Below are 56,440 nucleotides of genomic sequence, written 5' to 3'. Positions count from 1 at the left end.
TGGCCCGGGAATTCACGCGCGCCAGGTAGGCGGTGATCTCCGGCAGTTCCGGCACCAGCTTGAACGCCGTGGTCCAGCCAAACGCACTGGCCCACAGGATGTCGGCGGCCGAAAAGCGCTCGCCCAGCAGGTACGGGCCGGCGCGCAGCTGGCGCGTCACCGTGGCCAGCATGGTGTCGTAGTCGCCATACGGGCACATGGAGGGCGGCGTGGGGTCGCGCTTCATCGCCAGGTCGATCACGGCCGGTTCGAATGCCGACCCGTGGAAGGCCATCCAGCGCAGATAGGGGCCGCGCAACGGGTCGCCGAGCGCCGGCGCGAGGCCGGACTGCGGAAACAGGTCGGCCAGGTAGATCATGATGGCCGCCTGCTCGGTGACCAGCGCGTCGCCGTGCAAGAGCGCAGGCACCTTCCCCATCGGATTGACCGCGAGATAGCCGGGCGCGCGCTGTTCGTTGGCCTTCAGGTCCAGAACGCGCAAGTCGTACTTCGCGCCGAGTTCCTCGAGCAGGATCCGGACGGCGGTGGACCGGGATTGCGGGGCGTGAAAAAGGGTCAGGTGGCGTTCCATAGTGTCCTCTCGAAAAAGTGAGAGGCAGGTTATTCGACCGGCCCAGCTGCCGTCTTGTAAAAACACGATGCTAGAATCCTGCACGAACACCGATCCCGAGCAGACCGCTGATGACCGAGCTTTCTCCCATTGATGGCTGCGCCAGGGGTGTGGTGGCGCCCACGCTTGCCAAGGACATGTTCCGCATGGCCCGCTATGCGCCGCCGCCGCACCTGGCGCCTTTCCTCGAGCATTATTGGATCGTCGAGTGGGACTTGCGCGAGCGCCCGCCCTACGTGCAGCGCACCTTGCCTTATCCGAGCGTGCACATCGTCTTCGATACCGTGCGCACCGGCGTTTTCGGCGTGACCACGGGCGCGTTCGACTACGAACTGCGGGGCCATGGCAAGGTGTGCGGCCTGAAGTTCCTCCCCGGCGCGTTCCGGCCGTTCCTGGGCAGGCCGCTCCATACGATCACCGACCGGGTGCTGCCATTGTCCGAGGTACTCGGCTGGGACGACCTGGCCGCACAGCGCGCCGTGCTCGACGGGGCCGACGACCCGGCCATGATCGCAGCGGCCGACGCGCTGCTGTGCGCCAGCCTGCCGCAGGCGGACCCGCAGGTCGAGCGCATCGGCGCCATCCTGCGCTGCGTCCAGGCCACGCCTGGCATGACGCAGGTGGAAGACATGGCGGCAGGCGCCGGCCTGAGCGTGCGCAGCCTGCAGCAGCTGTTCAGCGATTACGTCGGGGTCAGCCCGAAGTGGACGATCCGCCGCTACCGCCTGCATGAAGCCGCGGACCGGCTGGCCAACGGTGAAGACATCGACCTGACTGCGCTGGCACTGAGCCTGGGCTATTTCGACCAGGCCCATTTCACGTCGGATTTTCGCAAGCTGGTAGGCAAACCACCGGGACGCTACCGGGAGCAAGCCCGCGGCCAGACCGCGGCGGCCGCTGCCCAAGCTTGTTCTACGCCCTGTTAAACCAGAAGTATTCAAATTGAAATTCCTGCTCATCGAAGACCATGCGCTATATCGAAGAGGATTGCGTTTCCTCCTCGAGCAACTCCCCGGCGAACACCAGTTCCTGGAGTCCGACACCTGTGAAGACGCGTTTTCCAAGGCATTGGTGGAACAGGATATTGACCTCATCCTGCTGGATCTCGCCTTGCCCGGAATGACTGGCCTGGATGGATTGCTGCGGCTTCGCGGCCTTTGTCCGAAAACCCCGATCGTGCTGCTGTCCGCGAATGAAAACGCCCGACTCATTGTCGATGGCATGCGACGGGGCGCCCAAGGATTCATTCCGAAGTCGTCCAGTCCGGAAGTGATGACGGCGGCGTTGCAGTTGATCCTGGCTGGCGGCACTTATGTTCCGCTCGAGGGTGTAATGCCCGGCACGCCTTCCCCGAACGAATCCCGCAGCCTCACCAAACGGCAGCGTGAAGTCCTGGCGCTGATTGCCCAGGATTACTCGAACAAGGAGATCGCGACGCAGCTCGGGATGCGGGTCAATACCGTGCGGGTTCATGTAGCGGCGATCCTCGATGCCTTGAACGTCGATAACCGCGTGGATGCAGCCCGCAAGGCAGCGGTGCTGGGATTGGAAAGCGATGCCGGGTAAATCCATTCCCGCGATCCGGCTCCGAGGCCAGGTCGAATCCGAGAAAATCGAGGTATTGTTCCGGAACACCTCGTTTGCCCTGATAACGAACTTATTGTTGTCCGCCGGGCTGGTCTGGGTTTTGTGGAATGTCGCTGAACACCAAACGCTGATAGGTTGGTGGGCGGCCATCATTTTCCTGATTGTCGTCCGTCTGGCCTTGCTCATTGGCTATCGGCGACGCGGCGCAGCGAGCACGCTGCCCTGGCACCACTATTTGACGATAGCGACAATGCTAGCAGGAGCAGCCTGGGGCGCGGCCGGAATACTGTTCTTCAATCCTGATTCGCCCATTGCGCTGATCTTCATCACCATCACCCTGGCTGGTATTACCGCAGGCTCAGTCGCCAGCTATTCGTCGTGGCGTCCTGCCCAGTACGCATCCATTCCCACGGCCCTGCCAATTGCACTGCGCTACCTGATGGCCGGAGGCGATTTCTGGATCATGGGGCTGATGTGCATCCTGTACCTGTTCAATGTCCTGGCATCTGCACGGCAGATTTCGCGCGTGCTGGACGAGTCCATTCGATTAAGGCTCGAGAAGCAGGGACTGGTGCGGCAACTACAGGATGAGAAAAGAGCAGCGGAGCAAGCTCGTATGCGGGCTGAGGAAGCCAATCTCGCCAAATCCAGATTCCTGGCTGCCGCCAACCACGACTTGCGCCAACCCTTGCACGCGGTGACCCTGTTTGTCCAGGCATTGCGCCACTCGCCGGACAAGGCGCGGGCCGGCGAGATCCTGGAGCACCTGGAAGCATCCACGCGGTCGCTGGAGGGTCTGCTCAACGAATTGCTCGACATTTCCAAGCTGGAAGCGGGGCTGTTCAAGCCCCAGATCAGCGTGCTTAGTCTGCAGGACATTTTCGATGGCCTGGAGAGGGAACTGCGGCCGGTGGCCGAGGAAAAAGGCATCGAGTTGGGTTTCGTCGCTACCCGATTGGAGATCTTGAGCGACCCGCAGATGTTAGGACGCATCCTGCGCAACATCATTACCAACGCCATCCGCTACACCGACCGTGGGGCCGTGCTGGTGGGGGCAAGGCGCAAAAAGAACGGCGTGGCCATTGCGGTCTACGACACCGGGCAGGGGATCGCCCCGGAGCACCACCAGGCCATCTTCCGCGAGTTTTATCAGCTCGAGAATCCCGAGCGGGACCGCCGCAAGGGCCTGGGACTCGGGCTCGCAATCGTGGATCGCCTGTGCCGCATCCTCGACCATCCCCTGACGCTGCGTTCCACCCTCGGACGAGGCACTGCGTTTTTTGTTCAGGCGCCCCTCGCGCCTGAAGCAGCAAGGCTTCGGGAGACGGACCAGGAGGACGTTCCCGCCAGGCTCGAAGGCTGGTCGGTGCTTGTCATCGACGACGACGCCGTCGTCCGCCGCGCTACGGCAGAGGTGCTGGAAAGCTGGGGCTGTCGAACGCTGACGGCCGAAAGCACCGAGGAAGCGCTGGCGAGGATTGAACGCGCATCCTTCGTGCCGGATGTGATCATTGCCGATTACCGGCTACGCGAAGGGCGCACAGGAAGCGAGGCGATAGCCGCGGTGCGCAAGGCGGTCGGCGCGCACATCCCTGCCCTGATCCTGACGGGAGACACGGCGCCGGAACGGCTGCGCGAAGCCAGCGCCAGCCAGTACCTTTTACTGCACAAGCCGGTACATCCTGGCAGGTTGAGATCTGCACTGGCTGGCTTGCGCGAGCTTGTCCGCGAACCGGGGCCGTAAAGCCATTCCACGACCGGTTCCATACCTCCAGATCCGCATTGGATCTAGTCCTTTTTCTAGTCCTGCCTAGTCCGGCGCGTTATTTATCCCAACGCGGATCATCGCTATACTCCGCCGCGCCAAAGACCGATGCCATCGCTGTGCACAACCCGGCGGCTACTGCGGCATTGGTCCGCATGCATCGGGTAACGACATTCACAACAACGAGGAAGCCTCAAATGTCCCACTCCTTGCATCGGCGCGCGCTCCGCGCAAGTGCGCTCGTTCTCGTCGGCTTGTTGCAGGCCTGCGGCAGCGACGTCGCCGATTCCAACCCAGTCGGCGCCGCCGCTCCCAAGCCGGCCGCCGTTGGTTTCGTCAGCTTCGATCAGCCGATGTACGGTGCCAGCGCCAGCGTCGTCGACCTCTCGAACCCGGCAGCGGTGCTCTCGCTCGGCGCCACCAATGCCAACGGTATGTTCACCGGCGGCGGGCTCAAGCCAGGCGGCAATTACCGGATCAAGTCGCAAGGCGGCACGCTCAGCGACGGAACCGTCCTCGCCGGGACGATGGCGGCGGAGGTGCGCAACTATAGCGGCGGGGTGATTTACCTCACGCCACTCACGACGCTGGCCAGCCGCTACCTGGCGGCACATCCACAGCTTGACTTGCCCGCGGCGGAGGCGGCCGTGCGGCGTTTCCTGGAATTGCCCGAGAACCGCGACCTGGGTGCCGGATCGAGCAAGAGTACGCCCGAGTTCGATTACAGCAAGTTCTACGCGGCCATGGGCAGCACCGGCATGGACGGCTTTATCGATTCGCTTGTGGCGAAGATGGATGCGGTTCCCGCCACCACGCTCAGCTTCGCGGGCCGTCCGCTGCTGCAGAGCGGGACCGGCAGCCTCGCCACGTACGTCGGCAGTGCGCTGGTCGAGGGCGCGCTCAGCGAGCTGGGGGGCATGGCCGTGTCGAACGCACTATCGGGGCTGGGGCTCGGCGACCAGACCGGCGCGCAGCTTAGCCAGATCAACGAACAGCTGAGGGCCATCCAGAATCAGCTGCGCGATATGCAAACCCAGCTGAGCAACGTTCAGCTGGTGACGAGTCGGATCGCAACGGATCTGAAGATGGCGCAATACAACGACGGTGTCGCGACCCTGGGCACCTTGCTGCAAACGGTGCAGGCGCTCACGACCGACCTGACCGCGCTGGTGAACGAGAGCGACGCCGTCAAGCTCACTGATTCGTACAAACAACGGCGCACCGATTTTCTCAACAGCGTCTGCAAGATCTACACGATTGACCGCTCGTTCTCATCCTCGAGCGACGTGATCGACAACCGGCTGCGCGGCCTGCAGGCTGGCGCCACGCCGCTCATCACCTTGTACAAGCAGTCCAAGACGGTCAACCGTTTGCTGTTCAACGCGGACGACTCGCAAGATCTGTATGCGGTGCGCAAGTACTGGGAAACGGTGCAGGCGCAGTTGTTCAAACTGGTGGATGTGTACCTGTCGGTCGGCCCGTCCGAAGATGGCTGCAATGCGAAGGTCACCAGCAAGCGCTACCCGGCAAACGACAGCAACCCGACCTACAAGCACGAACGTGAGGACCTGGTCAACGGATTCAAGCAGCGCCAGCTGGCGCAGCTGACGCTCTATCCGACGCAGCTTCTGCCCAAGGACACGGCGGTGGACCTGCAGCGCGACATCATGGTGCGCACGCAGGCACCGGTCAAGGGTGTGATGACCGCTTATCCCTGGGCCCGTGGGTACTCAACCAGCCAGGACAGCCTCTGGAACTACGCCCACCTCACGATGGCGTCGGACCAGTCGCCCATGCCCGCCTCCCCGGCCTACCTGCGCCAGGGCTGGCGACTGATCAACAATGACGAGCTCAGGCGCTATTTCCTCCAGGGCTACGATATGGCGGTCCAATATGGCTGGCCGGCCGCGTCGGTCTGGGGCGACTGGAATGCCGTCATGGAAGACATCACCATTTCCGACGAATACTTCCTGGTCGGCTTCAATCCCGCCCGCAGGAACTACGGAGCGCTGTACTCCAACACCAGCGCCCAAGGCGTGGCGATCGCCGTGCGTCCGCTGGTCCCTGGCGAGGACTACCGGCCCAAGTAGGGCGTGGTTGGTACTGGTAGCTGCTTGCTACGACTGCTGGCCCGGAACCTTCAGCCCGCTGCAGGTTTGGCCAGCAGATGCGCACGCGTGCAGCGCCCCGTAGGCGCAGCGGACCTCCAGCCGGCCAGTGACAGTGATCAGTTGCAGGAAATGGCCCAGCCAGTCGACTTGTTGCATAGGACTTCCGGAACTTGAAATGCTCAAGCATCTGATTGGGCTTACCTACCAGCTCTATGGAAAGCATCGCCCGGGATGCTGCTTATTTGAGTGGCTTGGTCAGTTCTTTGTCGTCGCTGTCAACGACGAATACCGCCAACAGCTTTGCAGGCCGGGTCTTGCTTGCGTTCCGGCTTACCGCATGGGTCGCACCGGGCGGTTCGGACCAGCTCTCGCCGGCGCGGTACACGTGTACCTCACCATCGTTGACCTTTGACTCGACCGCGCCCGATACCACGTAGGCGTAAATGAAGGCAGACTTCGCGTGCATGTGAGGCGGCGAGCCAGCCCCCGGCGGATAAACGACTTCTACGGCGACCAGCGATTTGCCCGGCAGATTGGGAATCGTTTCTTCAAAATTCGGTTTTACGACGGCGCCGGGCCCATGCGCTGACGCGGCAGCGCTAGCGAAGATCGCAACCGTGGCGCAAGCTGCGGTCAGAATCGGACGAATGATCATGTGGTTTCTCCCCTCTTGAGCTGTACATTTTCCATTACCGATGGTGAGAATAGAAGAACCAAGAATCGCCGCTCTTGGGTGTACCAAGATATGGATTCGGGGCCGCAGATTCGGCTCGACTGGACAGCGCAGCTGCCCTTAACGCCCGTTCGGCGTGTCGCCGCCGGTATAGCCGACGCGCGTCGAGACTACACCCGGGAGCTTGCGGATCAAGTCCTGCATCCCCCAGAAACATCCTCCGGCAAGTACTGCGCGCTGATACATGTTAGCCCCTCCTGCCTGGTCGAGATATTCGCCGTAACCCAGCAGGCCGCCGCATCGTCACGGACGAACGCGGATGATCGTCTTCCCTTTACCCGGTTCGGTTAGCGCCGCGACGGCCTGGTCGAGGTTCGCCAGCTTGCCGATGTTCGTTCGCAGCCTTCCGTCCCGCACCCGCTGGACGATCTCGCTGAGCTGCGCCCGGTCGGCCTCGACAACAAAGTCGATCGCGAGGCCGTCAACGGGCCGCGCCTCCGGCGGCCCGACGACGGACACGAGTGTTCCTCCGCGTCGAACCAGGCGCGCGGACCGCTTCCCGATGTCGCCGCCAATGACGTCGAACACCAGGTCGACGCTGCCGACGTCTTCCAGTGCTTCACTGTCGAGATCGACGAACTCGTGCGCGCCGAAGTCGAGCGCCTTCTGGCGGTCGGCGGCACGTCCGGTGCCAATGACGTGTGCGCCGGCCAGTCGGGCCAGTTGCGTCACCATCGAGCCGACCGCGCCGGCCGCACCGTGCGCAATCACGCTTTGCCCCGCCCGAAGGCGGCCGTGATCGAACAGTCCCTGCCACGCGGTGAGGCCCGAAATGGGCAGGCTCGCGCCCACCGTGAAGTCCACGTCGCCGGGCAAGGGCGCGAGGTTGCGTGCCTCGATCGCCACGTACTCGGCCAGTGAACCGTCGCGATACCAGTCCGCGAGGCCGAACACCCGTTGTCCTGGCGTCAGGCCAGTCGTGCCGTAGCCGATGGCCGTGACCACGCCCGCGAGCTCGTGGCCGGGGATGGTGGGTGTCCGGTCGCCGCCGCGGCGATCCGTCCAGGTGGATGGCCATGCCAACTCAGTCCCGACGAATCCCGACGCATGGATCTGGACGATCACATCGTTTATCGCTGCCTGCGGCTCCGGCCGCTCCACCAGCTTCATCCCGGCCATTCCCGCTGCCGGGTCGCTTACTACGATCGCCTTCATCATTTTCCTCCCGGTTGCGAGCCCGCGCAGGCACCCGCTTTGAATTGCGAGTCCAGTCACGTGCCAGCGCAAGCGTTAGACCAAGCGCCATTCACGGCTATCCGCTCCGGGCCGCTGACCTCGATGATGACGGCTGGGCGAACGCGGCTGCTATCTCGACCCGTCGTCAGGAACGCCCCGCGACATCACCGCGCCCATCCAGGCGCGGGTCGGACTGAAGAAGATGTGGTCGGCCTGGTACGTGTTGAGGTACATGAGCCCGAACATGACGACCGTCGAGGTGGCGGTCATCGCTGCGTGGGTACGGTAGGGCGACTTGGCGCTCCTCGCAAGAATAGCGCTTGCATTTATATAAGTGAGCGCTTATTTTTAATAATAGGCGAAGCGCACGAACAGCTGTCAGCTTCGGCGTCAAGCGATCAGACCAAGGGCTACCCGCACCATGTCTGTATCGATCAATCCGCGGGGTGCTCTGAAAGGAAATATCATGGAACGCTCGAATTTGGCTGAAGCTGCAAAGAACTGGATCAACGGCAGCTGGAACAAGGGAGGCACGATCAGGCAGGCGGTCAGTCCTTCGACCGGCCAGCCGCTGGGCAACTACCTGGACATCGGCACGGACGAAGCGCACCAGGCGATCGAGGCCGCTCGCACTGCCTTCGACACGACCAGCTGGTCCAAGGAACGCTCGCTGCGTTCGCGCGCCCTGCTGGAGCTGGCCGACGAAGTCGCCAAGCGGGTGGACGAGATGGCAATCCTGCTCGCCCGTGAAGGGGGCAAACTGCTGGCGCAGACCCAGTGGGAACTGGCAGTGACGGTGGATTGGCTGCGTTATGGCGCCGCCACCGCGCTGCTGCAGACCGGTGGGCGCGCCCTTGAAGCCGCTCCGGGAATGCACTTTCATTCCGATCCAGAACCTCTTGGCGTTGTGGGGGTGATCTCGCCCTGGAACTCACCGATCATCCTGTCAGTGCGCGCCGTCGCTCCCGCACTGGCTGCCGGATGCACGGTGGTGCTGAAACTGCCGCATCAAACCGCGCTTACCAATGCACTGTTCGCCCAGGCAATCGCAGCAGTCAAATCGTTGCCGCCAGGTGTGCTGAACGTGATCACGGAAACCGGCAGTATCGGCGCTTCCATGCTGGTCGATTCCCCCCAGGTGAACATGATCAGCTATACCGGCAGCACCAAGGTGGGCCGCATCATCGCCGCCAACGGCGCCAAAACGCTCAAGCGCCTGAACCTGGAACTGGGCGGCAAGGCGCCGCTGGTCGTATTCGATGATGCCGACCTTGATGTGGTGGTACCGCAGATCGTCATGGCTCTGGTCGCGATGAATGGTCAATTCTGCTGCACCGGTTCGCGTGTGCTGGCCCAGCGTGGCATTGCCGACCGATTGCGCGCCGCACTGATCGAGGCGTATCAACACGTTCGGCTCGGCGAAAGCGAGGATCCGCAGGCGCAGCTTGGTCCACTGATCGACAAGGCCAGTGTTCGACGCGTCGATGCGGTGGTCGCCGAAGCAGAATCCTATGCGAACATCCTGGTGCGCGGCGGTCCAGTCGATGAAGGCCCCTTGGCCGCAGGCGCGTTCTACCGCCCCAGCCTGATCGAAGTACAGGACCTGGGCACCTATGTCATCCAGGCCGAGGTCTTCGGGCCAGTCCAGACTTTCGAGATTTTTGAAGACGAAGCCGACGCAATCATGCGCGCAAACGCTACCGAATTCGGCCTCGCCGCCTCTGTGTTCTCGAGCGACACCGCGCGCTGCCGGCGAGTCGGCAAAGCTATCCAAGCGGGTCATATCTGGATGAACTGCTGGGGCGTGATGTCCGAGCACTTCGAACAGAGCGGCTTCAAGCAAAGTGGTATCGGCGTCCTCTGCGGGCCGCGTGCGATTGAGCAGTTTCAGGAAATCAAGGTATATGCGAGCGTCGAGGCAACGCCGGCTTCACTCTGACGCTGATAGCCTCGCATCGACAGCCCGTCCACTGTGTCGCTAGCCTCACCTGCAAACTGAGGACGACACCATCCTGGTGTCGCCCTTGTTTTACTTGAAATGGGCCTTCTTTTATATAATGTGGTAATGAAAACTGGTGCAAGCAAACCCCTGCGTGGGCGTCCCGTGAATGAGCATGCGCGTGAAGAACGCATGACCCAGATCCTCAACGGAGCCCGCAAGTGCTTTGTACAACGCGGGTTTCACGCCTCATCAATTTCCGAGATCAGCGCGGCTGCAGGGGTCAGCATTGCGAACATCTACCAATACTTCCCGAGCAAGGAAGCCCTCATTATTGCGCTTATCGAACTCGACCTGCAGCGGCATCGCAGTCTGATAAGTCGTTTCTGGAGTACTGATTTCAGTCCCAAGGCCATTGAGGAGCTCCTGGCAGATATCTTCCTCACACCTGAGGGACACGCGGTGGCGGTATTACGTGCCGAGATCGCCAGCGAAGGCGCGCGCAACCCACATGTCGCCGAACTCCTTCGCGATTCGGAGACCGGCCTGATCGGCAGTGTTCATAGCTTGATACGCGCGGCCCAACGGCGCGGTCAGATATCTAACGAGCTCGACCCTGACCTCATTACAGAGCGCCTGTCACTCGTTTTTGAGGGACTCATGCGCCTGTACCTGTTCTCCCCGGCCAATGGACAGAAACTCATCGAGCAATATTACCGCCAGTTCGCCGATACGCTACGACTCAGGCCCTGAGAGGTCGCGATTACTGCAAATCATCTTTTCTCGCGCCGAATCCACTTTCCCGCTCTATAAATCACCTCGTAATAGATAACGTTCCCCAGAATAAAGGCTGCCCAGGACCCGGTGGAACCCAGGCGTTCACTGACGAAGAACACCAGGATCCCGGGCGACAGGAGGAATGCCACGAGGCCGAGGGGCACGGAATGCGCGATACCGAAACCGAACTCGTTAATAGCAAACGCTGCGGCGATCGACAGGATCAGGAATGCGATCAGACGCAATCTCATTGACATCCGCATACTCCTGGATCGCCCGCCATTGCCAGGGACCCTTGTGGTTATCGCGTCGGCAGGCGCGCCCGCGTCCCGCATACACGAAACTCAGTTCGAATGGATCGTGATTGCGCCTTCTCCGATGAGCGTGCCTCCCAGATCAGTACCCGATGCGCTGCTATCAAGCTGATTATCGTAGTCGACTACCTCGACTTTCGAGCCTGGCGCGTAATGCCAGATGCGGACCCGAATCCGGCCGTTCGAAGTGCCGGTCACGCCATGGAGGATGAACGAGTAGCCGCCCGCCCCGTTGACGCTCCCGCGCCCGCTGTACTGCACGCTGCCGCCTCGGATCGATTGCGCGTCGATGTGCTGGCTGCGGAAGCTGATGCCGGCAGCCGTGAACTCGACGTTGGCCTGTGCAGCGCCGCGGGCGTTGCCGGCGTTCGACAAGACGGCGAACGTGGCGATGCCGCCGTGCTTTTTAGCCATCCTGGACGCTCCCGGCGGCGACATGAACCATCCTTCCCCGGCGACGTAAGTGCCCGTACCGACGATGGTAATTTTCTTCTGCACGGTCGTGCTCATACCGCTGCTGTCCGTCACCGTGAGCGTGACGGTATAGATGCCGGGCGCCGCGAAGGCATGCTGGGCGCTCGCGTTACCGGCCCCGTCCTTCTCGCTGATGGTGGCCACATCCTTGCTGCCGTCGCCCCAGGACCAGGTGGCCTTGTGCGAGTCGGTCACGTCGATGTCTTTGAACGCGGCAGAAAACGACAGCTGCTCACTTGCGCGAGCAGAGCCGTTCAGCGTAACGGCGCCCACCGTCGGGGCTCTCCTGGTGCAGCCACACCGTGGCACCAGCAGCACCAGCCCGGCATTGGAAGTCGCGAGGATCGAGCCGTTGTCCGAGATCGCATCCGCCGAAAACAGCGTCAGGCCGGCGGGTGCGCCGACGATGCGCGTGTTCAGGTCGACCACGCCCTCTGCCCGCGTCCACACGAACGCATGGGCGTCGGTGTTGCCGGGGGCGATGAAGCCGACGACCTGCCCGTGGTTGTTCACGTCGTTCGCAGACGAGTTGCCCGACGGCGTCGGTGGCTTGAACTCGACCAGGCCGGTTGCGCGAGTCCAGACGAAGCCATAAATGCTACCGATGAAGCGCGTCAGGGTCGACCCAACGACGACATCGTGATCATTGAGCGTATACGCGACGGAGCCAGTGTTGCTGCCGCTTCCAAGGTCGAGCAGCCCCCCGTGTCGCGTCCACAGGTAGGCGTGCGCATCAACCAGTCCCGTTCCCGGGAATGGGGATTCACCGACGATATGGCCTTTGGCGTTGATGTCGCTTGCGAAGTTGAATTCGCTGGGCAGCGTTCCAATTCCCTGGATCCCCTCGGCCCTGGTCCATCTGAACGAGATTGTAGAATTGGGGCCGCCGGTCCCGCTCTCGGCCGCCCCGACGACCGTTCCCGCATCGTTCATTGCAGTTGGTCTGGATATGAGGCCCGGGCCGAACGCACCGATGTCCAGCATGCCCGCCTGCGGGGTCCAGAAAAAACCGTGACCGGTTGCATCGGCAAAGCCAGTCACCTGGCCCTTGTTATTAATGTCGGTGCCGAACGAGTTTCCCTGCCCCTTCCTGCTCAGGTCGACGATGCCGGTCGCCAGGCTCCAGCGGTAGGCGTGCATGATGCTGCCGTCCGCATCGAGGGTGGATGTGCCGGTGACTTGCCCGTGGTCGTTCAGGGCCGATGCCGTGCTGCTCGGTCCACCCAGCGTCCCGATGTCGTGCACGCGTTTTCCATCGTAGAACTTGGCCCGGACCACGCCGCGGACCAATTCCTCGTTGAACGTCACCTGGCCCTTGTCGTTGATCGCCGCCCCGCCGCCTGAGCTCGGGCTCAGATGGATGACTGTGTAGGTGGTTCCGACCCGGGCCGTCTCGGGGGTGTCTGCCAGCGCAGGACTTCCATGCGCGTACAAGACGATGAGCGGGCACAGGAGAAGCTTCCAGCACTGGCCGCGCGCCTGGTTTGTTGCAAGTTTCGTTTGCATCTGATCCTCCGGGTCCAGTTAATGTGCCCAATCAACATGTCACCCTGCAATAAATGCTAGACAGGACGCGACGGATTCAATGTAGGCGCGTTCACTGAAGCGGATTCTGGCGGAGGTCAAAGGCGAGCCCTGCAAAGGCCGGGCCCGGCGTAACAATTCGCGCTTGTGGGCCACCCTCTTTTCGCATAACATGTGAACGTATATTCAAACGTTGAGCATGACTACCCACACCGACCCCGCCGACTGGGTAGACCAGCTCGCCGACCTGTTCCACCTGCTGGGCGACAAGACGCGCCTGCGCATCGTCATCGCCTGCCTGGCGCGGCCGATCTCGGTCGGCGACATCGCGGCCGATCTCGACCTTTCCAGCTCCCTGGTCAGCCACCACCTGCGCCTGCTGCGGGCGGCGCGCATCGTCAAGGCCGAACGCCAGGGCAAGCAAGTCTTTTACGCCGCCGCCGATGCCCACATCAGCGGCCTTTTGGCCGACATGGCCGACCACATCGCCGAACCGGCCGCATTGCACGAAGCATGAGTCAACACCACCATCATCACGACCACGACCACGACCACGATCACGGGCATCATCATGGGCACGGGCATGGCCACGGCCATCATCACCATCATCCGGCGCCGGGCGACAACATGCGCGCGTTCGCCATTTCGGTGGCGCTCAACGCATTGTTCGTGGTCATCGAATTCGTCTATGGCTTCATCGCCAACTCGACCGCGCTGATGGCCGACGCCGGCCACAACCTGTCCGACGTGCTGGGCCTGCTGCTGGCCTGGGGCGCGGCGCTGCTGGCCAAGTCCAAGCCGGACGGGCGCTACACCTACGGCCTGCGCAGCTCGTCGATCCTGGCGGCGCTGGCCAATGCGCTGCTGCTGATGGTCGCCTGCGGCGCGATCGCGTGGGAGGCAGTGCTGCGCTTTGCGCACCCGCCCGCCGTGGCCGGGCTCACCGTGTCGGTGGTCGCGGGCATCGGCGTGCTGGTGAACGGCTTTTCGGCCTGGCTGTTCATGGCCGGCCGCAAGGACGACCTGAATGTGCGCGGCGCTTACCTGCACATGGCGGCGGACGCGGCGATCTCGCTGGCCGTGGTGGTGTCGGGGCTGGTGGTCATGTGGACCGGCTGGACCTGGCTAGACCCGGCGGCCAGCCTGGTCATCGTGCTCGTGATCGTGGTCGGCACGTGGGCCCTGCTGCGCGAGTCCACCCAGCTGGTGCTGGCGGCGGTACCGGCCAACATCGACGCGGACAAGGTGCAGCGCTTCCTGGAGCAGCGTCCCGGCGTGCTGGAGGTGCACGACCTGCACATCTGGGCGATGAGCACCACCGAGGCGGCGCTGACGGCGCACGTGGTGATGCCGGGCGGGTATCCGGGCGACGCGGCGATCGACGAGATCGTGGAGCTGCTAAGGCATGATTTCGGGATCGACCACACCACGCTGCAGGTGGAGGAAGGGACGACCGATCACGGGTGTGCGTTGCATGGGGCGGGGCATTGAGGCGAGCGATTTGCCGCGGCGCTTGGTGACAGCGACAACGTAAGCAGGTCGTCCCGGCGGGTCATCCGCGCCGGGAGTCGTTTCCGGCAGTGCCGGGAACGACGGGTGAACGGAGGTCGTTCGTTCAGGCTTTGCGACAGCGCCGATGTTCTATGGGTCCCCGCCTGCGCGGGGACGACGGAATTAGCCCGCCAGGTTGGCGTACAGCGGCGTGCTGAGGTAGCGCTCGCCGAAGGACGGGATGATCGTCACGATCACCTTGCCCGCGTTCTCGGGCCGGCGCGCGACCTGGATCGCTGCCCACAATGCCGCACCGGACGAGATGCCGACCAGCAGCCCTTCCTCACGCGCCGCGGCGCGCGCGGTCTCGAAGGCGTCGTCGTTCTTGACCGTGATGACTTCGTCGTAAGCCCCGGTGTTGAGCACCGCCGGCACGAAACCGGCGCCGATACCCTGGATCGGGTGCGGGCCCTTGGTGCCCTTGGACAGCATCGGCGACGCTTCCGGCTCGACCGCAATGGCCTTGAAGCCGGGCTTTCTCGCCTTGAGCACTTCGGCCACGCCGGTGATGGTGCCGCCGGTGCCCACGCCCGCTACCAAGATGTCGACCTTGCCATCGGTATCGCGCCAGATTTCCTCGGCGGTGGTGCGGCGGTGCACGTCGGGGTTGGCCGGGTTGTTGAACTGCTGCGGCATGAAGCAGCGCGGGTCCTCGGCCACGATTTCTTCGGCACGCTTGATGGCGCCCAGCATGCCTTCCGAGCCCGGCGTGAGCACCAGCTCGGCGCCGTAGGCACGCAGCAGCATGCGCCGCTCGTTGCTCATGGTTTCGGGCATCACCAGCTTGCAGCGGTAGCCGCGCGAAGCGCACACCATCGCCAGCGCAATGCCGGTGTTGCCGCTGGTGGGCTCGACGATGATGGTGTCGGGGCCGATCTTGCCGGCTTGTTCCGCCGCCTCGATCATCGCCAGGCCGATGCGGTCCTTGACGCTGTGCGCCGGGTTGTAGAACTCCAGCTTTGCCAGCACGTCGGCCACGCCGTCCTGCGCCAGGCGCCGGATGCGTACGAGCGGCGTATTGCCGATGAGTTCAGTGACGTCGTTTGCGATTCTCATGCCGGCCCCTTGTCGTTGATGTGATGGTTATTGCTTCACGTCGAGCAGCTCGACGTCGAAGATCAGGTCGGCATCGGGCGGGATCACGCCGCCACCGGCGCCGCGCTTGCCGTACGCTAGCTCGCTGGGAATGATCAGGGTGCGCTTGCCGCCCACCTTCATGCCGGCCACGCCCTGCTCCCAGCCCTTGATGACCTGGCCGGCGCCAAGGTTGAAATCGAGCGGCGAGCGGCCCGGGTCGAGCGAGGAGTCGAATTTCTTGCCGTGCTGGTTGCGCGCCAGCGGCTTGAACAGCCAGCCGGTGTAGTTCACCGTCACCTTGCTGCCGATGACCGCTTCCTTGCCCTTGCCGACCACATGGTCGATGATTTCCACCTTGGGCCCCTGCGGCTGGGCCGGGGCCGCGGCAGGCTGGCTGGCCTGCGGCACGGCGGCGGCGGATGCTGCCTGGCTGCCCTCTTGGGCGGTCGCGGTGGCCGCTGCCAGCAGCAGGGCGAGGAAAACGGAACGACGTTTCATGTTGGCTCTTTCATTGAAAAGATTTCAAACCGAAATCTTATGATAGCAAGGCCGCCTGCTGTTGCACAGTTGCCACTGCGGCCGCCGCACCCGCCGCATCGGCCAGCTTGCGCAGCACATGCCCGGCCGCGACCATGCCGAAGGTTGCGGTGACCACCATACTGGAACCGAAGCCGGCGCAATTGAGGCCGGTCACGCTGTTGGCGTCCACCTCGCAGGCGTCGCCACTGTCGGGATAGCGCAGCGGCTCCATCGAGAACACGGCGTCGATGTGGTACTTGTTCTTTTCGCCCTTGGCAAAGCCGTAGCGCGCGCGCAGGATCTTGCGCACTTTCTTGAGCAGCGGCTCCTGCTCGGTACGGGCCAGGTCGCGGATTTCGACCTTGGTCGGGTCGAGCTGGCCGCCGGCGCCGCCCACCGTCACCAGCGGAATGCCGTGCTCGCTGCAGTAGGCGATCAGCGCGGCCTTCGGCTTGACGCTGTCGATGGCGTCGATCACGTAGTCGTAGCGATCCACGCCGATCATGGTGTCCAGGTTGTCCGGGTCGATGAAGTCCTCGACCAGGTTGACCTCGCAGAACGGGTTGATCTCGGCAATGCGACGCTTGAGCGCCTCGATCTTGGGCAGGCCCACGGTCGAGGACAGCGCCTGGATCTGGCGGTTGATGTTCGATTCGGCCACGTTGTCCAGGTCGATCAGGGTGAGTTGCCCGATGGCGCTCCTGGCCAGCGCCTCGACCACCCAGGAACCGACGCCGCCCACGCCGATCACACAAACGTGCGCCGCGCGAAAAGCTTCCAGCGCACGCTCGCCGTACAATCGGGCAATGCCGCCAAAACGGCGCGCGAAGTCGACTTCCTCGTCCAGCGACACCGCGAAGGGTTGGGTGTTGATTGTATTCATCCCTGAATTCTAGCGGACCTTGCCGTACAGACTGCTCTAAAATAGCTCCTAGTCAATCGAATATTTCCACCTATTAATAATCCGAAAATGAAGAACCTTCTCCCCGAAGCCGCTCCCGGCTTCGACCAGCCGGTGGCCGTGCTCAAGCATTGCCATGGCCGCATCCGCAAGCAACTGGCCACGCTGGACAAGCTGCTGGCCCACCTGCCGCAGCACGGCGCCGACCAGCAGGCGCAACAGGCGGCGCAGGCGGTGCTGAACTATTTCGACAAGGCCGCGCACCTGCACCACGAGGACGAGGAGCAGGACCTGATCCCGATGCTGCGCGCCACCGCGCAAGGCGAGGACGCAGCCACGCTGCAGGCGCTGGTGCCGGTGATCCTGCAGGACCACCAGGACATGGACGCGCTGTGGCTGGCCCTGCGCCCGCAGCTGGTGGCCATTGCCGAGGGCAGCGCGGCGGTGCTGGCGGCGGACACCGTGCAGCGCTTTGCCCAACGCTACACCGCCCACATGGAACGCGAGGAAAGCACGATGGCGCCGATGGCGCTGCGCCTGTTCAGCCCCGAGCAAATGGAGCGCATGGGCCAGTCGATGCAGGCGCGGCGCGGCATCACGGCGGCAGCCGCCCAGCCGGCGCCGGCGCAGGCGCTCGGTTCGCGCGTGGCCGACCTGCGCAAGGATTACGGCCAAGCAAGCTTGTCCGAGGACGACGTGGCCGAAGACCCGATCGCGCAGTTCACCCACTGGTTCGAGGAAGCGCTCAAGGCCGAGGTCAACGAGCCGAACGCAATGAGCCTGTCCACCGTGGGGCCGGACGGGCGCCCGAGCTCGCGCATCGTGCTCATCAAACAGTTCGACGAGCGCGGCTTTACGTGGTTCACCAACTACGAAAGTCAAAAAGGCCAGCAATTGAGCGCCCATCCGTTTGCCGCTTTGTTATTCTTCTGGAGCGAACTTGAACGCCAGGTGCGAATCGAAGGCCGGGTGGAACGCGTGGCGGCAGAGGAAAGCGACCAGTATTTCCACAGCCGCCCGCTGCAAAGCCGCTTGTCGGCCATTGCGTCGCACCAGAGCGCGCCGATTGCAAGCAGGGCTGCGCTAGAACAGAACTACGAAGCGGTAGCAAGGCAGTATGGCGAAGAGCCGCCGAGGCCAATCCATTGGGGTGGTTTCCGTCTCGTGCCGGAACGCATTGAATTCTGGCAGGGGCGCCGGTCCCGTTTCCACGACCGCATTGTGTACACGCGGCAACAAGACGGGCGCTGGACGCGGCAACGTTTACAACCGTAGGCTGGCCACGCAGGCCGGCCTGCTGTCGACAGCCGGAGGTCATGCGTGTTCACCGAGATGAAGCTTTCCGCCTGGAGCACAGGCGTTCGCAGCAAAGCCAACCTGCCGCTACGGATCGAACTGTGGAATGGGCAAACGTTCGACCTCTCGTCCGATCCGCCGCGCGTCACGCTCAAGGTGTCCGGCCCGTCGGCGCTGCGCTACCTGATGGTGCCGTCGCTGTACAACCTGGGCCGCGCCTACGTCGAGGGCGCCATCGACGTGGTCGGGCGCGTCATGGACATCATCAACATCGGCAACGAACTGGCGGCGTCCTCGGCCAAGGTGCCGGGGCGGCTGGCGCGGGCCATGCACCTGGTGTCCAACCACACCAAGGAAAAAGACGCCGAGGCGATCCGCTACCACTACGACGTCTCCAACGAGTTCTACCAGGCCTTCCTCGACCCCAACATGGTCTATTCCTGCGCCTACTTCGAAACCGGCGAGGAAGACCTGGCCACGGCCCAGGTGCGCAAGATCGACCACATCCTCAACAAGATCGGGCTGCAGCAGGGGCACACGCTGCTGGACATCGGCTGCGGCTGGGGCGCGCTGGCGATCCGGGCCGCGCAGCGCGGTGCGCGCTGCATTGGCGTGACCCTGTCCGAGAACCAGGCGGCGCTCGCGCGCGAGCGGGTCGAGCGGCTGGGTTTGTCCAGCCAGGTCGAGATCCGGCTGCAGGACTACCGCGATGTCGAGGGCCAGTTCGACCGCATCACCAGCGTGGGCATGTTCGAGCACGTGGGCATAGACAACCTGCCGGCGTACTTCGGCAGGATCAACCAGCTGCTCGCGCCCAATGGCGTGGTGATGAACCATGGCATCACCACCACCGACATCGACTCCCGCTCGACGCCGTATGGCGGCGGCGAGTTCATCGACAAGTACGTGTTCCCGCACGGCGAGCTGGCGCACCTGTCCACCGTCATCCAGACCATGCAGCAAGGCGGGCTGGAAGTGCGCGACGTCGAAAACCTGCGCCGGCACTACGCGCGCACCTGCGCCACCTGGTCCGAGAATTTCGAGAACAACAGCGAGCGCATCCGCGCGCTCACCGACCAGAAGCACTACCGCATCTGGCGCGTGTACCTGGCCGGCTGCGCGTATGCGTTCTCGCATGACTGGATCAGCCTGTACCAGATCGTGTGCGGCAAGGCGGGGCAGGATCCGGCCATGATGCCGTGGTCGCGGCGCTATATGTACCAATGACCGGTTGTCCGTAGGGTGGGCAGGTCCTCCTGCCCACGCGTCCAGCATCCGCCGGCCCCCCTGATGCCGAGTGTCGTTCCAACGCTGTTTGAACGCGTGGGCGGAAATCCGCCCACCCTACGCTGATCAGGCGACCACGTTACGCCGGCTCTTTCAGGCGGTTCGCAAATACCTTCCTGAACTTGGCCACCTTGGGCGCCACCACGAACGCGCAATAACCCTGCAGCGGGTGCTGGTTGAAGTAATCCTGGTGGTAGGACTCGGCCTTGTACCAGGTTTTGGCCGGCTCGATGTGGGTGACGATCGGCGCGTCCCACACGCCGGCCATCTCGGCCATCACCTTGCGCGCCACCGCTTCCTGTTCGCCACTGGTGGTGAAGATCACCGACCGGTACTGCGTGCCCACGTCGTTACCCTGCCGGTTGAGCGTGGTCGGGTCGTGGATCGTGAAGAAGATCTCGAGGATGTCGCGGTAGCTGATCAGCGCCGGGTCGAACTCGAGCCGGACCACTTCCGCGTGCCCGGTGGCGCCGCCGCACACCTGCTCGTAGGTGGGGTGCGGGGTGTCGCCGCCCATGTAGCCCGATTCGACGCGGGTGACCCCGCGCGCCTGCTGGTACACGGCTTCCAGGCACCAGAAACATCCGCCGCCCAGGATCGCCACTTCCGTGCGCGCGCCTTCGTTTTGGTTAGCCACAGCATCCATCTTCGACCCCACAACAAATACCTGCCCGAACCACTCGCGGCCAGCGAACTGTTTCGCCGGCAATCTCGGCAGTAAATATTCCCATGCCTTTAACTGTAACGCAAAGTACCTGCCTTGTGCATCCTCAATTCTGCGGGACCGACAGCGCCCTCCGCCCGGCAATGGCATAATGGCAGCAACAATCCAGGGCCCCAATGAACACACGCTTTCCCCGCGCCGAAACGCGCGGTTTCGACTCGGTACAGTTTCGCCGCGCGCTGTCGCAGTTCGCCACCGGCGTCACGGTCATCACCACGCGCCTGGCCGATGGCAGCTACCGCGGCCTGACCGCCAGTTCGTTCAATTCGGTGTCGCTCGACCCGCCGCTGGTGCTGTGGAGCCTGGGAAATGCCGCCAACAGCCTGCCCATCTTCAGCGGCAATTCGCACTACGTGATCAATGTGCTCTCGGCCGGCCAGCAACACCTGGCGGACCGCTTCTCGCGCCGTACCGACAATCCCTTCGCCGGGGTCGAATTCGAGCTGTCGCGTACCGGCCAGCCGATCCTGAAGGGCACCGCGGCCTGGTTCGAGTGCCACAACCGCAGCCGCTATCCCGAGGGCGACCACGTGATCTTCGTGGGCGAGGTCGAAGAGTGCTCGGCCCACCCGCAGCCGGCCCTGCTGTTTCATCGCGGGCAGTTTGGCAGCACGCAAGAACGCTAGGGCCAGTCCGCCTATCCTTGTCGCTCAAGCAAAAATGAAAATGGCTGTCGCAGATTGGAAAGATGCGACCGGCCCGTGTTTCTATAATTGAACGATTCGCGGCCCGTCCACCGTGGCCGCGCGACGACAAGAACCTACCGAGACAGGACCACCCATGAAGCCTTCCAGCAAAGCCCAGTTCCACTGGGACGACCCCCTGCTGCTGAACGAACAGCTGACCGACGACGAGCGCATGGTGCGCGATGCGTCCGCCGCTTACTCGCAGGACAAGCTGCAGCCACGCATCCTCGAAGCCTTCCGCCACGAGCGCATGGATACGTCGATCTTCCGCGAGATGGGCGAACTGGGCCTGTTGGGCCCGACGATTCCCGAGCAGTACGGCGGCCCCGGCCTGAATTACGTCTGCTATGGCCTGATCGCGCGCGAGGTCGAGCGCGTGGACTCGGGCTACCGCTCGATGATGAGCGTGCAGTCGTCGCTGGTGATGGTCCCGATCTACGAATTCGGCACCGAGGCGCAGCGCCAGAAATACCTGCCCAAGCTGGCCACCGGCGAGTGGATCGGCTGCTTCGGCCTGACCGAACCGAACCACGGCTCGGACCCGGGCTCGATGGTCACGCGCGCGCGCAAGGTCGATGGCGGCTATTCGCTTACCGGCAACAAGATGTGGATCACCAACTCGCCGGTCGCGGACGTGTTCGTGGTCTGGGCCAAGGACGACGAAGGCGCGATCCGCGGCTTCGTGCTCGAAAAAGGCATGAGGGGCCTGTCGGCGCCGGCGATCCACGGCAAGGTCGGCCTGCGCGCCTCGGTCACCGGCGAAATCGTGATGGACAACGTGTTCGTGCCGGAAGAGAACGCCTTCCCGGAAGTACGCGGCCTGAAGGGCCCGTTCACCTGCCTGAACTCGGCGCGCTACGGCATCGCCTGGGGTGCGCTGGGCGCGGCGGAATTCTGCTGGCACATGGCGCGCCAGTACACGATGGACCGCAAGCAGTTCGGCAAGCCACTCGCGGCCAACCAGCTGGTCCAGAAGAAACTGGCCGACATGCAAACCGAAATCACGCTCGGCCTGCAGGGCTGCCTGCGCCTGGGCCGCATGAAGGACGAAGGCACGGCCGCGGTCGAGATCACGTCGATGATGAAGCGCAACTCGTGCGGCAAGTCGCTCGATATCGCCCGCGTGGCCCGCGACATGCTGGGCGGTAACGGTATCTCGGACGAGTTCGGCGTGATCCGGCACATGGTCAACCTCGAGGTGGTCAACACCTACGAGGGCACGCATGACATCCACGGCCTGATTTTGGGGCGCGCGCAGACCGGCATCGCCGCGTTTTAAGAGTTAGCACCAACCCGTCGTCCCCGGCCTCGCCGGCAGGCCGGCGGGGACCCATGCTGAGTGTCCTGTCACGCGGTCTATGGGTCCCCGCCTGCGCGGGGACGACGGGCAGGCGCCAACAATAAAAAACCCCGCCGGAGCGGGGTTTTTTGTTGCAGCGGGAAGGCTTAGAACTTGTAGCCCACCGACACCATCACCGAGCTCGGGTCGAGCCTCATGTGCTGGTTCTGGCCGCTCGAGAAGTGCACGTCGGTCGACAGCTTGGTCTTGATGTAGGCCGCGCTGGCGAACCAGCGCTCGCTGAAGTTCACCGCCACGCCAACCTGGCCCGAATACGTGAGCTTGTTGTCGATCTTGAAGGTCGTCGGGACGCCGGCGCCCGGGTTGGTCAGCGCGGTCATCTGGCCCGAGCCGGTCGCTTTCTGGAAACGCGCGTAGGTGGGGCCGAAACCGATGTACGGGCGGACCATCGAGCTCGGCTCGAAGAAGCGGTACTGAACGAACAGGGTCGGCGGCAGCGCCTCGACCGTGCCCAGCTGGCCGGTGCCGGCGATCGCGCCCGCGCCGTAGATCTTGTGCTTGTACGGAGTGCCGAGCGCGCCTTCGAGCGAGATGTTGTCGGTCATGCCGTAAGCAAACACCAGCACCGGCTGGGTGTCGCCGCTGACGTCGCCTTGCGATTGCGGCAGTGCCGGCGCCGAGATGTAGCCACTCTCGACATGGGGGGTGATCTTGTTGACGCCGGCCGACACGGCCCACTGGCCCGCCGACTGCGCCGAGGCGCTCGATGCGACGCCGAACACACCGGCCAGCACCAGCATCTTCACGACGTTATTCACACGTACTTTCATTTTATCTCCTGATTCTTATGGTGGAACGGCCCGCCGCCAGCGAGGGCGACGGACCCGTCGTGATGATTACAGCCAGCCCTTGACGACCATCTGCTCGAGCACGTAGCGCGCGATCAGCGAGTTCTCGTACGGGGTCGGGTGGACATCGTCGGCGAACATGTAGTGGCTGACGTCGCCGGCGGCCAGGTTGCTGCCGTTGCAGACGATCGAGCTGCCGCCCAGCGCGTTGTTGCCGCAGGCCTTGTCCTTGGTGTTGGTCAGGCCGTACGGACCCGGGTTGGTGACCTGGTCATGGCTGATCGCCCACAGGTCCACGTACAGCACCTTGGCGTCGCCTGCCACGCCGGCCTTGAGCTGGGCGTTGAAGGCATCCACGGCCTTGCCGATCAGGGCGCGCACGTCGGCGCTCTGGGCGGTGCCCGACGGGGTGCTGGCCACGTCCGGCAGGTTGTTGACCACCACGTAGTTGGCGCCCTTGCCGATGATCTGGGTCTTGACCAGGGCTGCCAGCTCGGCGCCGGCGGTACCCATCGCGGTCACGATGCCCGGGGCGTTGGCGGCAAAGTAGTCGGCGCCGGCCTTGGCGCCCGCAGCGGCGGCGTCGGCCTGGGCCTTGGTCACCATCGGGCCGTACACGGTCGGCGAGGCGACAGCCTGGTTGCCCGGCTGCTGTGCGGCAGCGGTCACGGCGGCGGTCACGACGCTGGTGTCGGTGTGGCTCGGGTTGGCCGATTCGGTCTGGATCGCCAGGCCAATCGCCTGGGCAGCCGTTTGCGGGTTGGTCGCGCCGGCTGCCAGTTGCATGGTCAGCGAGGTGGCAAAGGTGGTCTGGCCGGCCTTGGTGCCGGCGGCGGTGGCGGCAGCCGACAGCTGGCCCATCAGCACCAGGATGTCGTTACCGCCAGCCATCACGGTCACCACTTCGGTGCCGCTGAATTTGCCGCCGCTCTTGGCCAGGTGGTTGGCCACTTGCTGCACCACCGGCACGGTCAGCGCACCCAGCGGCGAACCGGTCAGCTTGTTGCCGGCGCCGACCGGGTTGGTCACGCGTGCGCCGCCCTGGGCGTAGTTAAAGCAGTTCGGGTGGTCGGTGACGGCCACCGAGAAGCCCTTGGTGGCGTCGCCCTGCAGGCCGGTCTGGGCCGCGCAGACACCGCTCACGCCGAGCTGGGCACCGACCAGTTCGGTCCAGTTCTTGCCGGTCAGGGTCGGCTCTTTGGTGGTGTTGTCGCCGTTGATCGTCCATTTGCCGCCGCCCAGCGCCAGCACGCCGCCAACGGCATAGCTGCCAACGTCCGACAGGCTGTCGCCGAAGGACACCTGGGCGCTGTACTTGGTCTTGAGCGTTTGGTCGCCGGGTTTGCTGCCATTGCCGCCGCACGCAGCGAGGACGGCCGCGGTCAACAGCGCGAGCGCGAGATTGGTGTGACGCATTGTGTCTCCTAAATTTAAATGTTCTTGTTGAAACGAACGCCCGTGCTATTCGTGTCGTAACTAATATGCCAGTGTTCCGTTCGCTTGTATAGCGAAAGCATTGCAAAAACGTTAGTTCCCAGCAACAAGACCGTCAATACGGATGGGCTGCCGGAGCGGTGGCGATTATAGCAACGCCGGCCGAGCACGCTAAACGAATTTGTACGCGCAATAGCCGGGCTCAAGGAATGTTCATGCGCCGCGGGTTGACGTCCCGCGCACGGGAACTTTGGGACGCCAGCGCGGCACCTAGCGCGCCAGCACCGACTGGAACCAGTCGCGCGTGGCCGCCATGCAGAACGGCGCGACCAGCCCGGCATGGTAGCTGGACGCCACCGCGTCGCCGCCGCTGGCTGCGCGCAGCGCCGCCTTGGCGGTGGCAAAGCCGAGCTTGGGCAGGCGGAAGAAGTCGTTCAGGCCGTCCATCGACGAATCGATGTTCAGCTCGGTCACGGCGGCGCCGCGCGCGCGGAAGTAGGCGGCGCTGTCGCTGGTATTGAAATACGGGACGGTGGGGTCGCCGTCGCCGCCGCACAGCAGCAGCGGGACATTGGGCGCATAGCTACGCAAGTCGTTGCGCACCAGCCAGGAGCGCAGCGCCTGCGCCGGCGCGCACGACAGCGGCGCACGCGCGTCCTGGCTGCACGGGTGGGCGGCCATGTCGGCCAGGTAGCCGGCGCGGTAGTCGCTCCTGACCAGGTTGCCCGCGCCGAAGTACTGGCCGTAACCGCTGGCCTGCGGCATCGAGTCGGACGCAAACAGGGCGGTGGCCGGCAGCTTGCCCTGGCTGACCAGTTCGCTCGATCCGAGCGTGCCCGGCACCAGGTCCACGATCCCGCCGGCGTACTGCGCCTCATAGATCTCGGCCGGATTGCGGTACAGCCCGGCGCCGGCATGCTGGCCTGCATTGATAAGCAGCGGCACCACCACCGTCGCGCCGTCGCGCGGGGCGCCGCCAAACAGCTGGTCGCCGAACCGGGCCAGTGCGTAGGGGCCGGACATGCCGGCCGCCGCCGTGACCGCGAACTCGCCGCCGCCCTGCATCGCGCGCTGGGTGGCCAGCGCCACGTAGCCGCCCTGCGAATAGCCGGTCACCATCAGCTTGCCCGAGTCGCGCGCGCCGATCGCCGGGAACGCGGCGCGCGCGGCGCGCAAGGCGTCGATCATGTCGGCCGATTGCTGGTCGCGGTCCAGGTACGGATGGTAGCCGAGCGAGGAGCCGCCATAGCCGGCATAGTTGGGCGCAACCACGATGAAGCCTTGCGCGGCAAAGATGGCAGCGGCCAGCCGGGACTCGGTGTTGTTGGCGATATCGGCCATGTCGTACGACTTTTGCAGCGAGGTGCCGTGCGCGTACAGCAGCACCGGTCGCGAATTGCTGCACGAGCTGCCTGTCCCGGACGGCACCATCACGGCCGCGCTGGCGTCGGTTGCCTCGCCGGCGCCGCCGATGGTGTTGTAGTGCACGCGGTAGATCGACACCGCACACTGCGGCGGGCCCGAGATGGCGGTGGTGCCGCTTTGGGCGGCCTCGAGGAATGCGGCCATTTCCGCCGGCTGGACCGTGGCCACGCGCACGCTGGCCGACAGCGCCACCGGCACCGCGGTGGCGCTTGCGAGCAGGCTGCCGCGCGCCGGGGCGGCCACCGGGGTGGGGTTGGCGACGCCGGACGGGGTGCCGCCGACCGTGGTCCCGCCGCCGCATGCCGCGAGCAGGAGTGGAAGGGCGAAGGCGAGCGGGTAACGCATGGTCGATCCTGGTGCTGGGTCTTGTCTGCAGGCGCGCGGACGCGCCGGGGCTGCCTGGCAGGTGCAAGGCGCGGGGATGAGACGAAGGGATTGTTCGGTGGCGGCAGGGACTACTGCCGGGTTCGTTCAGGATCGTACCACTGCGGATGAGGCTGGCGGGAGGGATGTTGCGCGTGGGCCACGGATGTACCACCACGTCGTCCCCGCGCAGGCGGGGACCCATGGACCGCTTGCCCTGCCGCGGATTGCGCAGCGGCCGGAGCATCTCGAACTCAGCATGGGTTCCCGCCTGCGCGGGAACGACGTTGGAACAGGTAGGGGATGAACGAACCGGGCGCCTTCGCTTAAGGCTAGCGCATCACGGTTTTTCGAGCAGCGCCTGCAAAGTGCCCGCCGAGCCGTGCGCGGCGCGGCGCAGGCGGTCGTTCACGCCCAGCCAGGCGTCGTCCCGCGGCGGCGCTTCGACCAGGATCAGGTCAGCGCCCACGCCATCCATCGCGCGCAGCGCCGCGTACAGGTCGTGTGCGTAGCCTTGCGGGTTGGCCGGCAGGCGCACAGCGGCGTGGGCTGCGGACAGGTCGGAGAAGTGGATCAGCGCAGCCTTGCGGCCGGCCGCCGCAAGGCGTGCGAGAACGTCGGGCAGCGCGGCGCGCTCCTGCAGCACCACCGGCGTGCTCGGCGCGTAGTGCGATTCGAGTGTGCCCGAGGCGCGCGGCGCGGCGGCGTCGGGTGCGGCCGGGCGCTGGCCGATCACGCGCTCGATCGCGTCCGCACCTACGTGGCCGGGCCGCAGCAGCACCGGGCCGTGCGTCGCCAAACGCGACAGGTCCACAATGGTCGATTCGATGCCCACCTGCGACGCGCCACCATCGAGCACAAGTGCGACGCTGGCGTCGCCCGCGAACTCGTCGCGCACGTGCTGGGCCAGGGTCGGGCTCACGTGGCCGAACTTGTTGGCCGACGGCGCCGCGACGCCGCCCTGCCCGCCCTTGAAGGCGCGCAGCAGTGCCACCGCCACCGGATGCGAGGGGCAGCGCAGGCCGATCGTGTCCTGGCCGCCGCTGACGGCATCGGGAATGCCAGGTGCGCGCTTCAGGATCATGGTAAGCGGCCCGGGCCAGAATGCCCGTGCCAGTGCGCGCGCTTCGTCGGGAATGTCGCATGCCCAGTGCTCGAGTTTGCCCTCGGGCGCCAGGTGCACGATGACCGGATGGTCCTGCGGACGCCCCTTGGCCGCGTAGATGCTGGCCACGGCCGCCGGGTTCTCGGCGTCCGCGCCCAGGCCGTACACGGTCTCGGTGGGGAGCGCGACCAGCCTGCCCTGTTCCAGCAGGCGCGCGGCGTCCTGCACCGCGCCCTGGTCGATGCCTTGCCCGTTCACGGTGCGATGCCCAGGATGGCGCAAGCCTCGCGCAGCTGGTCTTGCGCTTCGCCCAGCGTGGGCGCGACGAAGGTGACGTGGCCCATCTTGCGGCCGCGGCGCGGTTCTTCCTTGCCGTACAGGTGCAGGCAGGCGCCGGGCAGCGCCAGCACTTTGTCCCATGCCGGCTCGCGGAGGGCAGCGCCGTCATACCAGATGTCGCCGAGGATGTTGAGCATCACCGCCGGCGAATGCTGGCGACAATCGCCCAGCGGCAGCCGCGCCATTGCGCGTACCTGCTGCGCAAACTGGCTGGTGACGCAGGCGTCGATGGTGTAGTGACCGCTGTTGTGCGGGCGCGGGGCCATCTCGTTGACCACCAGCGAGCCGTCCTGCAGCACGAAGAACTCGATGCACAGCACACCCACGTAGCCCAGCTGCGCGATCATTGCCGTTGCCGCGTCCTGCGCCTTCTTCGCGCATGCGGCGGACACGTTCGGGCCCGGCACGGTGGTGGTGAACAGGATGCCGTCGCGGTGCACGTTCTCGGCGATCGGGTAGACCACCGATGCGCCATCGGCGCCGCGTGCGGTGAGCACGGAAACTTCGTACGCCAGCGGCAGCATCTTCTCGAGCAGGCAGGTCACGCCGCCCATCGCGTCGAATGCTGCGCGCACGTCCTCGCGCGTTTTCACACGCACCTGGCCCTTGCCGTCGTAGCCCATGCGCACGGTTTTCAGGATGCCGGGCAGGAGCTCGTCGGGGATGGCGTCGACATCCGCATGCGAGCCGATCGCCTTGTGCGGCGCCGGCATCACGCCCGAATGCGGCGCGCACTCGACGAAGAAGCGCTTTTCGAGGATGCGATCCTGCGCCACCGACACGCACGACGCGCCCGGCGCCACGAACACTTGCTGCGCCAGGCGCGACAGGCTTTCGGCCGGCACGTTCTCGAATTCGGTGGTCACGGCCACGCACTGCGCAGCCAGTTCGTCCAGGCCTTTCGCATCCTGGTAGGCCGCCTCGACCACGCGGTTGGCTGCGTGCCCGGCCGGGCAGTCGCGCGACGGTTCGAGCACGGCGACGCGGTAGCCCATCGCCTGCGCGGCGTGGGCGAACATGCGGCCCAGCTGGCCGCCACCCATCACGCCGAGCCAGGCCGGCGGGAGGAAGGGAGTCTGCTGCTTGTCGCTCATACGGTCGGGAGGGTCATGGCCTTGGCGGCCGCAGTCTGCTCGCCGCGGAACGCCAGCAGCCTGGCTGCAAGCGCGTCGTCGTTCGCGGCGATGATCGCCACCGCGGTCAGGGCCGCGTTGGCCGCGCCCGCCTCGCCGATGGCGAAGGTGGACACCGGCACGCCCTTGGGCATCTGGACGATCGACAGCAGCGAGTCTTCGCCGCGCAGGTACTTGGACGGCACCGGCACGCCCAGCACCGGCACGATGGTCTTGGCGGCCACCATGCCCGGCAGGTGGGCCGCACCGCCGGCGCCGGCGATGATGGCGCGCAGGCCGCGCGCGCGCGCCTGTTCGGCATACGCGAACATTTCGTCCGGCATGCGGTGCGCGGAGATCACCTGCGCCTCGTGCGGCACGCCGAACTGCTTGAGGATGGCGACCGCATGCTGCATCACGTCCCAGTCCGAGGACGAGCCCATGATCACGCCGACCAGCGGCTTTGCTTGCTCGGCCATCGCGTCAGGCCTTCAGCTTTTCGCCGGTCAGGCGCTCGATCGCCTCGAAGTACTTGGCCTGGGTCTTTTCGATCACGTCCTGCGGCAGTGCCGGCGCGGGCGCGGTCTTGTTCCAGTCCTTCAGCGTCTCGAGGTAGTCGCGCACGAACTGCTTGTCGAACGACGGCGGGCTCATGCCCGGCGCGTACGAGTCGGCCGGCCAGAAGCGCGACGAGTCGGCGGTCAGCACTTCGTCCATCAGGTGCAGCACATTGTTCTCGTCCAGGCCGAACTCGAACTTGGTGTCGGCGATGATGATGCCGCGGGTGGCGGCGTAGTCGGCCGCGGTCTTGTACAGCTGGATGCTGATGTCGCGGATCTTGCGCGCCAGTTCGGCGCCGATGCGCTTTTCCATCTCTTCAAAGCTGATGTTCTCATCGTGCTCGCCCAGGTCGGCCTTGGCGGCCGGGGTGAACAGCGGTTCGGGCAGCTTGTCGGCCTGGCGCAGGCCTTGCGGCAGGGTGATGCCGCAGATGGCGCCGCTGGCCTGGTAGTCCTTCCAGCCCGAGCCGATGATGTAGCCGCGCACCACCGCCTCGACCAGGATCGGCTTGAGGCGCTTGGCCACGACCGCGCGGCCCTTGACCTGCTCCACTTCGTCCGGGCGCACCACGCTTTCCGGCTCGATGCCGGTCAGGTGGTTCGGCACGATGTGGCCGAGCTTGTCGAACCAGAAGTTGGTCATCTGGTTGAGCACCATGCCCTTGCCGGGGATCGGCTCGTTCATCACGACGTCGAAGGCCGACAGGCGGTCGGTGGTGACGATCAGGATCTTGTCGTCGCCCACTGCATAGTTGTCGCGCACCTTGCCGCGGCCCAGCAGCGGCAGGGACTGGATAGTGGATTGGTAGAGGCTGTTCATAGAAGGGTATCGAAAAAACGCAAAACCGGCGGGGAACGCCCGCCGGTCGAATCGGCCTCCCGGCCGGCCAGCGCCAGCGCGGGAATCAAACCTGGGTTCCCGCCTGCGCGGGAACGACGTTTTTCGGGCGCCCGAAAAACGTCATTTTACTTCACTTCACGATCTGGGCCAGCTCACCGGCCTTGTAGCGCTCAGCGATCTTCTCGAGCGGCATCGGCTTGATCTTGGCAGCCTGGCCTTCGCAGCCGAAGGCGATGTAGCGCTCCTTGCAGATCTTCATGGCCGCTTCGCGCGCCGGCTTGAGGTAGTCGCGCGGGTCGAACTTGGACGGATTCTGCGCCATATACTGGCGGATCGCAGCGGTCATCGCCAGGCGGATGTCGGTGTCGATATTGATCTTGCGAACACCGTGGCGGATGCCTTCCTGGATCTCTTCGACCGGCACGCCATAGGTTTCCTTCATGTCGCCGCCGAATTCGCGGATGATGGCCAACAGGTCTTGCGGCACCGACGACGAGCCGTGCATCACCAGGTGGGTGTTGGGGATGCGCGCGTGGATTTCCTTGATGCGGTCGATCGCCAGGATGTCGCCGGTCGGCTTGCGGGTGAACTTGTAGGCGCCGTGCGAGGTGCCGATGGCAATCGCCAGCGCGTCGCACTGGGTCTGCGCAACGAAGTCGGCGGCCTGGTTGACGTCGGTGAGCAGCTGCTCGCGGGTCATGGTGCCCTCGGCGCCGTGGCCGTCTTCCTTGTCGCCCTTCATGGTCTCGAGCGAGCCGAGCACGCCCAGTTCGGCCTCGACGGTCACGCCGATCGCGTGCGAGAACTTGACCACTTCCTTGGACACGCCCACGTTGTATTCGTAGCTGGCCACGCTCTTGCCGTCGGCCTGCAGCGAGCCGTCCATCATGACCGAGGTGAAGCCCGAGCGGATCGCGGCCATGCAGACGGCCGGCGACTGGCCGTGGTCCTGGTGCATGACGACCGGGATGTGCGGGTAGGCTTCCACCGCCGCCTCGATCAGGTGGCGCAGGAAGGCTTCGCCGGCGTACTTGCGGGCGCCGGCCGAGGCTTGCATGATCACCGGCGCGCCGACGGCGTCGGCAGCGGCCATGATGGCCTGCACCTGCTCAAGATTGTTGACGTTGAATGCCGGAAGGCCATAGCCGTTTTCGGCGGCGTGGTCCAGCAGCTGACGCATTGATACGAGTGCCATGGTTGAACTCCAAAAATAATAAAAAACCTGTTATTCGTATTCGCCTACCCGCACGATCTTCAGGGCGTTGGTGCTGCCCGCCTGGCCCATCGGCGAGCCCCAGGTCACGACGATCATGTCGCCCTTTTTGACCACGCCCACGCTCATCAGGAGCTCTTCGGCCTTGGCCAGCACGGCGTGGCTGCCGCCCTCCTGCTGCAGGTGGAAAGCTTGCACGTTACGATACAACGATGCCTTGCGCTGCGTCGTCTGGGACGGGGTCAGCGCGAAAATCGGGGTGTTGACGCGGTGCCGGCTCATCCACAGCGCGGTGGAGCCGGACTCGGTCAGGGCGACGATCGCCTTCACGTTCAGGTGGTGGGCCGTGAACAAGGTTGCGTAGGCAATCGACTGGTCGATGCGGGTGAACTGCACGTTCAGGAAGTCCGCTTCGAGCTTGTTGTACTCGGAGCGCTCGGCTTCCAGGCAGATGGCCGACATCATTTCGACGGTCTCGACCGGGTACTTGCCGGCGGCGGTTTCGGCCGAGGTCATCACGGCGTCGGTACCGTCCAGCACGGCGTTGGCCACGTCCGACACCTCGGCGCGGGTCGGTACGGCGTTCACGATCATCGACTCCATCATCTGGGTCGCGGTGATGGCCAGCTTGTTCGAGTCGCGCGCCATCTGGATCATGCGCTTTTGCAGCGCCGGCACCGCGGCGTTGCCCACTTCCACCGCCAGGTCGCCGCGCGCGACCATGATGCCGTCGGAGGCGTCGAGGATTTCCTGCAGCACGGGAATGGCTTCGGCGCGCTCGATCTTGGCGATCATCAGCGGCTTGTGGTGGTAGGGCTCGCCAGCGATGTTGGCCAGCTGGCGCGCCATTTCCATGTCGGTGGCGCTCTTGGGGAACGAGATGGCCAGGTAGTCGGCCTGGAAGCGCATCGCGGTCTTGATGTCTTCCATGTCCTTGGCGGTCAGCGCGGGCGCGGTCAGGCCGCCGCCCAGGCGGTTGATGCCCTTGTTGTTGGACAGCTCGCCGCCGACCTTGACCGTGGTGTGGATCTCGTGGCCGGCGATTTTGTCGACGATCAGCACGATCAGGCCGTCGTTGAGCAGCAGCGTGTCGCCGGGGCGCACGTCGCGCGGCAGCGCCTTGTAGTCCAGGCCCACGCGCTCCTGGTTGCCCAGCTCGCCGTTGTCGCCGTACCGGGCGTCGAGGATGAATTTGTCGCCGTTGGCAAGTTCGATCTTGTTGTTCTCGAACTTGCCGATGCGGATTTTCGGACCCTGCATGTCGGCCATGATCGCCACTTCGCGCCCGCATTCGGCGGCCGCGCGCCGCACCAGGTTGGCACGGTCGATATGGTCCTGGGCACGCCCGTGTGAAAAGTTCAGGCGCACCACGTCCACGCCCGCTCGAATCATCCGGACGAGGACATCGAAATCAGAGGAAGCGGGGCCGATGGTTGCGACGATCTTGGTGCCACGTTGCATAAAGGGATCCTTCAGAAAAGAAAAAGCGCAGCCGTCCGGAACTGCGCTGGGTCTGCTTACTTGGCGCTGCGCTGCAGCAGGATCTCCACCGCCGGCAGCGTCTTCCCTTCGAGGAACTCGAGGAAGGCGCCGCCGCCGGTCGAAATGTAGCCGATCTGGTCGGCAATCTTGTACTTGGCAATCGCGGCCAGCGTGTCGCCGCCGCCGGCGATCGAGAACGCCTTCGAATCGGCGATCGCGTGGGCCAGCGTCTTGGTGCCTTCGGCGAACTGGTCGAATTCGAACACGCCCACCGGGCCGTTCCAGACGATGGTGCCGGCCTTGGCCACCTGCTCGGCGAGCATGGCGGCGGTCTTGGGGCCGATGTCGAGGATCATGTCGTCGTCCTGCACGTCCTTCACGTCCTTGACGGTGGCGGCGGCGGTCGGCGAAAACTCCTTGGCGCACACCACGTCCACCGGGATCGGCACCTGGGCGCCGCGCGCGGCCATCATGTCGATGATGGCCTTGGCTTCGCCGACCAGGTCGGCTTCGGCCAGCGACTTGCCGATCGGCAGGCCGACGGCCTTCATGAAGGTGTTGGCAATGCCGCCGCCGACGATCAGGTTGTCCACTTTCGAGGCCAGGCTTTCCAGGATCGACAGCTTGGTCGAGACCTTGGAGCCGGCCACGATGGCCAACAGCGGACGCTGCGGGCTGTGCAGCGCCTTGCCCAGCGCGTCCAGCTCGGCGGCCAGCAGCGGGCCGGCGCACACCACGGGCGCAAACTTGGCGATGCCGTGGGTGGTGGCCTCGGCGCGGTGCGCGGTGCCGAAGGCGTCGTTGACGTACACGTCGCACAGCTTGGCCATTTTCTGGGCCAGCTCGTCCGCGTTCTTCTTCTCGCCCTTATTCACGCGGCAGTTTTCCAGCAGCACAACCTGGCCCGGCGCGACGTCGACGCCATCGACCCAGTTCTGCTTCAGTTCGACCGGCTGGCCGAGCAGCTCGGACAGGCGCTTGGCGACCGGGGCCAGGCTGTCTTCCGGCTTGAACTCGCCCTCGGTCGGGCGGCCCAGGTGCGAGGTGACCATGACGGCGGCGCCGGCTTTGAGCGCGTCGCGGATCGCCGGCACGGAGGCGCGGATACGGGTGTCTTCGGTAATGTTGCCGGCGTCGTCTTGCGGGACGTTCAGGTCGGCACGGATGAACACGCGCTTGCCTTTGAGCGACCCCTGGTCGATCAGATCCTGCAAACGGGTGAAATTGAGAACGCTGTTCATGGCTTGCTCAGCAGTGGGATGGTGAAAAATTGATATTCTACCTTAGGCCACCGCGCCAAAAACGTGGAAGACGCGCAACAGTGTGAAGGCCAGCATGCCGAAGCCGATGGTCTGCAGCATGTTCCGGCGGAGCAAGTAAAAGCCCAACGACAACACGCCCGCGACCAGGCGCGGATTGGCCAGGCTCAGGTGCAGTTCACCGCTGCCGCCATGCACCAGGTCGGGCACGACGATGGCCGCCAGCGCGCAGGCCGGGGCAAAGCGCAGCATCTCCTGCACCCGCTTGGGGATGGCCACCCGATGGCCGAGCAGCACGATCCCGCTGCGCGTGAGGGCGGTCGAGATGGCCAGCAGCACGATGACGAGCCAGACTTCCCAATCAGCCACGGCGCGCCTTTCGTTTCTCGTTGGTTTCCTCGACCACCATCGCGGTCACCATGCCGCCCAGCACGGCCAGCAGCAGGCCCAGCTTGTACGGCAGCGGGTCCGCGATCACGGCAACCGCGCCGGCCACCGCCACCCCGCACAGCGCAGCATTGCTGGTCACCAGCGGCACCGTCATGCACAGGATCGCCAGCGTACCGGCGAAATCGAGGCCCCAGCTGGCGGGAACGGCGCTGCCGAGCAGGATGCCGACCAGGCAGCACAGCTGCCAGACGACCCAGTTGGGATACAGCAGCCCTTTCAGGTAGGACAGCTTGCCGGGCACCGGGGACGGGTCCGGATAGCGCTGTAAGTACAGGGCGACGGTCATGTCGCCGGCGATAAAGCTGAGCAGGAAGCGCTGGCGCCAGTGCAAGTGGGCAAAGTGCGGGGCCAGCAGCGCGGAAAAGATGACGAAGCGCAGGTTGACGACCAGCGCGGTGGCAAAGATCACCCACAGCGGCGCGTGGGCGGCCATCAGTGGCAGCGAGGCAAGCTGCGCGGAACCGGCGTACACGAGCAGGGTCATACCACTGGCCTGCCAGGCCGTCAGCCCGGTCTTGACCATGGCCACGCCAACCACCACGGCCCAGGCGCCAATGCCCAAGAGCAGCGGCAGGCCGTCGCGAAAGCCCTTGCGCCAGGCAAGCGGGTCGTGCTGGTCGCAGCGGGCATGCGCTTCGGCGACCGAACGGTGGTGGCTCATGTAGCTATCCCGCAACAGCAAGCTGGCACGGCGGCGGAATGGACGCAGTCGGGCATGGAAAAGAACGAACGGGACTCCTGGAGAGCCCGCTATTTTACCCGGCCATTCCGGCAAGGGGTATGAATCCGTTAGAATCGTGGTTTTGAGTAAACTGCCTGACGGAGAACCAGATGACTGAGAAGACGATACCTGTGGTGGAATTGCAGGCCCAGGACCTGCCGGCCTACTGCCCGAACCCGGCCATGCCGCTGTGGTCGTCGCACCCGCGCGTCTTCCTCGACTTCGATCACGCCGGCCAGGCCAAGTGCCCGTACTGCGGCACCCGCTACCAGCTGGCCCCGGGCGTCGAGCTGTCCCACCACTGATCCTGCCGCGGGGGGCGCGCATGCGACACCCAGGCACCGATTCCACCGACCTGCTGCGCTACCGCGCGCCCCGCTGGCTGCAGGGTGGCCACCTGCAAACCATCCTGCCGGCCACCTGCATGGCCCGGCCGAAGGTCAGCTACCGGCGCGAGCGCTGGGATACCCCGGACGGCGACTTCATCGACGTCGATTGCGTCGACGGCGCCCCGGGCCAGCCGCTGGTCGTGCTGTTCCACGGGCTGGAAGGCTCATCCGACAGCCATTACGCGCGCTCGCTGATGGCGGCGCTGGCCGCGCGCGGCTGGTCGGGCGCCGTCCCCCATTTCCGCGGCTGCTCCGGCGAACTGAACCGGATGCCGCGCTTTTACCATTCGGGCGACGCGCCCGAGATCGACTGGATCGTGCGGCGCCTGCGCCCGCGCGCGTCCGGCCGGTTCTACGCGGCCGGCGTCTCGCTCGGCGGCAACGCGCTGCTGCGCTGGCTGGGCGAAGCGCAGCACCAGGCCGGCATCGTGGACGCGGCCTGCGCGGTGTCGGCGCCGCTGGACCTGGCGCGCGGCGGCGAATCGCTGTCGTCGGGGCTGAACATGCTCTACACGCGCATGTTCCTGCGGTCACTCAAGCCCAAGGCGCTGGCCAAGCTGGAGCACTTTCCGGGCCTGTTCGACCGCGACGCCCTGCTTGCCGCGCGCGACCTCTACCAATTCGACAACATCGTCACCGCGCCGCTGCACGGCTACCGCGACACCGACGACTACTGGCACCGGGCCAGCGCCAGGCACGTGCTGGGCGACATCACCGTACCCACCCTCGTGCTCAACGCGCGCAACGACCCGTTCCTGCCGGGGCGGCACTTGCCGGACAAGGCAGCGCCCTCGGTGGTGCTCGAGTATCCCGAGACCGGTGGCCACGTGGGATTTGCGGTGGGCGGGCCGCCCGGGCGCATCGACTGGCTGCCGCGGCGTATCCTGCACTTTTTCGAACACGGCGGCGCCGGAGGCAAACATGGATGAAATCGTCAAACAAGCGATGGCCAAATGGCCGAACGTGCCGCACTGCTACGGCTGGCTGGCACTGGACGCGCGCGGCGCCTGGCGCATGCGCGACGAAGCGGCCCAGCGCGCCGGCGCGCCCGGCGACAAGCTGACCAATGCCGCGCTGGTTGGCTTCATCAACCGCAATTACCTGCGCGACGAGCGTGGCTGCTGGTACTTCCAGAACGGGCCGCAGCGGGTGTACGTGAACCTGGAAGCGACGCCGTTCATCGCCCGTACCGACCCGGCGGCAGGTTTCGTGCTGCACACGGGACAGGCTCTTGCGCGGGTCGAGCGCGCCTGCATGACGCTGGAGGGAAGGCTGATCCTGCAAGGCGACGGGATCGTCGCGCAAGTGGACGACCGCGACCTTGCGCAGTTGCTGTCGCACATGGAACTGGACGGCAAACCTGTGAGCGACGAGGCGCTGCTCGGGTGGCTCGAGGATCGGCCTGGCACGATGGTATTGCGTTACCGCGATGAACAAGTCAGTGTGTCGCGCATCCCGGCGGCCGATCTCTCGTTGCAGTTCCACTTCGTCGCCCAGCCACAACCGTAATTTCGCCCCCATTTTTACGTCGTCCCGGCGAAGGCCGGGACCCATGCTGAGTCAGCGGGACTGCGGCAAAGTTGCGGCCATTCACGCGGTCTATGGGTCACGGCGGGGCCGCCGAGGATGCGCCGGGACGACGTGCAAGTGTTTGCGGCTGGCGTTTTCCGATTCGGCCTGCGCGCTACGGCCGGTCCTTCTTCTCTTCCTTCTCGTCCTTCTGTTTGGCCTTGATCTCGCGTTCGCGCGCGTCGATCACCGCCTGGTCATAGAACGACACGTCGCCCGCCTTGCGCGCGATGTCCAGCTGGTCCACCGCCGCCGGCAGTGCGCCGCTGAGCGCGTAGGATTCGGCCAGCGCCATGTGCTGCAGCGCGATCTTGCCCTGCTTGGCATAGGTCTTGGCCAGCTGGTCGTAGAGCTTGGGTTCGGCGCGGTACTGGCTGATCTGGTCGCGCAGGAAGCGGGCGGCATCGTCCAGCTTGCCGGCCGCGATCATCGCTTCGGCATACTGGCGCGCGATGGCGCGCGACAGCGGGAATTGCTGGTGCGCCTGCGCCGCGTCCCGGACGGCCTGCTGCACCACCGCGTCCGGCTGGCCGGGCGCCAGCTTGATCTCGATCTGCAGCCCGGCCAGCATGGCCGCGCCGTCATTGCTGTCGCGCTCCGCCGAGAACACGCCCGGCCTGGGCTTGAGCGCGGCGCGCGCCTTGTCCAGCCAGCTCTGCGCGCCAGCCAGGTCGCCGCCGCGCAAAGCCAGGAACGCCAGCCCGTACTGCGCCGCCACCTGCTGCTGGCGGCTCGGCTGCTCCATCTGGGCCAGGAACGCGGCCTGGGTGTCCTCGCGCGCCTTCACGGTTTCGTCCTGCAGGACGCGGGCGCGCGACCGCACCAGGTAAAAATCGAGCGAATCGGCGTGGGGGCGCTGGTGCGGCGCCTCGCGCACGCGCGACTGGATGTCGACGATGCGCTCGGCCGTCAGCGGGTGGCTGGACAGCCAGGCCGGCATTTCCGAATAGTTGCGCGTGGCCGTCTGCAGGCGCTTGAAGAAGGCGACCATGCCGGAGGTGTCGAAGCCGGCCGAATTCATGATCTGGAAACCGACCCGGTCGGCCTCGCGCTCGGCGTCGCGGCTGAAGTTGAGCTGGCGCTGGATCGCCAGGCCCTGCCCGCCCAGCGCGATGCCCATTGCGGCATCCGGGCTGCTCTTGGCGGCCAGCGCGGCCAGGATGAGCGCCGCCAGCGGCAACAGCATATCCTCGCGCTGCTTGCCCAGCATGCGCGCAATGTGGCGCTGCTGGACGTGGCCGATCTCGTGCGACAGCACCGAGGCCAGCTCGGACTCGTTCTGCGCCGCGATCAAGAGCGCCGAGTGCACCGCGATGAAGCCGCCCGGCAGCGCGAACGCGTTGATCATCGGGTCGCGCACGGCGAAGAAAGAGTAGTCGAAATTGGCCTCGCCGCGCGCGCCCGGCGCGGCCGCCACCAGCGTGGTGCCCAGGTTGTTCAGGTATTCGAGCAGCGGGTCGTCGTCGAGGAAGTCCCGGTCGCGGCGAATGTCATTCATGATCTCCTCGCCCAGCTTGCGCTCGACGATCGGAGACAGGTCCTCGCGCGCCGGCTCGCCCAGGGTCGGCAGGTTGGTGTTGTCCGGCGGCTTGCGATAGACCTCGGTCGGCGACGCGAGGGCGAGCGCGGCCGATACGGACAGGCAGACGGCAGTCAGAGCGCGGGGCCACCGGCGTGGTGGCATCTTCGCTGGGACGGGGATCGAATTCACGGGTGCTATCATACCCTCATCGGCAGTTGTCGAACGGCTGGCCGAAACACTTTGTTACCCTGCATTATCAACCAAACAATCGCACGATGACTTCCCCCGACCAGCTCACCCATTTCGACGCCACCGGACAAGCCCACATGGTCGATGTCGGCGCCAAGGCTGAAACGCACCGGATCGCGGTGGCGGCCGGCACGATCCGGATGAAGCCGGAGACGCTCGAACTCGTCACCTCGGGCAGCGCCAAGAAGGGCGACGTGATCGGCATCGCGCGCATTGCCGCCATCATGGGCGCCAAGCGCACCAGCGACCTGGTGCCGCTGTGCCATCCGCTGCCGATCACGCGGGTGGCGGTGGACTTCGAGATCGACCAGGCCGCCAGCAGCGTGCACTGCCGCGCGCAGGTCGAAACGGTCGGCAAGACCGGGGTCGAGATGGAGGCGCTCACCGCCGTGCAGGTGGGCCTGCTGACGATCTACGACATGTGCAAGGCGGTCGATCGCGGCATGGTCATGACCAATGTGCGCGTGCTGGAGAAGCACGGCGGCAAGAGCGGGGATTGGCACGCGCAAGTGTAAGCCTTCAGTTTTTCTGTCCACCTAATTTTTCCCTATCGCAACTTGGTTTGCGTGCTATAAAATTTAGAACATTTTTTGCACAACAACCAAGAACCATGAAAAAAGCAATCTGTTTGCTCGCCCCGTTGCTGCTCTCTGCCTGCGGCGGCGGCGGTGGCGGCGCCGCTGCGCCCGCCCCTGTCGCCCAGCAGGCGCCGGCGGCGTTTGTTCCCGTGTCGGCCGAAAGCTGTGACAAGAACGCGTGGCCGGCGATGGCCGTTGGCGACTACGCGATCACCAACAACCTGTGGGGCAAGGGCACGATCTCCGACTTCACGCAATGCATCAGCGCGGCGTCGGTCGGCACTGTCGAGAACGGCAAGCCGGTGCAGAGCGGCGTTACCGCCAAATGGAACTGGGCCTGGCCCAACAGCGACTTCACCGTCAAGTCGTACGCCGAAATCCTGTACCGCCCGCAGGGCCAGCCGCTCAGCCCGATCCCGTTCTCGGGTCTGGGGGCGCTCACGGTCAGGCACGACGTTACGATCGACGCGACCGGCGACTACAACCTGACCTACGACATGTGGGTGGACGCCACCAAGTCAGCGGGGCAGTGGCCGCACAAGGCCGAAATCATGATCAAGCTGCTGGGAACGTGGAAAGACTCGCCTGTGGTGGACACGCTCACCGTCGACGGAGTCACGTACGACGTCTGTGTCGACAATAGCACCAGCCGCCAGTGGATTTTCCTGTCGTTCGCCAGCCAGACGCCAATGCCGAAGGCGACCATCCGGGTCAAGCCGTTCGTCGATTATTTGCTGGCGAAAGGCTACCTGGCATCGACCGACTACCTGTCGACCATCGAGTTTGGCAGCGAACTGGTCAAGGGCAGCGGAAGCGCCACCGTGAACGCCTACTCGGTAAGCCGCTAAGCCGGGACGCCGCGGGCCTGAAGATCGGCCCGCTATTTCCAAAGGCAGCCTCGACGTTTGACGCGGCGCATGCTTGAAATGCGTACCTTGAACCGCGTCAGTATCTGCCGCTCAAATGCTTGCGTTGAATTGAAAAGCTTGCATTAACGTCAAGCCCACTCGGCGCGCGCGCAGCCGCGCATCTTTCCAGGCAAACCCATGTGACCCGCCTTGCCCGCGGGAGGGGCATCTTTTTGCCCAAGTTTTTGTAAGGAGAACAGGTACCCGAGGAACTGCCAGTGCCAGCGTCCGCTTTATCCGTACTTATCCAAAACCAACAGAAGAAGAAGGAATACGAAATGAACAAGTTGTTCCCTCGCGCTTTGGATGTCCGTATCAACGCCTGGTTATGTTGTCTTACGATGGTGTTGCTCTCGGCATGCAGCGGCGGTGGCGACACCGCCCGTCAACAACCCCAGCTCGCGGCCGATGTGGCGGCGGTCCCGTCCCCGGGCATTGCCCCGGGCGAACCGCCGCCCACGCCCGCCCCCAACCCTTCCCCGAACGGCACCCCCAGCGACGACGACGTTGGCGGCCTGTACTGGTGGCTGCTCGGCCGCGCACCCAGCGCGGCGGACCTGCTGTTCTGGCAAGCATCGAACCTGGGCCTGGACGAGATCGCGTTCCAATTGAAGAAGAGCCCGGAACTGGTGGAACGGCACGCCTGGAGCAGCATCGGCCAGAACACCCGCACCAGGATTTACGTCGATGCCTCGGCAACCGGCGAGCGCCCCGACGGCAGCGAAGCCAATCCGTACAAGACGCTGGCCGCGGCCGCGAGGGCGGTCAAGGGGCCGAGCACGACCATTTTCGTCAAGCCGGGCGTGTACGAGGGCGGACTGCGCACCAGCACCGACGGCGCCGACACGGTCGCGGGCGGCTACGACGGCAGGATCTACTGGGTTTCCACCATGCGCTGGGGTGCGAAGATCGTGCCGGCGCCGGCCTCCACCAACGAGGCCGACAACAGCACCGGCTGGACCAACACCGGCAACTACGTGCACATCGTCGGCTTCGAAGTGGACGGCTCGTCTTCCGCCAGCGCCACCCGCGACAACTGGCGCCAGGGAATCTACACCAGCGGTTCGCGCAGCGTGGTGCGCGAAAACTACGTGCACGACATCGCGCGCTGGTATTCGTGCAGCAGCGGCAGCGGCGGCGCCGGCATCAACATCGACGCCTACGACAACGGCGGCCTGAGCGATGCGGTGGGCAACTGGGTGCGCGACATCGGGCGCGATGCCGCCGGCTGCAACCGGTTCCAGGGCATCTACGTGAGCAGTTCCGGCAGCGTGGTCAACAACGTCGTCTATCGCGCCTACCGCGGCGCCGCGATCCACCTGTACCACGAGGCCAATGCGGTCAAGGTCATCAACAACACGGTGGCCGCGTCGTACGTGGGCATCGTGGTGGGCACTGGCGCGTACCGGGGGCCCAAGGTGGAGCACAAGGACACGCTCGTCTACAACAACATCGCTTACGACAATTACATCGGGATCGAGGAATACGTCGGCAGCGGCGGGATCATGGGCGTGAACTACTACCGCAACAACCTGCTCGCGCAAAACACGCGCGACTGGGGACCGATGCGCAATACCGCTACGGGCACGCTGACCGCCGACCCGGCCTTCGTCCGCTACGAGAAGGCCATGCTGCTGCCGAATTTTCACCTCGCGTCGCACTCGGCGGCGATCGACAGCGGCACGACCAGCAACGCGCTCGCCAACGACTTCGACGGCCGCACGCGCGACCCGAGCAATGGCAGTTGCATCGGGGCCTACGAGGCGCCGCGGTAGCCAGCTGCGATCATGCTCTACTGAAGCTTTCCCCGCATGGTACATTGCTGACCTTGCGCCGCCGGAGCCGGCAGGCGCCTGTCACAAGAACCTGAAGGGGATTGCATGAGATACCATTTGCTCGCGCTGGGCGCCGCCCTGGTGGCGACGGGCGCGTCGGCCGCGCCGCGCGGCTTTACGGTCGAGGACCTGGTCAACATGGAGCGCGTCGGCAGCCCGGCGGTGTCGCCGGACGGCACGCGCGTGGTGTACACCGTACGCAGCACCGACATGGCCAAGAACCGCGGCCACACCGACCTGTGGATGGTCGACCTGCGCGCGGCCAAGCCGGCGCCGGTGCGGCTGACCAACCACAGCGCCAGCAGCACCGATCCGGAGTGGTCGCCGGCCGGCGACGCGATCTATTTCCTGTCGGGCCGCTCCGGTTCGTCGCAGGTGTGGCGCCTGCCGCTGTCCGGCGGCGAGGCGTCGATGGTCACCAGCCTGCCGCTGGACGTGGACAATTTCCGGCTGTCCCCTACGGGCGACCGTCTGTTGATGAGCATGTCGGTGTACCGCGAATGCCGCGACCTGGCCTGCAGCAAGGCCAAGGACGAGGAGCGCGGCAAGACCAAGGCGTCCGGCCGCGTGTACGACAAGCTGTTCGTGCGCCACTGGGACACCTGGGCGGACGGCAAGAACGCGGTGCTGTACTCGGCCCCGATCGACGCCAGCGGCCGCGTGAGCGCGGCGCCGGCCAGCCTGTCCGGCTCGCTCGACGGCGACGTGCCGTCCAAGCCGTTCGGCGACCATGACGAGTATCGCTTCAGCCCGGACGGCAAGACGGTGCTGTTCTCGGCCCGCATCGCCGGCAAGACCGAGGCGTGGTCCACCAACTTCGACCTGTATGCGGTGCCGGCGGACGGCAGCGCCGCGCCGCGCAACCTCACCCAGGACAACAACGCCTGGGACACCAAGGGCGTCTATTCGCCGGACGGCCGCACCATCGCCTACCTGGCCATGACGCGCCCGGGCTTCGAGGCCGACCGCTTCCACATCGTGCTGATGGACGTTGCCACCGGCAAGAAGCACAACGTGGCCGAGAGCTGGGACCGCTCGCCGGGCAGCATGCAGTGGAGCGCCGACGGCAAGTCGCTGATCGTGGACGCGGAAGACGTCGGCAACCACAAGCTGTTCTCGATCGACGTCGCCAGCGGCAAGGTGACGGCGCTGACGGACAAGGGTTCGATCGGCGGCTTCGACGCGCGTCATGACACGATCGCTTACACGCAGTCCAACCTGCAGTCCGGCGCGCAGCTGTTTGCGCTCAAGGGCGGCAAGGCGCGCCAGCTGACCAACCAGAATGCGGACCGCCTGGCGGACGTGCGCTGGGGCGAGTACGAGCAGTTCTCGTTCGCCGGCGCCGGCGGCGACACGGTGCACGGCTACGTGATGAAGCCGTGGAACGCGGTGCCGGGCCAAAAGTATCCGGTGGCCTTCCTGGTGCATGGCGGCCCACAGGGCAGCTTCGGCAACGGCTGGAGCTACCGCTGGAATCCGCAGACCTACGCCGGCGCCGGCTATGCGGTGGTGTTCATCGACTTCCATGGCTCGACCGGCTATGGCCAGAAGTTCACCGACGCGATCAGCGGCGACTGGGGCGGCAAGCCGCTCGAGGACCTGAAGAAGGGGCTGGCCGCGGCCGAGGCGAAGTACCCGTGGCTGGACCACGAGAAACGCTGCGCGCTGGGCGCCTCGTACGGCGGCTACATGATGAACTGGATCGAGGGTAACTGGTCCGACGGCTTCAAGTGCATCGTCAACCACGACGGCGTGTTCGACGCCCGCGGCATGGCGTTCTCGACCGAGGAGCAGTGGTTCACCGACTGGGAAAACGGCGGCGCCTATTTCACGGTGCCGGAGAATCACGAGCGCTTCAACCCGGTGAATTACGTGAAGAACTGGAAGACGCCGATGCTGGTCGTGCAGGGCGACATGGACTTCCGCATCCCGACCGCGCAAGGCCTGTCCACCTTTACGGCCCTGCAGCGCCGCGGCATCGAGAGCAAGCTGCTGTTCTTCCCGGACGAGAACCACTGGGTCCTCAAGCCGGCCAACTCGGTGCTGTGGCATCACACGGTGCTGGACTGGCTGGATGCGCACCTGAAGCAGTAAGCAGGGCGAGGCCGGCGGCGCGGCCTCGCGCCGTCGTCAGAAATAACCTTCCTTCCACAGCCGGGGCCACGACGGTCCCGCGTTCACGGCTTCGAGCGCCGGGCTCAAGGGCTCGGCGCGCAAGCGTGCGAGCCCGTCCGGCAGCAAGTTCGCCAGCCCGGCCATGGCGCCGACAAACAGTACGGCGCCCACCACGCGCGCGGTCCTGCCGGCGCCCGACACCCGCGTCGCCGGCACGACGGTGCGGTACCAGCCGGTCGCGCAAGCCAGGTACAGCGCGATCCCCAGCTGGCTCTGCGGCATGACAAGGACGCCGGAAACCAGCCCGTCCACCAGGATCGCCACCGCCCCCACCAGCATGGCTGCGGCAACGGCGCGGTTGTCCCGGTCGTGCGCATCGACGTGGCGTGGCGCGCGCACCAGCGCGCGCAGGGCGATCGAAAGCGCGGCCAGCAGGCAGACCAGCGCCGGCAAGCCCCATTCGCTGGCGATCTGCAGCAGCCAGTCGTGGGGGTGGGCACCCTGGTGCACCGGGCGGCCAAAGTGGGCAAAGTGCATCGGCCCGACACCCAGCAAGGGGTGCTGCAGGATCAGCGTCACGGCCTGGCGCCACAGGGGCATTCTTCCGGAGGCCGGATTGGCTACCGTGCGCTCGACGGCAAACGCGAAGGCGCCGATTCCTTTCGCGCCGAGCAGCGCGGGCACGATCACGAGCAGCACCACGTAAGCGACTACACCGAGGATTGCGGTCAAGGCGACCTGCCTGAGGTAAGGCAAGGCGGCGCCACGCAGCAGGAAGGCGGCCGCGGCGCAGGCGGCGGCCATGCCCGCCAGAGTGCCGCGCCCGGTGGTCGCGTACAAGGCCATCCACCAGTAGGCGGTGACGGCCAGCCACAGCCAGCGCAGCCGGGACGTGCGCGGCGTCAGGCTGCACAGCAGGACCAGCAAAGGCAAGGTCGAGGTCTGGACGTGATTGAAGAAACGGATATTGCTGAAGCCCGGCGTGAAATCGTCGGCCTCCAGCGCAATGCCCAGATGGAACGAGCCGAAGTAGGCGACGAAGAACTTGAGCGTGTACAGCACCCCAGCGATGGCGACGATCTGCAGGATCCGAACCAATGCCGGCAGTCCGCACTTGGCGATCTCGGCGCCGGCGGCGATTGCGATGGCATACAGCAGAAAAAATATCGAGGTTTCGAAGGCGGCCAGACGCGGTTCGCGTGCAAGGACGCTGCTCAGCAGGCCGAACAGGAAGAACGCCGCGAGCGTCTTGCCAACCGCTCCGGCGAACAGCCGGCCCGGTACGTCCGAACGCGACGCCAGCAGCCAAGCCCCGGCACAAAGCAGGGCGGCGATCTCGACAACACGCTGGAAGTCGTGCCCAGCGACCACCGCGAAATTCGCGAACAGGGCGGCGGACAGCAGCATTGCAACCGGCATCCGGCTATCGCTTGTCGTAAGCAACGTCGGCCTCGCTTCGATATGGGTAAAAAAAATGCCGCCTGGCGCGAACCAAGCGGCAATCTGGTGATTGCGGTGCCACGCACCGCAGTCTTCCAAATTAGCTACCGGTGCAGCTGGTACCAGCGATCTTCGTCCTGTCGGCTGCGTCCAGGGTCGAGCCGCAGGTCCACGCGCCGTCGGCAGCGCGCGACAGGGTGATGACCTTGGTCGCCACGCTTGCCGGGCCACCTTGGATGGTGCACTTCAGGCCGCCGCCGTTGGCGACCACGTCCATGGCGCAGTTGGTGGTCGGAGTCTTCAGGCCGGCATCTGCCACCGTCGGTGCAGCAACGCCATCGATGATCTTCATGTCATAGGCGGTCTTACCGCCCGACACTTCCGCCAGCGCAGCAGCGAATTTCGACTTGGCGACGTAGTCCTGGTAGGCCGGGATTGCCACGGCGGCCAGGATACCGATAATCGCAACCACGATCATCAGTTCGATCAGGGTGAAGCCGGCTTGGGCTTTCTTAACGATCTTCATCGATTTCATTTTTCATCTCTCCAGGTTAAGGTTGGGTGACACCGCTTCTTGCCACGGTTTCTTATGAGCAATTGCCGTGCCAGCGGGAAAGTATGACGATTTATTGCCGAATATGCAATAAGCGGCCATTTCCGGAACATTTTTTGTTCGATAAGTGACAAAAATTGTCAGCGCCCTCGGCAAAGTTTGTCATTGGTCAAACGGCAGGGCGGATGAAAAAAGGGAGCCCGCAGGCTCCCTTTTCGAGACGACCGGAAGGTCTTACAGCATGGCCTTGAGCAGGCGGCCCATTTCCGACGGGTTCTTGGTGACCTTGATACCGCAGGCTTCCATGATTTCCAGCTTGGCTTGCGCGGTGTCGGCGCCGCCGGAGATCAGCGCGCCGGCGTGGCCCATGCGCTTGCCCGGGGGAGCGGTGACGCCAGCGATGAAGCCAACCACCGGCTTCTTCATGTTGTCCTTGATCCAGTAAGCAGCGTTGGCCTCGTCCGGGCCGCCGATCTCGCCGATCATGATGACGGCGTCGGTGTCCGGGTCGTCATTGAACATCTTCATGATGTCGATGTGCTTCAGGCCGTTGATCGGGTCGCCGCCGATACCGACTGCCGACGACTGGCCCAGGCCCAGCGCGGTCAGCTGGCCCACGGCTTCATAGGTCAGGGTGCCCGAGCGCGACACGACGCCGATGCGGCCCTTCTTGTGGATGTGACCCGGCATGATGCCGATCTTGATCTCGTCCGGGGTGATCAGGCCCGGGCAGTTCGGGCCCAGCAGCAGGGTCTTGGAACCGGCCTTGGCCATGCGGTCCTTCACTTCCATCATGTCGCGGACCGGGATGCCTTCGGTGATGCAGATTGCCAGGTCGAGCTCGGCTTCAACGGCTTCCCAGATCGCGGCGGCGGCGCCTGCGGGCGGCACGTAGATCACCGACACGGTCGCGCCGGTTTCGGCCTTGGCTTCCTTGACGCTGGCGAAGATGGGGATGCCCTCGAAGTCCTCGCCGGCTTTCTTCGGGTTCACGCCGGCCACGAAGGCTTCACGGCCGTTCGCGTAGTCGCGGCACATGCGGGTGTGGAACTGGCCGGTCTTGCCAGTGATACCCTGGGTGATAACTTTGGTGTCTTTGTTAATCAGAATCGACATTTTTCTATCCTTCGCGAATTAGGCTTGTCCAGCAGCAGCGGCCACAACCTGCTTCGCTGCGTCTTCCATGGTGTCGGCCGAGATGATCGGCAGGCCGGATTCGGCCAGCATTTTCTTGCCGATGTCTTCGTTGGTGCCCTTCATGCGCACAACCAGCGGCACGTTCAGCGACACGGCCTTGGACGCGGTGATCACGCCTTCGGCGATCACGTCGCAGCGCATGATGCCGCCGAAGATGTTGACCAGGATGGCTTTCAGGCCCGGGTTCTTCAGCATGATCTTGAAGGCTTCGGTCACTTTCTCGGCCGTTGCGCCACCGCCCACGTCGAGGAAGTTGGCCGGCTCGCCGCCGAACAGCTTGATGGTGTCCATGGTGGCCATGGCCAGGCCGGCGCCGTTCACCAGGCAGCCGATGTTACCGTCGAGCGAGATGTAAGCCAGGTCGAATTTCGATGCCTCGACTTCGGCCGGATCTTCTTCGTCCAGGTCGCGGTAGGCGACGATTTCCGGATGACGGAACAGGGCGTTCGAGTCGAAGTTGAACTTGGCGTCCAGTGCGATGACCTTGCCGTCGCCGGTCAGGATCAGCGGGTTGATTTCGGCCAGCGAAGCGTCGGTTTCCCAGTACGCCTTGTACAGGCCTTGCAGGTTCTTGCGCGCGTCGGCGATCGAGCCTTCCGGCACGCCGATCTTGCGGGCGATGTCATCGGCGTCCTTGTCGGTCAGGCCGATCGACGGGTCGATCACGACGTTGTGGATCTTTTCCGGGTGCGAGTGGGCCACTTCCTCGATGTCCATGCCGCCTTCCGACGAGGCCATCAGCACCACGCGCTGCGAGACGCGGTCGGTGACCATCGACACGTACAGTTCCTTCTTGATGTCGGCGCCTTCTTCGATCAGCAGGCGACGCACTTTCTGGCCTTCCGGGCCGGTCTGGTGGGTGACCAGCTGCATGCCCATGATCTGGTTCGCGTATTCGCGCACCTGCTCGAGCGATTTGGCCACTTTCACGCCGCCGCCTTTGCCGCGGCCGCCAGCATGGATCTGCGCCTTGACTACCCAGACCGGGCCGCCCAGCTGTTCAGCTGCTTTCACGGCCTCGTCCACCGACATGCACGGAATGCCGCGCGGAACGGTCACTCCGAACTTCCGGAGGATTTCTTTGCCTTGATACTCATGGATTTTCATGCTGTCTTCCCTTCCCTCTTACAGGTCTGATTAAGGTTGAAATCGAAAAAACGCGACGCCTAACTGGTCACGGGCTTGGCCACCCAGCGCGGGTAGAACTTGGCCACGGCCGGGCCATCGGCACGCAATGCGTGGCAGCGGTCGATCTGGAACGGGCGCTCGGCACCGTCCTCGTCCACGCCGTCGCGGGTTTGGAACACGTCGTTGGCGTAAGCCTGGATCGCCGCCGTCGGCAGGACCTGCGCCAGTTCGGTGAGATGGGTGCAACCGAGCACGCCGGACAGGCGATCCTTCAGGTGCAACCGGAAATGTTTCATCAGCGACAAGCCGATCAGTTTCTTGTAGGCGTCGGCGATGGTGTCGCAAAAACCAGGATAGGGAACGGCATCGGATGCGGCTTCGGCATCGACGATCACGAGCTCGCGGTCGATGGTCACCCGCAGCTTGAGGTCGTGCACCGGCTTGCCGCCCTCGCGCACGCCGGAGGCGAGCAGGATGTCCCGGACCTTGACGTCGCTGATGGACGCGTCGAGATCCCACAGGCCGTCCTCGCGCGCGTACGCTTGAACGGTGATGGCGCGCGTGTGCCGGAGCTGGCGCGGGACGGGAGAAGACAGGGGCATAAAAACCAAGTGCCGGGAATGCGGCGATAAATTACGCAGCCGTGTGCCTGATGCACGTTGCCGCAGCTTCTACGGCAACTACCGCTCATGCGGCGCTGCTGAAACCTCGAAAGTTTAGCACATGCTTGCGACTGGCTGCACTGCAGCATTCGATAATTGCCAAGCAGGCAACGCGATCGTGAATACCTGAGTTCGCCTCGAGCGGATGACTGGCCGCGGCAGCCGGCCCGGACGGGCCAGCCACGGCCGATGGAAGGGAAAGCAAGCCCAAGCGCGCAGCGCCATCTGCGGTGAGGAGCACGCGGGTTAGACGTGCGGCGGATGGCGCTCCGCGCTTGGTCCTGCAACTGCCCACGACGCTGGCTGTGTTCAGCCCGCGTCGTCTTCGTCCGCGCCGCCCTGCATGGCGGCGCGCACGGCCCGCTGCGAAAAGCCGCGCTGCAGCAGGAAGCGCATCTGTTTGGCGCGCTCGGCGGCGTCCTGTGCCACCTTGCCGAACTTGCGGCGCCAGACTTCTTTGGCGCGCGCGAGCTCGGTTTCGGCCAGCCCGGACTTGAGCTCGGCCAGGGCTTCGCCGCCCACGCCGTGGTTCTGCAGTTCGGCGACCACGCGGCTGTTGCCGTAGCGGCCGGCCTTGCGGTGCACGAGCGCTTCGGCAAAACGCTCCTGCGACAGCCAGTTGTTCTTCTCGAGGAAGTCGAGCACGGCTTCGACGTCCTCGCCCTCCTCGGCGTAGCGCGCCAGCTTGCGGCCAAGCTCGAGCCGGCTGTGCTCGCGCGTCGACAGGTAACGCAGGGCGCGCGCTTTGAGGCTCAGTTGGGGCATGTTGAACGCGTGGGCGGAAATCCGCCCACCCTACGCCTTACTCGTCGGCGCCGACGGCTTTGAGCTTGGGCTTGCCACCGTCTTCTTCCACCGGCGGCAGCTCGCGCACGCCGAGTGCGGCACGGACCTTGTTTTCGATCTCGCGCGCCAGCGCCGGGCGCTCCTTCAGGAACTGGCGGGCGTTGTCCTTGCCCTGGCCGATGCGCTCACCGTTGTAGCTGTACCACGAACCGGACTTCTCGATGACCTTGTTGTCGGCGCCCAGGTCGAGGATTTCGCCTTCCAGCGAGGTGCCTTCCCCGTACAGGATGTCGAAGTGGGCTTCCTTGAACGGCGGGGCGATCTTGTTCTTGACGACCTTGACCTTGGTTTCGTTGCCGATCACCTCGTCGCCCGACTTGATCGAGCCGGTGCGGCGGATGTCCAGGCGCACCGATGCGTAGAACTTGAGCGCATTGCCGCCGGTGGTGGTTTCCGGGTTGCCGAACATGACGCCGATCTTCATGCGGATCTGGTTGATGAAAATGACCAGGGTGTTGGTGCGGTTGATCGAGGCGGTGAGCTTGCGCAGCGCCTGCGACATCAGGCGTGCCTGCAGGCCCGGCAAGGCGTCGCCCATGTCGCCTTCGATCTCGGCGCGCGGGGTGAGCGCGGCGACCGAGTCGATGACCACCAGGTCCACCGAGCCCGAGCGCACCAGCGCGTCGGTGATTTCCAGCGCCTGCTCGCCGGTGTCCGGCTGCGAAATGAGCAGCTCGGACAGGTTGATGCCCAGTTTTTGGGCATAGGTGACGTCCAGCGCGTGCTCGGCGTCGATAAAGGCGCAGGTGCCGCCCAGCTTTTGCATTTGCGCGATGGTCTGCAGGGTCAGCGTGGTTTTACCGGACGACTCGGGACCGTAGATCTCGACGATGCGCCCGCGCGGCAGGCCGCCCACGCCCAGCGCGATGTCCAGGCCGAGCGAGCCGGTGGACACGGTTTGCACTTCTTCGACCGGCGCATTGGCGTCCATGCGCATGACCGAGCCCTTGCCGAACTGCTTTTCGATCTGTGCCAGAGCGGCGGCCAGCGCCTTGCTCTTTTCGGAAGCATTTACTGCGGATTTTTTGTCGTCCATAATTTTCTTTCAGTCAGAAGAAGGCAAGGTCGCTGGGAAAGCGCAAAAACGGCCGCGCGTCATCACAGGCGGTACTGTATAAAAAAACAGTAGTGTTTGCAAGCGCAAATTGCCGGGTGTTTGACAAAGCTCGCGTTGTTGCGGCAAATCAAACACAATACAGAGGTATATCAGGTCTAATCACACACCCTACCCGGTGCTCCGAAATGCGTATTTTACTTGCCGAAGATGATAGCGTGCTCGCCGACGGCCTGACCCGCTCGCTGCGCCAGTCCGGTTATGCGATCGACTGCGTCAAGAACGGCCAGGATGCCGACACGGCCCTGTCGACCCAGGAATTCGACCTGCTCATCCTTGACCTTGGCCTGCCCAAGCTGTCCGGGCTCGAAGTGCTGCGCCGCCTGCGCGCGCGCGGCTCGCTCCTGCCGGTGCTGATCCTCACCGCGGCCGACTCCATCGAACAGCGCGTCAACGGCCTGGACCTAGGTGCGGACGACTACATGGCCAAGCCGTTCGCGCTGTCCGAGCTCGAGGCGCGCGTGCGCGCCCTCACCCGGCGCGGCGCCGGCGGCGGCCCCACGGTCATCCGCCACGGCCCGCTCACCTACGACCAGGTCGGGCGCAGCGCCTACATCAACGACCAGATGCTCGACCTGTCCGCGCGCGAGCTCGGGCTGCTCGAGGTGCTGCTGGCGCGCACCGGGCGCCTGGTCTCGAAGGAGCAGCTGGTGGACCACCTGTGCGAATGGGGCGAGGAGGTCTCGAACAACGCGATCGAGGTCTACGTGCACCGCCTGCGCAAGAAGATCGAGGTCGGCGGGGTGCGCATCGCCACCGTGCGCGGCCTTGGCTACTGCCTGGAAAAATACTCGGACGCCAACCGTCCCCCCACCGCACCGGCCACTGACAGCAAGTGAACGATCGCGACGCCGGCCTGACCAGGCTGCCCGATGCGCGGGCCGCCGAGGCGCCGTACGTACCGCCCAATCCCGAGCCCGAGGAGAACATCCAGCACTCGCTGTTCGGCGAGATCCTGGACTGGATGCTGGCGCCGCTGCTGCTGCTCTGGCCGATGAGCATCGCGATCACCTACCTGGTGGCCAAGTCGATCGCCAACGAACCGTTCGACCACGCGCTCAAGGACAACCTGACCGTGCTGGCCCAGCAGGTGCGCGAGGTGGACGGCAAGCTCGCCGCGCACCTGCCCGACAGCGCGCGCGACATCCTGCGCGCCGACGACGTGGACAGCGTGTACTTCCAGATCACCGGCCCGCACGGCGCCTTCGTGGACGGCGACCGCGACCTGCCGCTGCCGTCCGAGGAAGAGGTGGTGGACGGCCCCGAGGTCCAGTTCCGCACCGACCGCCTGCACGGCACCCCGGTGCGCATCGCCTACGCCTATGTGCACCTGGACCCGGCCCATCCCGACGCCGACGGCAGCCTGGCGCTGGTGCAGGTGGGCGAGACGCTGGAAAAGCGCGCCCAGCTGGCCAACGCGATCATCAAGGGCGTGATCCTGCCCCAGTTCATCATCCTGCCGGTGATCCTGGCGCTGGTCTGGTTCGCGCTCTCGCGCGGGCTGTCGCCGCTGGCCCAGCTGCAGGAGCGCATCCGCGCGCGCCGCCCGGACGACCTGTCGCCGATCGACTCGCGCCAGGTGCCGGAAGAGATTTCGCCGCTGGTCGGCTCGCTCAACGACATGCTCGAACGGCTGTCGCAGACGATCGACATGCAAAAGCGCTTCATCGCGGACGCCGCGCACCAGATGAAGACCCCGCTGGCCGGCATGCGCATGCAGTCCGAGCTGGCGCTGCGCCAGGCCGACGCCGACGAGATCCACCGCTCGCTCGAGCAGCTGGCCAAGAGCAGCGAGTCGGCCACGCGCCTGGTGAACCAGCTGCTGGCGCTCGCGCGCGCCGAGAACCAGCCGCACGCCGGCCTGGCGTTCGAGAAGGTCGACCTGATCCAGCTGGCGCGCAACACGGTGCAGGAATGGGTGCAGGCCTCGTTCGCGCACCAGATCGACCTGGGCTTCGAGCCGCTCGACGACAAGATCGAAATCGCCGGCAACGCGATGATGCTGCGCGAGATGCTGTCGAACCTGATCGACAACGCGCTGCGCTACACGCCCGCGGGCGGCAGCGTGACCGTGCGCGTGCGGCGCGACGGCGAGAACGCGCTGCTCGAAGTGGAAGACACCGGCCCGGGCATCGCCCCGTCCGAGCGCGCCAACGTGTTCGAGCGCTTCTACCGCATCCTCGGCTCGCAGGCCCCCGGCAGCGGCCTGGGCCTGGCCATCGTGCGCGAAATCGCGCAGCAGCACGGCGCCGAGATCGACCTGTTCAACAATCCGCGCAGCCATTCGAAAAAGAACCCGGGCAGCCTGTTCCGGCTGACCTTCCCGCCACCCGCGATCACCGACGACCATGCCTCCTAGCGCCCCTCCCGCCTCCGTGCCCGACCAGCAGCAGCAAGAACAGCTTGCGCGTGCGCGCGAGCTGCACTGGCAGCGCGCGCGCCGCTTCACGCTGGTGCTGCTGGCCCTGTGGCTGGCGACCGGCTTTTGCACGGTGTACTTCGCGCGCGCCCTGGCGCACCTGACGCTGTTCGGCTGGCCGCTGTCGTTCTACATGGCCGCGCAGGGCGCCTCGCTGATGTACCTGGCCATCATCGGCGGCTACGCGATCCGCATGCGCCGGCTGGACCGCGAGTACGCGCGCGCGGCCGGGGAGAGTGCATGAACGCGGCGCACAACTACTTCCAGCGCCTGTCGCGCTACTACCTCTGGTACACCGCCTGCTTCATCGCCTTCTTGCTGGCGCTTGGCCTGCTCGAGCGCGAAGGCATGCCGCGCCTGTGGATCGGCTACCTGTTCATGTTCGCGACCATCGTGCTGTACGCAACGATCGGCGTGATCACGCGCACCTCCAACGTCTCGGAATACTACGTGGCCGGGCGGCGCGTGCCGGCCCTGTTCAACGGCATGGCCACCGCCGCCGACTGGATCTCGGCGGCCAGCTTCATCAGCCTCACCGGCAGCCTGTACCTGCGCGGCTTCGACGGCCTGGCCTACATCATGGGCTGGACCGGCGGCTACTGCCTGGTGGCGTTGCTGATCGCCCCCTACCTGCGCAAGTTCGCCCAGTACACCGTGCCCGACTTCCTGGCGGCGCGCTACGGCGGCGGCGCCGGCTCGCGCGGCGGACCGGTGCGCGTGATCGCGGTGGGCGCCACCATCATCATCTCGTTCACCTACGTGGTGGCGCAGATCTACGCGGTGGGCCTGATCGCCTCGCGCTTTACCGGCGTCGATTTCTCGGTCGGGATCTTCCTCGGCCTGGCCAGCATTTTGGTGTGCTCGTTCCTGGGCGGGATGCGCGCCATCACCTGGACCCAGGTGGCCCAGTACATCATCATCCTGGTCGCGTTCCTGATCCCGACCATGTGGCTGTCCACCAAGCACGCCGGCAACCCGGTGCCGCAGATCGCCTACGGCTCGGTGCTGCCCAAGCTGGCGCAGCGCGAAGCCCAGCTGGTGCACGACCCGCGCGAGCAGGACGTGCGCGACCGCTTCCTGCAGCGCGCGGCCGACTACCAGCACCGCCTGGCCGGCCTGCCGGCCTCGTGGGCGGCCGGCAAGCGCGAAGTGCAGCGCAAGCTGGACGCGGCGCGCCTGCGCAATGCCTCGCTCACCGAGATCCGCGCGGCCGAGCGCGAGCTCGCGGCCTACCCGAAGAATCCCGAGGACGCGGTGCGCATCTGGACCGAGCTGAAGGCGTCCAGCCTGGCGCGCGCGCGCCCGCCCGAGCCGCACGCGACGCCCTTCCCCGGCGCGTCCGAAGAGGCGTCCGACATCCGCCGCAACAACTTCCTGGCGCTGGCGCTGTGCCTGATGATGGGCACCGCCGCGCTGCCGCACATCCTGATGCGTTCGTACACCACGCCGTCGGTGCACGAAACCCGGGTGTCGGTGTTCTGGACCCTGTTCTTCATCCTGCTGATCTACCTGACCATCCCGGCGCTGGCGGTGCTGGCCAAGTACGACATCTACACCTTCCTGGTCGGCAGCGACTACCACCACCTGCCCTCGTGGATCTCGTACTGGGCCAACGTGGACCGGGTCAATCCGCTCATCAACGTCACCGACATCAACGGCGACGGCATCGTGCAGCTGGCCGAGATCGCGATCGACGGCGACGTGCTGGTGCTGGCCACGCCCGAGATCGGCGGGCTGCCCTACGTGGTCTCGGGCCTGGTGGCAGCCGGGGGCCTGGCGGCCGCGCTGTCCACTGCCGACGGGCTGCTGCTGGCGATCTCCAACGCGCTCTCGCACGACATCTACTACAAGATCGTGGACCCGGGAGCCTCCACCCAGAAGCGGGTGACGATCTCCAAGCTGCTGCTGCTCGCGGTGGCCTTCATTGCCGCCTATGCCGCCTCGCAAAAGCCGGCCGACATCCTGTCGCTGGTCGGGGCCGCGTTCTCGCTGGCGGCATCCACCCTGTTCCCGCCGCTGGTGGCGGGCGTGTTCTGGAAGCGCGCCAACCACGTGGGCGCGGTGTCGGGCATGGTGGTGGGCTTCGTGGTCTGCCTGTTTTACATGCTGCACACGAACCCCAGCCTGGGCGGCAGCCTGGCAGCGACGTGGTGGAATATCGCGCCGATTTCGGCCGGCGTGTTCGGCGTGCCGGCCGGTTTTGCGGCGATCGTCATCGGCAGCCTGCTCACCGCGCCGCCACACCGCAGCAGCGCCGGGCTGGTCGATTACATCCGTGCGCCGGAACAGGTGGCCGATTCGCAGGCACCAACGCCGCAGTGAGCGGTCTCGGCGGCACGCCACGGTCCATGCCGATGTGATAATTTACTTGCTGTTCGACAAAATCATCGAAGGAGACCACCGAATGGCAGCG

Annotated in this window: 54 protein-coding genes and 1 pseudogene (2 of these 55 only partly in view); 24 read left to right on the top strand and 31 right to left on the bottom strand. The window is 65.2% G+C overall.

Annotation, left to right across the window (positions count from 1 at the left end; translation table 11 throughout):
• Window positions 1–571, bottom strand: the 5' portion of a protein-coding gene (locus tag NX774_RS17055) for a glutathione S-transferase family protein (RefSeq protein WP_258823456.1). The gene continues 38 nt to the left of window position 1, outside the view; only the first 571 of its 609 coding nucleotides appear in the window; the start codon lies at window positions 569–571; the stop codon falls past the left edge of the window.
• A 110-nt stretch (window positions 572–681) separates the two neighbouring features.
• On the opposite strand from NX774_RS17055, the gene NX774_RS17050 reads away from it, so the two are divergent.
• From NX774_RS17050 to NX774_RS17035, 4 genes are all read left to right on the top strand, one after another.
• Window positions 682–1,536: a helix-turn-helix domain-containing protein gene (locus NX774_RS17050; protein WP_258823455.1), complete on the top strand. Its 855-nt coding sequence runs from the start codon at window positions 682–684 to the stop codon at window positions 1,534–1,536.
• Window positions 1,537–1,552: 16 nt separating this feature from the next.
• Complete coding sequence (locus NX774_RS17045) at window positions 1,553–2,176, top strand: response regulator transcription factor (RefSeq protein WP_258823454.1); 624 nt, start codon at window positions 1,553–1,555, stop codon at window positions 2,174–2,176.
• The gene (locus tag NX774_RS17040; protein ID WP_258823453.1) at window positions 2,166–3,941 is read left to right on the top strand and encodes an ATP-binding response regulator; all 1,776 of its coding nucleotides are present in this window, start codon (window positions 2,166–2,168) and stop codon (window positions 3,939–3,941) included. Before NX774_RS17045 ends, NX774_RS17040 begins: the two co-directional genes overlap by 11 nt.
• A 218-nt stretch (window positions 3,942–4,159) precedes the next feature.
• Window positions 4,160–6,052 (top strand): hypothetical protein, encoded by a 1,893-nt coding sequence (locus tag NX774_RS17035; RefSeq protein WP_258823452.1) that lies wholly within the window; start codon window positions 4,160–4,162, stop codon window positions 6,050–6,052.
• Window positions 6,053–6,079: 27 nt separating this feature from the next.
• Here the strand turns inward: NX774_RS17035 and NX774_RS17030 are convergent, their stop codons facing one another.
• The 4 genes and pseudogenes from NX774_RS17030 to NX774_RS17015 all read right to left on the bottom strand — a co-directional run bounded on the left by NX774_RS17030 (window position 6,080) and on the right by NX774_RS17015 (window position 7,961).
• Window positions 6,080–6,229: a hypothetical protein gene (locus NX774_RS17030; RefSeq protein ID WP_258823786.1), complete on the bottom strand. Its 150-nt coding sequence runs from the start codon at window positions 6,227–6,229 to the stop codon at window positions 6,080–6,082.
• An 82-nt stretch (window positions 6,230–6,311) separates the two neighbouring features.
• Window positions 6,312–6,728, bottom strand: coding sequence for a cupin domain-containing protein (locus NX774_RS17025; protein ID WP_258823451.1), 417 nt, complete (start codon window positions 6,726–6,728; stop codon window positions 6,312–6,314).
• Between the two features lie 147 nt (window positions 6,729–6,875).
• Window positions 6,876–6,992, bottom strand: a pseudogene (locus tag NX774_RS17020) (peptide-methionine (S)-S-oxide reductase); the annotation flags it as partial.
• Between the two features lie 57 nt (window positions 6,993–7,049).
• Window positions 7,050–7,961, bottom strand: coding sequence for an NADP-dependent oxidoreductase (locus tag NX774_RS17015; RefSeq protein ID WP_258823770.1), 912 nt, complete (start codon window positions 7,959–7,961; stop codon window positions 7,050–7,052).
• A gap of 487 nt (window positions 7,962–8,448) precedes the next feature.
• On the opposite strand from NX774_RS17015, the gene NX774_RS17005 reads away from it, so the two are divergent.
• Entirely contained in the window at window positions 8,449–9,921 is a 1,473-nt protein-coding gene (locus tag NX774_RS17005) for an aldehyde dehydrogenase family protein (protein WP_258823449.1), read from the top strand.
• 192 nt (window positions 9,922–10,113) lie between these two features.
• Window positions 10,114–10,674, top strand: a complete 561-nt coding sequence (locus NX774_RS17000; RefSeq protein ID WP_258823448.1) for a TetR/AcrR family transcriptional regulator — start codon at window positions 10,114–10,116, stop codon at window positions 10,672–10,674.
• A 20-nt stretch (window positions 10,675–10,694) separates the two neighbouring features.
• Here NX774_RS17000 and NX774_RS16995 read toward each other — a convergent pair whose 3' ends face one another.
• Entirely contained in the window at window positions 10,695–10,949 is a 255-nt protein-coding gene (locus NX774_RS16995; RefSeq protein WP_258823447.1) for a hypothetical protein, read from the bottom strand.
• Between the two features lie 93 nt (window positions 10,950–11,042).
• On the bottom strand, window positions 11,043–12,992 hold the full coding sequence (locus NX774_RS16990) for a PKD domain-containing protein (protein WP_258823446.1): 1,950 nt from the start codon (window positions 12,990–12,992) through the stop codon (window positions 11,043–11,045).
• 217 nt (window positions 12,993–13,209) lie between these two features.
• Here NX774_RS16990 and NX774_RS16985 point away from each other — a divergent pair, with 217 nt between their 5' ends.
• Entirely contained in the window at window positions 13,210–13,527 is a 318-nt protein-coding gene (locus tag NX774_RS16985; protein WP_258823445.1) for an ArsR/SmtB family transcription factor, read from the top strand.
• Window positions 13,524–14,501: a cation diffusion facilitator family transporter gene (locus NX774_RS16980; RefSeq protein ID WP_258823444.1), complete on the top strand. Its 978-nt coding sequence runs from the start codon at window positions 13,524–13,526 to the stop codon at window positions 14,499–14,501. The genes NX774_RS16985 and NX774_RS16980 overlap by 4 nt, the downstream gene beginning before the upstream one ends.
• A 183-nt stretch (window positions 14,502–14,684) precedes the next feature.
• Here the strand turns inward: NX774_RS16980 and cysK are convergent, their stop codons facing one another.
• From cysK to tcdA, 3 genes are read right to left on the bottom strand one after another with little or no spacing between them, the layout of a single operon-like run.
• On the bottom strand, window positions 14,685–15,617 hold the full coding sequence (gene cysK / locus NX774_RS16975; protein WP_258823443.1) for a cysteine synthase A: 933 nt from the start codon (window positions 15,615–15,617) through the stop codon (window positions 14,685–14,687).
• A 27-nt stretch (window positions 15,618–15,644) separates the two neighbouring features.
• Window positions 15,645–16,136 (bottom strand): FKBP-type peptidyl-prolyl cis-trans isomerase, encoded by a 492-nt coding sequence (locus NX774_RS16970; protein ID WP_258823442.1) that lies wholly within the window; start codon window positions 16,134–16,136, stop codon window positions 15,645–15,647.
• Between the two features lie 37 nt (window positions 16,137–16,173).
• On the bottom strand, window positions 16,174–17,040 hold the full coding sequence (gene tcdA / locus NX774_RS16965; protein ID WP_258823441.1) for a tRNA cyclic N6-threonylcarbamoyladenosine(37) synthase TcdA: 867 nt from the start codon (window positions 17,038–17,040) through the stop codon (window positions 16,174–16,176).
• An 87-nt stretch (window positions 17,041–17,127) separates the two neighbouring features.
• Between tcdA and pdxH the strand changes: the two genes are divergently transcribed.
• Window positions 17,128–18,333 carry a pyridoxamine 5'-phosphate oxidase gene (pdxH, locus tag NX774_RS16960; RefSeq protein ID WP_258823440.1) on the top strand — a complete coding sequence of 402 codons (1,206 nt, stop codon included), beginning with the start codon at window positions 17,128–17,130 and terminating at the stop codon, window positions 18,331–18,333.
• Window positions 18,334–18,378: 45 nt separating this feature from the next.
• Window positions 18,379–19,581 carry a class I SAM-dependent methyltransferase gene (locus NX774_RS16955; protein WP_258823439.1) on the top strand — a complete coding sequence of 401 codons (1,203 nt, stop codon included), beginning with the start codon at window positions 18,379–18,381 and terminating at the stop codon, window positions 19,579–19,581.
• A 139-nt stretch (window positions 19,582–19,720) separates the two neighbouring features.
• On the opposite strand, the gene msrA is transcribed toward NX774_RS16955, so the two are convergent.
• On the bottom strand, window positions 19,721–20,278 hold the full coding sequence (gene msrA / locus NX774_RS16950) for a peptide-methionine (S)-S-oxide reductase MsrA (RefSeq protein ID WP_258823438.1): 558 nt from the start codon (window positions 20,276–20,278) through the stop codon (window positions 19,721–19,723).
• A gap of 203 nt (window positions 20,279–20,481) precedes the next feature.
• Here msrA and NX774_RS16945 point away from each other — a divergent pair, with 203 nt between their 5' ends.
• Window positions 20,482–20,991 (top strand): flavin reductase family protein, encoded by a 510-nt coding sequence (locus NX774_RS16945; protein WP_258823437.1) that lies wholly within the window; start codon window positions 20,482–20,484, stop codon window positions 20,989–20,991.
• 154 nt (window positions 20,992–21,145) lie between these two features.
• The gene (locus NX774_RS16940; protein WP_258823436.1) at window positions 21,146–22,330 is read left to right on the top strand and encodes an acyl-CoA dehydrogenase; all 1,185 of its coding nucleotides are present in this window, start codon (window positions 21,146–21,148) and stop codon (window positions 22,328–22,330) included.
• A gap of 167 nt (window positions 22,331–22,497) precedes the next feature.
• Here the strand turns inward: NX774_RS16940 and NX774_RS16935 are convergent, their stop codons facing one another.
• The 12 genes from NX774_RS16935 to NX774_RS16880 form a co-directional block, all read right to left on the bottom strand.
• A complete protein-coding gene (locus NX774_RS16935; RefSeq protein WP_258823435.1) occupies window positions 22,498–23,181 on the bottom strand; it encodes an OmpW/AlkL family protein in 684 nt (227 codons plus the stop codon).
• A gap of 66 nt (window positions 23,182–23,247) precedes the next feature.
• Window positions 23,248–24,615 (bottom strand): SGNH/GDSL hydrolase family protein, encoded by a 1,368-nt coding sequence (locus NX774_RS16930; RefSeq protein WP_258823434.1) that lies wholly within the window; start codon window positions 24,613–24,615, stop codon window positions 23,248–23,250.
• A gap of 288 nt (window positions 24,616–24,903) precedes the next feature.
• On the bottom strand, window positions 24,904–26,403 hold the full coding sequence (locus tag NX774_RS16925; RefSeq protein ID WP_258823433.1) for an alpha/beta hydrolase family protein: 1,500 nt from the start codon (window positions 26,401–26,403) through the stop codon (window positions 24,904–24,906).
• Between the two features lie 358 nt (window positions 26,404–26,761).
• The gene (locus NX774_RS16920) at window positions 26,762–27,784 is read right to left on the bottom strand and encodes an L-threonylcarbamoyladenylate synthase (protein ID WP_258823432.1); all 1,023 of its coding nucleotides are present in this window, start codon (window positions 27,782–27,784) and stop codon (window positions 26,762–26,764) included.
• Window positions 27,781–28,959: a 5-(carboxyamino)imidazole ribonucleotide synthase gene (locus tag NX774_RS16915; RefSeq protein ID WP_258823431.1), complete on the bottom strand. Its 1,179-nt coding sequence runs from the start codon at window positions 28,957–28,959 to the stop codon at window positions 27,781–27,783. Before NX774_RS16915 ends, NX774_RS16920 begins: the two co-directional genes overlap by 4 nt.
• Window positions 28,956–29,456 (bottom strand): 5-(carboxyamino)imidazole ribonucleotide mutase, encoded by a 501-nt coding sequence (gene purE / locus NX774_RS16910; RefSeq protein ID WP_258823430.1) that lies wholly within the window; start codon window positions 29,454–29,456, stop codon window positions 28,956–28,958. The genes NX774_RS16915 and purE overlap by 4 nt, the downstream gene beginning before the upstream one ends.
• A 4-nt stretch (window positions 29,457–29,460) precedes the next feature.
• Window positions 29,461–30,357, bottom strand: a complete 897-nt coding sequence (locus NX774_RS16905) for a phosphoribosylaminoimidazolesuccinocarboxamide synthase (RefSeq protein WP_258823429.1) — start codon at window positions 30,355–30,357, stop codon at window positions 29,461–29,463.
• Window positions 30,358–30,508: 151 nt separating this feature from the next.
• Window positions 30,509–31,573: a class II fructose-bisphosphate aldolase gene (fba, locus tag NX774_RS16900; protein WP_258823428.1), complete on the bottom strand. Its 1,065-nt coding sequence runs from the start codon at window positions 31,571–31,573 to the stop codon at window positions 30,509–30,511.
• A gap of 30 nt (window positions 31,574–31,603) precedes the next feature.
• Window positions 31,604–33,052 (bottom strand): pyruvate kinase, encoded by a 1,449-nt coding sequence (pyk, locus tag NX774_RS16895; protein WP_258823427.1) that lies wholly within the window; start codon window positions 33,050–33,052, stop codon window positions 31,604–31,606.
• 56 nt (window positions 33,053–33,108) lie between these two features.
• A complete protein-coding gene (locus NX774_RS16890) occupies window positions 33,109–34,314 on the bottom strand; it encodes a phosphoglycerate kinase (RefSeq protein ID WP_258823426.1) in 1,206 nt (401 codons plus the stop codon).
• A 42-nt stretch (window positions 34,315–34,356) separates the two neighbouring features.
• Window positions 34,357–34,701 carry an AzlD domain-containing protein gene (locus NX774_RS16885; RefSeq protein WP_258823425.1) on the bottom strand — a complete coding sequence of 115 codons (345 nt, stop codon included), beginning with the start codon at window positions 34,699–34,701 and terminating at the stop codon, window positions 34,357–34,359.
• Window positions 34,694–35,443, bottom strand: coding sequence for an AzlC family ABC transporter permease (locus NX774_RS16880; protein ID WP_258823424.1), 750 nt, complete (start codon window positions 35,441–35,443; stop codon window positions 34,694–34,696). Before NX774_RS16880 ends, NX774_RS16885 begins: the two co-directional genes overlap by 8 nt.
• A 170-nt stretch (window positions 35,444–35,613) precedes the next feature.
• Between NX774_RS16880 and NX774_RS16875 the strand changes: the two genes are divergently transcribed.
• From NX774_RS16875 to NX774_RS16865, 3 genes are read left to right on the top strand one after another with little or no spacing between them, the layout of a single operon-like run.
• Entirely contained in the window at window positions 35,614–35,808 is a 195-nt protein-coding gene (locus NX774_RS16875; protein ID WP_258823423.1) for a zinc-finger domain-containing protein, read from the top strand.
• A 20-nt stretch (window positions 35,809–35,828) separates the two neighbouring features.
• Window positions 35,829–36,821, top strand: coding sequence for a YheT family hydrolase (locus NX774_RS16870; protein WP_258823422.1), 993 nt, complete (start codon window positions 35,829–35,831; stop codon window positions 36,819–36,821).
• Window positions 36,814–37,401 carry a DUF2946 family protein gene (locus NX774_RS16865; protein ID WP_258823421.1) on the top strand — a complete coding sequence of 196 codons (588 nt, stop codon included), beginning with the start codon at window positions 36,814–36,816 and terminating at the stop codon, window positions 37,399–37,401. The genes NX774_RS16870 and NX774_RS16865 overlap by 8 nt, the downstream gene beginning before the upstream one ends.
• 175 nt (window positions 37,402–37,576) lie before the next feature.
• Here NX774_RS16865 and NX774_RS16860 read toward each other — a convergent pair whose 3' ends face one another.
• The gene (locus tag NX774_RS16860) at window positions 37,577–39,145 is read right to left on the bottom strand and encodes a M48 family metalloprotease (RefSeq protein ID WP_258823420.1); all 1,569 of its coding nucleotides are present in this window, start codon (window positions 39,143–39,145) and stop codon (window positions 37,577–37,579) included.
• A gap of 113 nt (window positions 39,146–39,258) precedes the next feature.
• Between NX774_RS16860 and moaC the strand changes: the two genes are divergently transcribed.
• The 4 genes from moaC to NX774_RS16840 all read left to right on the top strand — a co-directional run bounded on the left by moaC (window position 39,259) and on the right by NX774_RS16840 (window position 44,647).
• Complete coding sequence (gene moaC, locus NX774_RS16855) at window positions 39,259–39,747, top strand: cyclic pyranopterin monophosphate synthase MoaC (protein ID WP_258823419.1); 489 nt, start codon at window positions 39,259–39,261, stop codon at window positions 39,745–39,747.
• Between the two features lie 95 nt (window positions 39,748–39,842).
• Complete coding sequence (locus tag NX774_RS16850) at window positions 39,843–40,658, top strand: GH12 family glycosyl hydrolase domain-containing protein (RefSeq protein WP_258823418.1); 816 nt, start codon at window positions 39,843–39,845, stop codon at window positions 40,656–40,658.
• A 401-nt stretch (window positions 40,659–41,059) separates the two neighbouring features.
• The gene (locus NX774_RS16845) at window positions 41,060–42,493 is read left to right on the top strand and encodes a choice-of-anchor Q domain-containing protein (RefSeq protein ID WP_258823417.1); all 1,434 of its coding nucleotides are present in this window, start codon (window positions 41,060–41,062) and stop codon (window positions 42,491–42,493) included.
• Between the two features lie 105 nt (window positions 42,494–42,598).
• On the top strand, window positions 42,599–44,647 hold the full coding sequence (locus NX774_RS16840; RefSeq protein WP_258823416.1) for a S9 family peptidase: 2,049 nt from the start codon (window positions 42,599–42,601) through the stop codon (window positions 44,645–44,647).
• Window positions 44,648–44,683: 36 nt separating this feature from the next.
• Here NX774_RS16840 and NX774_RS16835 read toward each other — a convergent pair whose 3' ends face one another.
• The 7 genes from NX774_RS16835 to recA form a co-directional block, all read right to left on the bottom strand.
• Window positions 44,684–46,075, bottom strand: coding sequence for an O-antigen ligase family protein (locus NX774_RS16835; RefSeq protein ID WP_258823415.1), 1,392 nt, complete (start codon window positions 46,073–46,075; stop codon window positions 44,684–44,686).
• Window positions 46,076–46,208: 133 nt separating this feature from the next.
• On the bottom strand, window positions 46,209–46,643 hold the full coding sequence (locus tag NX774_RS16830) for a pilin (protein WP_258823414.1): 435 nt from the start codon (window positions 46,641–46,643) through the stop codon (window positions 46,209–46,211).
• Window positions 46,644–46,895: 252 nt separating this feature from the next.
• Window positions 46,896–47,777, bottom strand: coding sequence for a succinate--CoA ligase subunit alpha (sucD, locus tag NX774_RS16825; protein WP_258823413.1), 882 nt, complete (start codon window positions 47,775–47,777; stop codon window positions 46,896–46,898).
• A gap of 18 nt (window positions 47,778–47,795) precedes the next feature.
• Window positions 47,796–48,965, bottom strand: a complete 1,170-nt coding sequence (sucC, locus tag NX774_RS16820; RefSeq protein WP_258823412.1) for an ADP-forming succinate--CoA ligase subunit beta — start codon at window positions 48,963–48,965, stop codon at window positions 47,796–47,798.
• A gap of 59 nt (window positions 48,966–49,024) precedes the next feature.
• Window positions 49,025–49,588 carry a DUF2889 domain-containing protein gene (locus NX774_RS16815; protein WP_258823411.1) on the bottom strand — a complete coding sequence of 188 codons (564 nt, stop codon included), beginning with the start codon at window positions 49,586–49,588 and terminating at the stop codon, window positions 49,025–49,027.
• Window positions 49,589–49,957: 369 nt separating this feature from the next.
• Window positions 49,958–50,413: a recombination regulator RecX gene (gene recX, locus NX774_RS16810; RefSeq protein ID WP_258823410.1), complete on the bottom strand. Its 456-nt coding sequence runs from the start codon at window positions 50,411–50,413 to the stop codon at window positions 49,958–49,960.
• Between the two features lie 37 nt (window positions 50,414–50,450).
• Window positions 50,451–51,530, bottom strand: coding sequence for a recombinase RecA (recA, locus tag NX774_RS16805; protein ID WP_258823409.1), 1,080 nt, complete (start codon window positions 51,528–51,530; stop codon window positions 50,451–50,453).
• Between the two features lie 206 nt (window positions 51,531–51,736).
• On the opposite strand from recA, the gene NX774_RS16800 reads away from it, so the two are divergent.
• The 5 genes from NX774_RS16800 to NX774_RS16780 all read left to right on the top strand — a co-directional run.
• On the top strand, window positions 51,737–52,447 hold the full coding sequence (locus NX774_RS16800; RefSeq protein ID WP_258823408.1) for a response regulator: 711 nt from the start codon (window positions 51,737–51,739) through the stop codon (window positions 52,445–52,447).
• The gene (locus tag NX774_RS16795; protein ID WP_370660445.1) at window positions 52,444–53,967 is read left to right on the top strand and encodes a sensor histidine kinase; all 1,524 of its coding nucleotides are present in this window, start codon (window positions 52,444–52,446) and stop codon (window positions 53,965–53,967) included. The genes NX774_RS16800 and NX774_RS16795 overlap by 4 nt, the downstream gene beginning before the upstream one ends.
• On the top strand, window positions 53,957–54,271 hold the full coding sequence (locus tag NX774_RS16790) for a DUF4212 domain-containing protein (RefSeq protein WP_258823407.1): 315 nt from the start codon (window positions 53,957–53,959) through the stop codon (window positions 54,269–54,271). The genes NX774_RS16795 and NX774_RS16790 overlap by 11 nt, the downstream gene beginning before the upstream one ends.
• Window positions 54,268–56,349, top strand: a complete 2,082-nt coding sequence (locus tag NX774_RS16785; RefSeq protein ID WP_258823406.1) for a sodium:solute symporter family protein — start codon at window positions 54,268–54,270, stop codon at window positions 56,347–56,349. Before NX774_RS16790 ends, NX774_RS16785 begins: the two co-directional genes overlap by 4 nt.
• Before the next feature lie 82 nt (window positions 56,350–56,431).
• Window positions 56,432–56,440, top strand: the beginning of a protein-coding gene (locus NX774_RS16780) for a M20/M25/M40 family metallo-hydrolase (RefSeq protein WP_258823405.1). Its footprint extends 1,389 nt past the window's final position; only the first 9 of its 1,398 coding nucleotides appear in the window; the start codon lies at window positions 56,432–56,434; its stop codon lies off the right edge, out of view.

The sequence above is a fragment of the Massilia agilis genome, assembly GCF_024756255.1.
GTDB classification, from domain to species: Bacteria; Pseudomonadota; Gammaproteobacteria; order Burkholderiales; family Burkholderiaceae_D; genus Telluria; species Telluria agilis.
The sequence above is the reverse complement of the archived record's forward strand: the minus strand, read 5'-3'. Positions and strand labels throughout refer to the sequence as shown.

Coding starts and splice junctions, on each gene's coding strand:
- NX774_RS16980 (WP_258823444.1), top strand. CDS start 13,524: ATGAGTCAACACCACCATCATCACGACCACGACCACGACCACGATCAC.
- NX774_RS16940 (WP_258823436.1), top strand. CDS start 21,146: ATGAAGCCTTCCAGCAAAGCCCAGTTCCACTGGGACGACCCCCTGCTG.
- NX774_RS16880 (WP_258823424.1), bottom strand. CDS start 35,443: ATGAGCCACCACCGTTCGGTCGCCGAAGCGCATGCCCGCTGCGACCAG.
- NX774_RS16995 (WP_258823447.1), bottom strand. CDS start 10,949: ATGAGATTGCGTCTGATCGCATTCCTGATCCTGTCGATCGCCGCAGCG.
- pyk (WP_258823427.1), bottom strand. CDS start 33,052: ATGCAACGTGGCACCAAGATCGTCGCAACCATCGGCCCCGCTTCCTCT.
- NX774_RS16840 (WP_258823416.1), top strand. CDS start 42,599: ATGAGATACCATTTGCTCGCGCTGGGCGCCGCCCTGGTGGCGACGGGC.
- NX774_RS16890 (WP_258823426.1), bottom strand. CDS start 34,314: ATGAACAGCGTTCTCAATTTCACCCGTTTGCAGGATCTGATCGACCAG.
- NX774_RS16935 (WP_258823435.1), bottom strand. CDS start 23,181: ATGAAAGTACGTGTGAATAACGTCGTGAAGATGCTGGTGCTGGCCGGT.
- NX774_RS16860 (WP_258823420.1), bottom strand. CDS start 39,145: ATGCCACCACGCCGGTGGCCCCGCGCTCTGACTGCCGTCTGCCTGTCC.
- NX774_RS16915 (WP_258823431.1), bottom strand. CDS start 28,959: ATGAGCGACAAGCAGCAGACTCCCTTCCTCCCGCCGGCCTGGCTCGGC.
- sucC (WP_258823412.1), bottom strand. CDS start 48,965: ATGAAAATCCATGAGTATCAAGGCAAAGAAATCCTCCGGAAGTTCGGA.
- NX774_RS16930 (WP_258823434.1), bottom strand. CDS start 24,615: ATGCGTCACACCAATCTCGCGCTCGCGCTGTTGACCGCGGCCGTCCTC.
- NX774_RS17025 (WP_258823451.1), bottom strand. CDS start 6,728: ATGATCATTCGTCCGATTCTGACCGCAGCTTGCGCCACGGTTGCGATC.
- sucD (WP_258823413.1), bottom strand. CDS start 47,777: ATGTCGATTCTGATTAACAAAGACACCAAAGTTATCACCCAGGGTATC.
- NX774_RS16990 (WP_258823446.1), bottom strand. CDS start 12,992: ATGCAAACGAAACTTGCAACAAACCAGGCGCGCGGCCAGTGCTGGAAG.
- NX774_RS16945 (WP_258823437.1), top strand. CDS start 20,482: ATGAACACACGCTTTCCCCGCGCCGAAACGCGCGGTTTCGACTCGGTA.
- NX774_RS16845 (WP_258823417.1), top strand. CDS start 41,060: ATGGTGTTGCTCTCGGCATGCAGCGGCGGTGGCGACACCGCCCGTCAA.
- NX774_RS16830 (WP_258823414.1), bottom strand. CDS start 46,643: ATGAAATCGATGAAGATCGTTAAGAAAGCCCAAGCCGGCTTCACCCTG.
- cysK (WP_258823443.1), bottom strand. CDS start 15,617: ATGAGAATCGCAAACGACGTCACTGAACTCATCGGCAATACGCCGCTC.
- purE (WP_258823430.1), bottom strand. CDS start 29,456: ATGGCCGAGCAAGCAAAGCCGCTGGTCGGCGTGATCATGGGCTCGTCC.
- NX774_RS17015 (WP_258823770.1), bottom strand. CDS start 7,961: ATGAAGGCGATCGTAGTAAGCGACCCGGCAGCGGGAATGGCCGGGATG.
- NX774_RS16790 (WP_258823407.1), top strand. CDS start 53,957: ATGCCTCCTAGCGCCCCTCCCGCCTCCGTGCCCGACCAGCAGCAGCAA.
- NX774_RS16970 (WP_258823442.1), bottom strand. CDS start 16,136: ATGAAACGTCGTTCCGTTTTCCTCGCCCTGCTGCTGGCAGCGGCCACC.
- pdxH (WP_258823440.1), top strand. CDS start 17,128: ATGAAGAACCTTCTCCCCGAAGCCGCTCCCGGCTTCGACCAGCCGGTG.
- NX774_RS16875 (WP_258823423.1), top strand. CDS start 35,614: ATGACTGAGAAGACGATACCTGTGGTGGAATTGCAGGCCCAGGACCTG.
- recA (WP_258823409.1), bottom strand. CDS start 51,530: ATGGACGACAAAAAATCCGCAGTAAATGCTTCCGAAAAGAGCAAGGCG.
- NX774_RS17030 (WP_258823786.1), bottom strand. CDS start 6,229: ATGCAACAAGTCGACTGGCTGGGCCATTTCCTGCAACTGATCACTGTC.
- tcdA (WP_258823441.1), bottom strand. CDS start 17,040: ATGAATACAATCAACACCCAACCCTTCGCGGTGTCGCTGGACGAGGAA.
- NX774_RS16985 (WP_258823445.1), top strand. CDS start 13,210: ATGACTACCCACACCGACCCCGCCGACTGGGTAGACCAGCTCGCCGAC.
- NX774_RS16865 (WP_258823421.1), top strand. CDS start 36,814: ATGGATGAAATCGTCAAACAAGCGATGGCCAAATGGCCGAACGTGCCG.
- NX774_RS16785 (WP_258823406.1), top strand. CDS start 54,268: ATGAACGCGGCGCACAACTACTTCCAGCGCCTGTCGCGCTACTACCTC.
- recX (WP_258823410.1), bottom strand. CDS start 50,413: ATGCCCCAACTGAGCCTCAAAGCGCGCGCCCTGCGTTACCTGTCGACG.
- NX774_RS16815 (WP_258823411.1), bottom strand. CDS start 49,588: ATGCCCCTGTCTTCTCCCGTCCCGCGCCAGCTCCGGCACACGCGCGCC.
- NX774_RS17035 (WP_258823452.1), top strand. CDS start 4,160: ATGTCCCACTCCTTGCATCGGCGCGCGCTCCGCGCAAGTGCGCTCGTT.
- NX774_RS16800 (WP_258823408.1), top strand. CDS start 51,737: ATGCGTATTTTACTTGCCGAAGATGATAGCGTGCTCGCCGACGGCCTG.
- NX774_RS17040 (WP_258823453.1), top strand. CDS start 2,166: ATGCCGGGTAAATCCATTCCCGCGATCCGGCTCCGAGGCCAGGTCGAA.
- NX774_RS16905 (WP_258823429.1), bottom strand. CDS start 30,357: ATGAACAGCCTCTACCAATCCACTATCCAGTCCCTGCCGCTGCTGGGC.
- NX774_RS16870 (WP_258823422.1), top strand. CDS start 35,829: ATGCGACACCCAGGCACCGATTCCACCGACCTGCTGCGCTACCGCGCG.
- NX774_RS16925 (WP_258823433.1), bottom strand. CDS start 26,403: ATGCGTTACCCGCTCGCCTTCGCCCTTCCACTCCTGCTCGCGGCATGC.
- NX774_RS17050 (WP_258823455.1), top strand. CDS start 682: ATGACCGAGCTTTCTCCCATTGATGGCTGCGCCAGGGGTGTGGTGGCG.
- NX774_RS16850 (WP_258823418.1), top strand. CDS start 39,843: ATGAAAAAAGCAATCTGTTTGCTCGCCCCGTTGCTGCTCTCTGCCTGC.
- NX774_RS17005 (WP_258823449.1), top strand. CDS start 8,449: ATGGAACGCTCGAATTTGGCTGAAGCTGCAAAGAACTGGATCAACGGC.
- NX774_RS16835 (WP_258823415.1), bottom strand. CDS start 46,075: ATGCTGCTGTCCGCCGCCCTGTTCGCGAATTTCGCGGTGGTCGCTGGG.
- fba (WP_258823428.1), bottom strand. CDS start 31,573: ATGGCACTCGTATCAATGCGTCAGCTGCTGGACCACGCCGCCGAAAAC.
- NX774_RS17000 (WP_258823448.1), top strand. CDS start 10,114: ATGACCCAGATCCTCAACGGAGCCCGCAAGTGCTTTGTACAACGCGGG.
- moaC (WP_258823419.1), top strand. CDS start 39,259: ATGACTTCCCCCGACCAGCTCACCCATTTCGACGCCACCGGACAAGCC.